This window comes from Peptoniphilus ovalis, assembly GCF_018919265.1.
In the GTDB taxonomy this organism is placed as follows: domain Bacteria; phylum Bacillota; class Clostridia; order Tissierellales; family Peptoniphilaceae; genus Peptoniphilus_A; species Peptoniphilus_A ovalis.
The window spans coordinates 461371-502431 of the sequence record NZ_JAHLQO010000001.1; the positions used below are offsets into that span (position 1 = coordinate 461371).

Annotated in this window: 39 protein-coding genes (1 of these 39 only partly in view); 26 read left to right on the top strand and 13 right to left on the bottom strand. The window is 31.4% G+C overall.

All coding sequences use genetic code 11. The features are described 5' to 3' along the window. Window positions 1-265, bottom strand: partial view of a GntR family transcriptional regulator gene (locus tag KQI68_RS02130; RefSeq protein ID WP_216548460.1) — the 5' end (the start) only. It extends 419 nt beyond the left edge of the window; only the first 265 of its 684 coding nucleotides appear in the window; it begins with the start codon at window positions 263-265; its stop codon lies beyond the left edge, outside the window. 221 nt (window positions 266-486) lie between these two features. Here KQI68_RS02130 and KQI68_RS02135 point away from each other — a divergent pair, with 221 nt between their 5' ends. Then, window positions 487-807 (top strand): DUF4298 domain-containing protein, encoded by a 321-nt coding sequence (locus tag KQI68_RS02135; RefSeq protein WP_216548461.1) that lies wholly within the window; start codon window positions 487-489, stop codon window positions 805-807. 349 nt (window positions 808-1156) lie between these two features. Here KQI68_RS02135 and KQI68_RS02140 read toward each other — a convergent pair whose 3' ends face one another. The 5 genes from KQI68_RS02140 to KQI68_RS02160 are packed head-to-tail and all read right to left on the bottom strand — an operon-like array spanning window position 1157 to window position 5233. Next, the gene (locus tag KQI68_RS02140) at window positions 1157-1570 is read right to left on the bottom strand and encodes a metal-dependent transcriptional regulator (RefSeq protein WP_216548462.1); all 414 of its coding nucleotides are present in this window, start codon (window positions 1568-1570) and stop codon (window positions 1157-1159) included. Continuing rightward, window positions 1567-2679: a metal ABC transporter permease gene (locus KQI68_RS02145; protein ID WP_216548463.1), complete on the bottom strand. Its 1113-nt coding sequence runs from the start codon at window positions 2677-2679 to the stop codon at window positions 1567-1569. The genes KQI68_RS02140 and KQI68_RS02145 overlap by 4 nt, the downstream gene beginning before the upstream one ends. After that, window positions 2676-3557, bottom strand: coding sequence for a metal ABC transporter permease (locus tag KQI68_RS02150; protein ID WP_216548464.1), 882 nt, complete (start codon window positions 3555-3557; stop codon window positions 2676-2678). The genes KQI68_RS02145 and KQI68_RS02150 overlap by 4 nt, the downstream gene beginning before the upstream one ends. Continuing rightward, the gene (locus KQI68_RS02155; RefSeq protein WP_216548466.1) at window positions 3550-4278 is read right to left on the bottom strand and encodes a metal ABC transporter ATP-binding protein; all 729 of its coding nucleotides are present in this window, start codon (window positions 4276-4278) and stop codon (window positions 3550-3552) included. The genes KQI68_RS02150 and KQI68_RS02155 overlap by 8 nt, the downstream gene beginning before the upstream one ends. Window positions 4279-4285: 7 nt before the next feature. Next, a complete protein-coding gene (locus KQI68_RS02160; RefSeq protein ID WP_216548468.1) occupies window positions 4286-5233 on the bottom strand; it encodes a metal ABC transporter solute-binding protein, Zn/Mn family in 948 nt (315 codons plus the stop codon). A gap of 493 nt (window positions 5234-5726) precedes the next feature. On the opposite strand from KQI68_RS02160, the gene KQI68_RS02165 reads away from it, so the two are divergent. Beyond that, on the top strand, window positions 5727-7130 hold the full coding sequence (locus KQI68_RS02165; RefSeq protein ID WP_216548470.1) for a YfcC family protein: 1404 nt from the start codon (window positions 5727-5729) through the stop codon (window positions 7128-7130). A 13-nt stretch (window positions 7131-7143) separates the two neighbouring features. After that, the gene (gene pepD, locus KQI68_RS02170; protein ID WP_216548471.1) at window positions 7144-8598 is read left to right on the top strand and encodes a beta-Ala-His dipeptidase; all 1455 of its coding nucleotides are present in this window, start codon (window positions 7144-7146) and stop codon (window positions 8596-8598) included. Window positions 8599-8655: 57 nt separating this feature from the next. Here the strand turns inward: pepD and KQI68_RS02175 are convergent, their stop codons facing one another. Further along, a complete protein-coding gene (locus tag KQI68_RS02175) occupies window positions 8656-9003 on the bottom strand; it encodes a phage holin family protein (RefSeq protein ID WP_216548472.1) in 348 nt (115 codons plus the stop codon). A gap of 46 nt (window positions 9004-9049) precedes the next feature. Next, window positions 9050-9982, bottom strand: a complete 933-nt coding sequence (locus KQI68_RS02180) for a LysR family transcriptional regulator (protein ID WP_216548473.1) — start codon at window positions 9980-9982, stop codon at window positions 9050-9052. Window positions 9983-10219: 237 nt separating this feature from the next. Here KQI68_RS02180 and KQI68_RS02185 point away from each other — a divergent pair, with 237 nt between their 5' ends. Genes KQI68_RS02185 through KQI68_RS02200 form a run of 4 tightly spaced genes read left to right on the top strand, consistent with a single transcriptional unit; the run spans window position 10220 to window position 13835 of the window. Continuing rightward, window positions 10220-11071: a DUF6282 family protein gene (locus tag KQI68_RS02185; RefSeq protein WP_216548474.1), complete on the top strand. Its 852-nt coding sequence runs from the start codon at window positions 10220-10222 to the stop codon at window positions 11069-11071. Window position 11072: 1 nt separating this feature from the next. Next, window positions 11073-12068 carry a TRAP transporter substrate-binding protein gene (locus KQI68_RS02190; protein WP_216548475.1) on the top strand — a complete coding sequence of 332 codons (996 nt, stop codon included), beginning with the start codon at window positions 11073-11075 and terminating at the stop codon, window positions 12066-12068. Between the two features lie 13 nt (window positions 12069-12081). Next, window positions 12082-12546: a TRAP transporter small permease gene (locus KQI68_RS02195; RefSeq protein ID WP_216548476.1), complete on the top strand. Its 465-nt coding sequence runs from the start codon at window positions 12082-12084 to the stop codon at window positions 12544-12546. Window positions 12547-12551: 5 nt separating this feature from the next. Next, a complete protein-coding gene (locus KQI68_RS02200; RefSeq protein ID WP_216548477.1) occupies window positions 12552-13835 on the top strand; it encodes a TRAP transporter large permease in 1284 nt (427 codons plus the stop codon). Between the two features lie 855 nt (window positions 13836-14690). Here KQI68_RS02200 and KQI68_RS02205 read toward each other — a convergent pair. From KQI68_RS02205 to serC, 3 genes are read right to left on the bottom strand one after another with little or no spacing between them, the layout of a single operon-like run. Then, on the bottom strand, window positions 14691-15914 hold the full coding sequence (locus tag KQI68_RS02205) for a DUF1015 domain-containing protein (RefSeq protein WP_216548479.1): 1224 nt from the start codon (window positions 15912-15914) through the stop codon (window positions 14691-14693). A gap of 7 nt (window positions 15915-15921) precedes the next feature. Continuing rightward, complete coding sequence (locus tag KQI68_RS02210) at window positions 15922-17094, bottom strand: phosphoglycerate dehydrogenase (RefSeq protein WP_216548480.1); 1173 nt, start codon at window positions 17092-17094, stop codon at window positions 15922-15924. Window positions 17095-17100: 6 nt separating this feature from the next. Beyond that, window positions 17101-18186, bottom strand: coding sequence for a 3-phosphoserine/phosphohydroxythreonine transaminase (gene serC, locus KQI68_RS02215; protein ID WP_216548481.1), 1086 nt, complete (start codon window positions 18184-18186; stop codon window positions 17101-17103). Between the two features lie 315 nt (window positions 18187-18501). On the opposite strand from serC, the gene KQI68_RS02220 reads away from it, so the two are divergent. The 16 genes from KQI68_RS02220 (at window position 18502) to KQI68_RS02295 (ending at window position 31452) form a co-directional block, all read left to right on the top strand. After that, the gene (locus KQI68_RS02220; RefSeq protein ID WP_216548482.1) at window positions 18502-19272 is read left to right on the top strand and encodes a hypothetical protein; all 771 of its coding nucleotides are present in this window, start codon (window positions 18502-18504) and stop codon (window positions 19270-19272) included. A 92-nt stretch (window positions 19273-19364) separates the two neighbouring features. After that, the gene (locus KQI68_RS02225) at window positions 19365-20132 is read left to right on the top strand and encodes a hypothetical protein (RefSeq protein WP_216548483.1); all 768 of its coding nucleotides are present in this window, start codon (window positions 19365-19367) and stop codon (window positions 20130-20132) included. A 141-nt stretch (window positions 20133-20273) separates the two neighbouring features. After that, entirely contained in the window at window positions 20274-20495 is a 222-nt protein-coding gene (locus tag KQI68_RS02230) for an acyl carrier protein (protein ID WP_216548484.1), read from the top strand. Between the two features lies 1 nt (window position 20496). After that, window positions 20497-20943: an acetyl-CoA carboxylase biotin carboxyl carrier protein gene (locus KQI68_RS02235; RefSeq protein ID WP_216548485.1), complete on the top strand. Its 447-nt coding sequence runs from the start codon at window positions 20497-20499 to the stop codon at window positions 20941-20943. After that, window positions 20937-22313 (top strand): acetyl-CoA carboxylase biotin carboxylase subunit, encoded by a 1377-nt coding sequence (locus tag KQI68_RS02240; RefSeq protein WP_216548486.1) that lies wholly within the window; start codon window positions 20937-20939, stop codon window positions 22311-22313. Before KQI68_RS02235 ends, KQI68_RS02240 begins: the two co-directional genes overlap by 7 nt. Continuing rightward, the gene (locus KQI68_RS02245) at window positions 22306-23142 is read left to right on the top strand and encodes an acetyl-CoA carboxylase carboxyltransferase subunit beta (protein WP_216548487.1); all 837 of its coding nucleotides are present in this window, start codon (window positions 22306-22308) and stop codon (window positions 23140-23142) included. The genes KQI68_RS02240 and KQI68_RS02245 overlap by 8 nt, the downstream gene beginning before the upstream one ends. Continuing rightward, window positions 23129-23908, top strand: coding sequence for a carboxyl transferase domain-containing protein (locus KQI68_RS02250; protein ID WP_216548488.1), 780 nt, complete (start codon window positions 23129-23131; stop codon window positions 23906-23908). The genes KQI68_RS02245 and KQI68_RS02250 overlap by 14 nt, the downstream gene beginning before the upstream one ends. Continuing rightward, window positions 23908-24801 (top strand): ketoacyl-ACP synthase III, encoded by an 894-nt coding sequence (locus KQI68_RS02255; RefSeq protein ID WP_216548489.1) that lies wholly within the window; start codon window positions 23908-23910, stop codon window positions 24799-24801. Before KQI68_RS02250 ends, KQI68_RS02255 begins: the two co-directional genes overlap by 1 nt. Before the next feature lies 1 nt (window position 24802). Then, window positions 24803-25729: a nitronate monooxygenase gene (locus tag KQI68_RS02260; RefSeq protein ID WP_216548490.1), complete on the top strand. Its 927-nt coding sequence runs from the start codon at window positions 24803-24805 to the stop codon at window positions 25727-25729. Then, window positions 25707-26726, top strand: coding sequence for an NAD(P)H-dependent flavin oxidoreductase (locus KQI68_RS02265; protein ID WP_216548491.1), 1020 nt, complete (start codon window positions 25707-25709; stop codon window positions 26724-26726). The genes KQI68_RS02260 and KQI68_RS02265 overlap by 23 nt, the downstream gene beginning before the upstream one ends. Further along, on the top strand, window positions 26719-27624 hold the full coding sequence (locus tag KQI68_RS02270) for an ACP S-malonyltransferase (protein ID WP_216548492.1): 906 nt from the start codon (window positions 26719-26721) through the stop codon (window positions 27622-27624). The genes KQI68_RS02265 and KQI68_RS02270 overlap by 8 nt, the downstream gene beginning before the upstream one ends. Next, window positions 27614-28339, top strand: a complete 726-nt coding sequence (gene fabG, locus KQI68_RS02275; protein WP_216548493.1) for a 3-oxoacyl-[acyl-carrier-protein] reductase — start codon at window positions 27614-27616, stop codon at window positions 28337-28339. The genes KQI68_RS02270 and fabG overlap by 11 nt, the downstream gene beginning before the upstream one ends. Further along, window positions 28336-29553 carry a beta-ketoacyl-ACP synthase II gene (fabF, locus tag KQI68_RS02280; RefSeq protein WP_216548494.1) on the top strand — a complete coding sequence of 406 codons (1218 nt, stop codon included), beginning with the start codon at window positions 28336-28338 and terminating at the stop codon, window positions 29551-29553. The genes fabG and fabF overlap by 4 nt, the downstream gene beginning before the upstream one ends. A 1-nt stretch (window position 29554) precedes the next feature. Continuing rightward, complete coding sequence (fabZ, locus tag KQI68_RS02285; protein WP_216548495.1) at window positions 29555-29989, top strand: 3-hydroxyacyl-ACP dehydratase FabZ; 435 nt, start codon at window positions 29555-29557, stop codon at window positions 29987-29989. Between the two features lie 9 nt (window positions 29990-29998). Next, entirely contained in the window at window positions 29999-30469 is a 471-nt protein-coding gene (locus tag KQI68_RS02290; RefSeq protein WP_216548496.1) for a MarR family transcriptional regulator, read from the top strand. 101 nt (window positions 30470-30570) lie between these two features. After that, on the top strand, window positions 30571-31452 hold the full coding sequence (locus tag KQI68_RS02295) for a DUF368 domain-containing protein (protein ID WP_216548497.1): 882 nt from the start codon (window positions 30571-30573) through the stop codon (window positions 31450-31452). Between the two features lie 999 nt (window positions 31453-32451). Here the strand turns inward: KQI68_RS02295 and ypfJ are convergent. Further along, the gene (ypfJ, locus tag KQI68_RS02300; RefSeq protein WP_216548498.1) at window positions 32452-33303 is read right to left on the bottom strand and encodes a KPN_02809 family neutral zinc metallopeptidase; all 852 of its coding nucleotides are present in this window, start codon (window positions 33301-33303) and stop codon (window positions 32452-32454) included. 94 nt (window positions 33304-33397) lie between these two features. Between ypfJ and KQI68_RS02305 the strand changes: the two genes are divergently transcribed. Then, a complete protein-coding gene (locus KQI68_RS02305; protein WP_216548499.1) occupies window positions 33398-34273 on the top strand; it encodes a diacylglycerol/lipid kinase family protein in 876 nt (291 codons plus the stop codon). Between the two features lies 1 nt (window position 34274). Next, window positions 34275-34922: an aspartate/glutamate racemase family protein gene (locus KQI68_RS02310; protein WP_216548500.1), complete on the top strand. Its 648-nt coding sequence runs from the start codon at window positions 34275-34277 to the stop codon at window positions 34920-34922. 441 nt (window positions 34923-35363) lie between these two features. Here KQI68_RS02310 and KQI68_RS02315 read toward each other — a convergent pair whose 3' ends face one another. Further along, on the bottom strand, window positions 35364-37253 hold the full coding sequence (locus tag KQI68_RS02315) for an ABC-F family ATP-binding cassette domain-containing protein (protein ID WP_216548501.1): 1890 nt from the start codon (window positions 37251-37253) through the stop codon (window positions 35364-35366). A 381-nt stretch (window positions 37254-37634) separates the two neighbouring features. Here KQI68_RS02315 and KQI68_RS02320 point away from each other — a divergent pair. Further along, window positions 37635-41061, top strand: a 3427-nt coding sequence (locus KQI68_RS02320; protein WP_216548502.1) for an InlB B-repeat-containing protein, incomplete at its 3' end; no start/stop codon positions are given.

The window sequence follows — 41061 nt, forward strand, 5'->3', positions numbered from 1 at the left end:
GAGCGGTTTCATCTGTAACAGGAACAACCTCAACACCCTTTCCTCTTGCAAAAGAAACATAACCTTCCTTTTGCAACTCTAGCAAGGCTTCACGCACAGGAGTTCTGCTAATTCCTAGTTCGTCACATATTTCTTGTTGTGAGTAGGTAGCTCCAATTCTGAATTTATTATATAAAATTGCATTTTTAATTAAATTATATGCTTGATCTTTATAAGTCCTTTTTACAATTTGATCTGAATTTGAAAAAATATCTTGATTGCTCATTATAACCACCCAAAAATTATTATAAATATATTATATCATAAATAACTTTTTAATTTAAATTTATAAATATCATGCTTCAAATAGTGTAAAAACTTCTAAATAAGTTTTAGATTAAAGGCTTCGAGTTTTCGGAGCCTTTTTCTTTTATAAATATATTTTGAGATATTTGTGGTAAAATTAAAGCAAATAGATAATGCTATAAATATTATTTGGAGGATATTATGGGAAAAAATATCGATGATAGAATTAAAGTAATAACTGAAATGGAAAAGATTTTAAATGAACACGGTGAAATAATAAATGAACTTGAAAAAGCCGTGGAAAAATTTAGAAATCATCAAGAAGAGTACAACAGATTAAGTGAGTATTACTCTTCAGAAGAATATTTTAAAGATCTTGAGCTTGATGAAAATGGAGAACTTCCAGATGATTTGGCAAGAGGGGTTTTATCTGAAGATGCAGTTTTTAATCTTTTCGGAGAAAATTATAATATGGCAGTTGAAATGCTAGAAATTGCCACAGAAATTTTAAAAAATCACTAAAATAAAAGCCACAGTCATTGCTGCGGCTTTTTTATAATTTATAATTTTATATATTGTAAGAATGGATAGAGCTGTTTCAAGCACAATGGCATTATTGGCTGGGAAGTTTTTCCCATCTATTTCCTATGCCTTTGCAAGCAAATCTTGTGACACGTAGGTTATTATCAAAAGTATAGCTAATGAAACTAAGTGATTACTTGCTTTGAAGTCATATAGAGTTTCAGCTTTTATTATTAAAAATATAGTTATTATTGTATAAATCAGCACAAACCATTTGTTAGATGGATAAAGATAGTTGTAAAATCCAAAGATAATAAAGATTATAAAAAAAATTAAAAGAAATAAATCTTTACTTTTTATAATTTTCTAAATTTATATATATTTTTTGACCATGAGGACAGCTTTCAGGATAACCCATATGTTTATTTAAGCTATCTGTTAATTTTTCACCAGTTACATGCTCAAGTAAATCTGCCTGATCATGCACCTCATCTTCGTCAAAATCTAAAACTGTTTCTAAAAAATATTCCCATAATCTGTGAATTGAAATTAATTTCTTTGCGACTTTTTCGCCTTCATCTGTCAAATATATTTTAGTTCCTTCTAAATATACAAGGCCTTCTTCAGTTAACTTTTTTATCATTTCTGTAACAGAAGGTTTTGAAATTTTAAGATAATGGCTTAAATTTTTATTTTGAGAATATCCTCTCTCTTCCATATCTTTAAAGATATTTTTTATATAATCTTCTTTGCTTGGACTCATGCTAAATTAAACTCCTCTAATAGTGATTTATATTTATTATAACCTAAATCAGTTAATTCATAAATCATTTTGGAGTTGTTGACTTTTACAAGATTTTTCTTCTTTAGATAATTTATATTTTTAAGAGTTGTATTTTTATCCCAGTTTAAGTGAGTATTTATCGTGCTAACCCCAAGTTCTTCGATTTCCTCAGTCTTGCCCAAGTGAGTACCAATGTGAATCAAGACAGAATATGCAGTTATTAGCTTTTTGTTTTTGTGCTTCATATAAATTTGTCCAATCATTCCATCTTTATTAAATGATAAAACGATTAAAAAAACTACCCCGGCAACTGTGGCTGTTGTGCCTGACATTGAAAGATTTAAGAAATTTGCAATTAGAAAACCTAAAAGGCAATTTATAGCTGCAAACACGCCTGATAAAATAAGCATCTTCTTTAAATCCTTGCTTATTAAATATGCTGTGGCAGCAGGTGTTATAAAAAATGAAATTACAAGTATTGCTCCAACGCTGTCAAAGGATATAACAGCTGATAGAGATGCAAGAGTCATAAGTGCATAAAATAAAATCTTTGAAGAAAATCCGCTTATACTTGCAAAGTCGGGATCAAAGCTTGAAACTTTAAGCTCCTTAAAAAATATTATGATAAATAGCGAGTTTATCACAAACATTATGCTTGAAAAGACAAGTGCCTTTGGAAGGTCAAATCCAAATACATTCATTGTATTAAGTGGAGCAAGGATAACTTCTCCCATTAACACAACATCAGTATCTATATGCACATTTCTTGCAAATTTTGTAATTAAAATTACCGCTAGTGCGAAAAATAGAGGAAATACAATTCCCACAGCATCATCATTTTTTACAAGCCCTGTGTTAGAAAGCGACTCAATTGCAAAAACTGTAATAAGTCCAAAAAGTGCAGCTCCAATTATTAAAAGAGGCGATTCAATGTCTTTGGCTACAAAGTATGCAAGCACAATCCCAAGAAGGACTGAGTGGCTGATTGCATCTGTTAGCATGGATAGATTTCTAAGCATTAAAAATGACCCAATGCCTGAAAGGCTTAGTGCAGTCATTAAAAGAATTATGAAAATCATTATATTCATTTGTAAGCCCTCCTTTTATTGTATTTTGCAATAAATCCCTTAGGCCCGAAAATTAGTGACAAAAATGCAAGACTTGTCATTATTACAATAATTGTTGCACCTGTGCTCATACCTTGGTAGACTGTGGAGATATAAGTTCCAAGAACTGCAGAAACTCCTCCAATTACACTTGCTATTAGCATTACCTTAAAGAAATCATTGGACCACTGAAGAGCTGCAATTGATGGAACTATTAAAAGTGATGAAATTAAAATTGCTCCAACAATTTTAAGACCTGCTCCAATTAAGCTCATAGCAGAAATCATAATAATTGCATAAATTAATTTTTCGTTTATCCCTATTGTCTTCGCATAAACCTCATCAAATACAAAGACTTTTATTTCTTTGTAAAATAGAAATAGCAAGATTAGAACTGCAATTGATATCACTAGAATTATTTTAACATCGCCTTCCATCATGTAAGCGGCTTGACCAAAAATATAATTAGAAAGTCCCGATTGAGATGCACCTTTAAAATTTGGATTTCCTTGAATGTAGGATTTTAAAGCCATACCAAGTCCAAAGAAAGATGAAAGCACAACTGCTAAGATTGTATCAAGACCAACTTTTGAATTTTTATTAATTACTTGAATTAATATAAATGCCACAGATCCTGAAACTATTGCACCAAATAAAAGTATTACGGGACTTCTTGATGAAAAAGCCATAAATGCAAGGACAAGTCCTGGAAATGCAGAGTGACCTATGGCATCTCCTATTAGTGACTGCCCTTTTAATACAGTTATAGTCCCAAGTGCAGCAGATGAAATGGCAAGAAAAAGCGTGCCAATTGCAACAACGAGAAAACTATATGAAGTTAAGACAGAAGTATCAAACATTTATCTCGCCTCCAAAAGCCCTCTCTATGTTTTCTTTATTAAAAGCATCTTCTACAGTACCCGATGCAATAATTCTCTTGTTTAAAATTACAATATGATCAAAATATTTTTCAACAGTATTTAAATCGTGATGAACTACAATGGAAGTCTTGCCATTTTGTTGAGATTCTTTAAGAAAATCCATAATAATCGCTTCAGTTTTTTTGTCGACTCCAGCTAGAGGTTCATCCATAAAATAAATTCTTGCATCAGAAGCAATGGCACGAGCTATAAAAACTCTTTGCTTTTGACCGCCTGAAAGTTGTGAGATTTGTCTGCTTTCAAAATCAGAAAGACCAATTTTTTTAATGGCCTCTCTTGCTATATCCTTATCTTTTTTCGTAGGTCTTTTAATCCATCCGCAGTGAATATATCTTCCCATTAACACAACATCTAGTACAGTTGTAGGGAAATCCCAATTTACAGAAGAAGATTGGGGAATATAGGCAATTTCTTTTTGAACATCTTTTAAATCTCTGCCCATTATTTCAATTCTGCCAGATAAAATAGTTTTAAGACCAAGTATTCCCTTAAGAAGTGTAGACTTTCCTGCACCATTTGGTCCGATAATTGCAGTTATAGAATTATCTATAAAATCCACATCATTGTCCCAGATTACAGGCTTATCGTCATAGGCAATAGTTAAATCTTCAACTTCTATAATTGCTTTTTCCTTTTTCATATCACACCTATTTTAAATTATTTACAATTAAGTCAATGTTATGCTTGTACATATCGATGTAGTTGTCTCCAGATTGTCCTTCGGGAGCAAGTGAGTCAGAGAAGAGTTCATTTCCATCTCCACTTATAACCTCAACATCAAAGCCTTTAGCTTTACAAAGTTCTCTTAGTTTTTCCATTCTAGCAGGATCAGTAGTTGATTCTGCAAAGATAGCTGGAACTTTTTTCTCTACAATAAAGTTTGCAGTGTCTTCAATATCTTTATTTGCAACTTCAGAATCTGTTGAAACACCTTGAGGAGCTACAACTTCAATTCCATATGCCCTTGAAAAATAATTAAAGGCATCGTGAGGAGTTATTAAGAATCTCACATTTTCAGGAATTTCTGCAAGTCTTGTCTTGTTGTATTCATCTAACTCATCAAGTTCTTTTAAATAATTTTTAAGATTTTCTTCAATTTCAGTCTTGTGCTCAGGTACAAGTTCACTTAAAGCCTTTGCAGCATTTTCTGTTGCCATTTTGTATAGAGAAATATCAAACCAGAAGTGAGGGTCTACAATAATTTCACCATCTTGATCCATTTCGCCAAGCTTTTCCTTAGGGAAGTTTTCAGATAAATTTACTCCAGTCTTTTCTAAAATATCAACCATCTTACCTTCAAAGTGAAGACCGTGGAATAAAACTAAATCAGCATCAGAAATTTTCTTTGCATCATTTGTCTTAGGAATGTAAAGGTGTGGATCTTCGCCTGCAGGAATTATTAAATCAACATCGACATAATCCCCTGCAAGAACTTTTGTCATGTCGTATAAAAAAGAAGTAGTAGTAGTAACCTTTTTCTTATCGCTTTCTGCTTGCGCTACCTCTTTAGAATTATTCGTCTCCACTGGTTTATTGCTTTGACAACCAGTAAGTAAAACTAAAAATATACTCATTAATATAAAAAATTTTTTCATTTTATTCTCCTTAAAAATATTATTAGGATAACCTAACTTTATTTGATTATAAATAGGAAAAATAAAAAAGTCAACATATTTGATAACTTTTATCAATAAAAAAGACTTATCTCACAGACAAGTCTTAGATAATTCATGATTAATAATACTAATATTATTAAAACTAAGATTAATAAAAATAATATTGAAAACTATTGCACGAATATTCATGAAATAAAAATTTATTTTATGTATAAAAATGAGATAAAATATTAGTATATAAAATTAATATTATAAAGAATATCGAAGTTTAGAATCCTTGTTTTTAATGGAATTAGAGAGTGCACATTAAATAGGAAATGATAAATTTAGTATTTAATTATTTATCTTGATATAATTAAAAATAAGTATTAAACTATAAGTTAAGAGTAAAACTATTTACCAGGAATTCGATTTCTTGATTTAGTTTTATTTTTAGCTATTATAAATTTAAAAAGGAATGGAGGGAAAATTAATGGCTAAAGAAAAAAAGTTAAAATTTAAAGCTCCAGATGCGTTAGTTTTAATATGTATCTTAATGATTGTATGTGCAGTTCTTACATACATACTACCAGCTGGAGCATACGACAGATTTGTTGATCCAGCAACTCAAAAAGAGATGGTAGATCCTGCTTCATACCACAGAGTGGCAAATACACCTGTAGGTCCATGGCAAGTTCTTAAATCAATTCATCAAGGAATGAATGAATCAGCTCCAATTATTAATTTCTTATTTATTATTGGAGGAGCATTTGGTGTCTTAACTGACACTGGTGCATTAGATGCACTTATTCATAAAACATCTGTGAAATTAAAAGGTAGAGAAAAATTAGTAATTATATTTTTCTTAACATTTTGGGCACTTGGAGGAGCATTTTTAGGAAATTTCGAAGAATGCTTGGCTTTCATTCCTATGCAGATTGCTTTGTGTTATGCACTCGGTTTTGACTCAATAACCGGGGTTGCATTAGGATTGTGGGGAGTAGCAATAGGTTATATGGGTGGTATAATGAACCCATTTACGTTAGGACTTGCTCAAGATATTGCTGGTCTTCCTATATATTCTGGGATGGCATTTAGAGTTATTGTTTGGGCGTTCGCTCTAGCTGGAGGAATTTTCTTCCTTTATAGATATGCACAAAAAATTCAAAAAGATCCTACAGCTTCTTATACCTATGAATTAGATCTCAAGAATAGAAATGCTCAAGAAGAAATTGAAGAAGTTGAATTAACTTCTAGACATAAAATTATATTATTAATATTTGTATTATCTGTAGTTTGGATTATATATGGTGTAATTAATCATGGATTTTATTTAACTGAAATGGCAGCTGTATTTATTGTTATGGTTTTATTAATGGGAATTGCTGCAAAAATGTCTCCTGATGCAATAGTGGCATCCTTTGTTAAAGGGGCTGGAAACTTATTATACGCATGTATTTGTGTAGGATTTGCAAGGGGATTAACAATAATAATGACTGAAGGTAATATACTTGATGTAATAGTTCATGGAGCTACAAGTATATTAAATGGTTTACCAGCAATGATAAGCGCACCGATGACATTTATAGTTGTTTCAATCATTAATTTATTTATTCCGTCAGGCTCAGGTAAAGCTGTTATAATGATGCCTATTATGGTACCTATGGCTGATGTACTTGGTATTACAAGACAAACAGTTTGTTTAGCTTATCACATGGGAGATGCAATAACTAATATAGTTACTCCAGCTGGAGCACCTCTAATGGCGGCATTAGCAATGGCCAATATTCCTTGGACTACATGGATGAAGTTCTTCATGAAGTTCTTTATCTATTTAATGGTTCTAGGATGTATAGCATGTGTAGTTGCGATAAATATAGGATATGGACCTTTCTAAAAAGGAGGTAAAAATGAAAGAATTTACAATTGAATCTTTAAGAGAAAACCCACTATTTGATAATTTTTATAAAATATCTCAAATTCCACATGGAAGCTTCAATGAAAAAGAACTTAGTGATTGGATATACAACTGGGCTAAAGAAAAGGATTTAGAAGTAAAACAAGACGATTACAGTAATTTAGTAATAAAAAAAGATGGACAAAATGGTGGAGAAAATAAAGAGCCATTAATATTACAAGCTCATATTGATATGGTGTGTCAAAAAGTTGATGGATCAGATCATGATTTTAAAAAAGACCCTATTAAATGGGTAATTGAAGATGAATGGTTAACTACTGGGGGAGAAACAACGCTTGGAGCTGACAATGGGTTAGGTGTAGGTTTGATAATGGCTGTTCTTGAATCTAAAGATATGAATCATCCCCCTATTACAGCACTTTTTACTACAGTAGAAGAAGATGATTTTAGCGGAGCATCAAATTTACCAAGTGAGTGGGTAGATGCTGATAGAGCTATAAATCTTGATAACTGCGAAGATTATGTAATTATTGCAGGATCAAATGGTGGAACTGGAGCTAAAATTATTTTAGAAACTAATAGAGAAAAAATAGAAGATTCAAAAAAAGTTTTAAAAGTTGAGTTCTCAGGATTAGTTGGGGGACATTCTGGAGCAGATATAAATAAAGGTCTAGGAAATTCTATATTAATTATGGGAAGACTTTTAGAAAAATATAGAGAAAACTTTGAAGTTTCTCTATCAAAAATATCTGGTGGTACTTTTAGACTAGCCATTCCTAGAAGCTCAGAAGCAATTGTTGTTATTAATTCAAAAGACGAAGATAAGCTTAGAAAAGTAACTGATGAATTTTTAAAATTAATTTATCATGAATATTCAAAATTTAAAGATAGTATAAAAATAGAAATATCAGAAACTGAAGCTAAAGATAAATTTAAAGATGAAGATTTTGTAAAAATACTAGATATAATTAAACTTTCTCCTAATGGAGTAATAGATGTAAATGCAAAGAGCTTCATTATAGAGTCTTCTTGCAATCTGGGAGAAGTTCACACAGAAGAAAATGAAGTAATCTTTGTTTCTGAAATAAGAGCTATGAGAGATTCACAAATTGATTACACTTATTCAAGAGTTGAATCACTTGCTAGACTTGTGGATGCAAAAGATGAACAATTTGCTAGATATTTCGGATGGGAATTTAATGAAAATTCTGACTTAAGAAAACAATACAAAGATATTATAAAGGATATCCAAGACATTGATTGTGAGGTAAGAGTTTCACCAGGAGGTCTCGAAGGGGGATATCTAATTAATAAAAGACCTGGATTAGATATAATTTGCGTAGGAGCGCTTCATACAGGTCTACACTCTCCAGATGAAAGGGCAAATATTAATTCAGTATTAACTTTTTATGATAACTTTAAAGTATTTCTTGAAAGACTTAATTAAATAATAAAAATAAGGACTTATTGTAGTTAAATCCACAATAAGTCCTTTTAGATTTAATTAATCATCAGTTCCAATTATTTTTTTAATCAAGCTATTCACAAAACTCAAGACTATACTTGCCAAGAAGGCTGTTCCAAAGCTTGCGATAAATGCATTTGGTGACAAGCTAAAGGCAATTTTTAAAACTGCTGCGTTTACAACAAGTGAAAATAGTCCAAGTGTAATTATATTAATTGGCAGTGACAAAAGTTTTAATATCGGTTTTAATGTCATATTAACTAGGGCAAATACTATACCCATTATAAAAACGGACTCTATATTTAAAAATCTAATATTTTCAAAAAGAGCATCTAATATATAAAAAGAAAGAAAATTAACAAATAACAAACTGATTAATTTTTTCATATTAACACCTCGCATATTAAATACCCAAAAATAAGTAGCTTTAAAATTACAAGAATAGCTCTGAGGAAAATTCTATGACTTCATCTTTTAAAATTTTTATAAAAGCCTCAATGTATAATGGTTTCTCAAGGTATTGGTTAGTAACTAGGTCTACTCTTAGTGGATAATTAAAGTCTTTAATTGGAAAAAAATAGATATCAGTATTTTCCAAGAAATTAATAGCAAGCATCCTAGGAACTATAGAAAAAGTAACATTATTCAAGCATAAATCAATTTGAACATCGCATTCGCTAGTATAGCATGGAATATTGTGTAATTCGATTCCGTGAGTAATTAAATGCTGTTGTAAAAGCTTATATAATGCTCCTGTTTTGTTATAGGATGTCATAGGTATATTTTTAAATTTATTTAAATCTACTCCTTTTTTAAAATTTTTCAAATCATTTTTTGAGAAATATTCTTTGAACATATTCTTATTTATAACTAAATATAAAAAGTCTTCGCAGACAGTCTCAACATTTAATCCAAGATTGAGCCTAGTATTAATCCCTAAGAAAATATCTAGTTTATTATTAAGTAGTTCTTTTTCAAGTATCTTTGTATCACCACTGAAAAAAGAAATTTGAACATCTGGAAATAGCTTATGATATTTTTCCATTAATTTAGGAATTAATAATTTGGATCTAGTCGTACTCATTCCTACTTTCAAATATCCTTTTCTCTCACTAGAAAAGTCTGAGAGATTTTTTTTGAGATTTTCTTCTATTAAAGAAATGTTCTTATAAGAATTATATACAATTTCCCCAGCGGGAGTTAAATGCATATATGGTTTTCTATGGAATAATTTTGTTCCATATTCGTTTTCAAGTCTTTTTATATGATCGCTAACACATTGTTGTGTTACAAATGATTTTTCTGCAGCTTTACTAATATTTAAAGTCTCTGCAACAAGTAAGAAAATTTTTTCGTTTTGGGTCATATAATCACTCCACAAGATTAATATTAAAAAAAATAGCTAAATACAATAAAAAAGTTGTATGAATTATATTTTAAAATATATTTTATTAAAATATAATTTAAAATACTTTACTTTAATACTATTATACTATGAAAAATATTATTTAAACAAGATATTTATTGTTAAAATCAAAAATATACTTGTTTTTTATTTATGAAAAGGATTGCTAAAATATAATTGATTAATAAAGGAGAACATATGAGAGAAATAATAAATGAATTATTAGACGGTTCTTATGATTTACATGTGCATTCTTCACCATCTCATGTTAAAAGAACTACAGATGATATAGATTTAATCAAAACAGCTAGTGAATACAATATGAGTGGTGTAATGATTAAAAATCATTATGAACCTACAAGTGGAAGAGCGGCATTAATAAATTCGCATTTCAATTTTAGTACAAAAGCATATGGGGGAGTAGTATTAAATACACCTGTTGGAGGTATTAATCCTTACGCATGTGAAAGTGCTTTAAATTTAGGTGCAAAAATAGTATGGTTGCCTACTCGTGATGCAAAACAGTCACTTAAATATGGAAACATGAAGGGAGATTTTTTTAACAGAAAAGGTATTTCTGTATTAGATCAAAAAGGAAGATTAATAGACAAGTTTAAGGAAGTTGTTGAAGTTGTGAAAAAATATGATGCTGTTTTAGCTACAGGTCATATAAGTGATGAGGAAAGTTATAAAGTTTGCAATTATGCGCTTGAACATGGAATAAAAATAATTTTAACTCATCCAGACTGGGTAAGAACTAAAATTCCAGTCGAAGAACAGATAAAATTAGCAAGTAAGGGCGTATTCATCGAAAAAGTATGGGCTAATTTAGATGATGGAGATTGTAGTAAATATGAATTTATAGAAGTAATGAAAAAAACAAATTTTGAAAATATTTTTATTACTACTGATCGTGGATATTATACAAAAAAATCGCCTATTGAATCTTTGATAGATTGCATAGAATTTTTATTAAATGAAGGAGTTGATAAAAAAGATATAGCAAAGATGATTAAGACTACACCAAAATTTATTATGAAAGGAGAATAATATGAGAAAGTTTCTTAATTTAATTTTAATGCTAATACTTTCTTTTACATTATTGGGATGTTCTGAAAAAGATAATAATAAAAAAGTATTTCAAATTGGTTTTACTACAGCGCCTGTTGAAGATGATCCGTATTATATTTTTGCAAAAACATTTTCTGATATTGTAAAAGAAAAAACTAATGGAGAAATAATAATTGATGTAAAAGGATCAGGGCAACTAGGTCAAGAAGGTGAAATGTTCACAGGTATGCAAATAGGAACTACAGATATGGCAATTATGACTAATGCATATATAAGTGGATATATACCACAAGCTGGTCTTTTCGATCTTCCGTTTATTTTTAAAAATGGAGAAGAAGCAGCTAGAGTACTCGATGGAAAAGTGGGAAAAGAAATATTAAAAGGATATGAAGATTATGGTATTGAAGGATTGGCTTATGGTGAAGGTGGATTTAGACATTTAGTTACTGTTAAAAATGAAGTAAAGAAACCAGAGGATTTTCATGGGCTTAAAATAAGATGTATGGAAACTGATACATATATAGCGACTTATCAAGAACTTGGAACAAATGCTGTACCTATGGCTTGGTCTGAGACAATTACAGGATTACAACAAGGAACTATTGATGGATTGGATATACCTGTAAGTGTTATCTATACAAATGGTTTTGCAGATATAGCTAAATACGTTAATATGACAGGGCATTTTTATTCACCGCTGATTTTATGTGTTTCTAAAACGATTTATGAGGAATTAGATTCTAATGAACAAGAAATCTTACGAGAAGCAGCTATTGAAGCAGGAAAAACTACTAGAATTTCAAATGCTAAGTCTGAACCAGTTATGTTAGAAGAAATGGAAGCACAAGGAATGAATATTGTTCAAGATGTGGATAAAGAGGCCTTCCAAAAAGCTTTTGAAGATTTTTATGATAAAAGGGCAGAAGGAATAGGAAAAAAATATCTTGAAGAATTAAGAAAAGAACTTGGATTATAAAGGAGCGATTGTTATGGAGAAAGCTTATAATATTATTACAAAAATTTTGAAATTTGCAATCGTAGTTATATTTAGTATTCTAGTTGCATCTTGTGTTCTTCAAGTATTTACAAGATTTGTACTAAACTCTTCTTTATCATGGACTGAAGAATTAGCAAGATATACTTTTATTTGGGCCAATATGCTAGGTGCAATTTTGTGTACTAAAAACAAAAGTAATGCAACTGTTAGTGTGATTACTGATAATTTGAGCGAACAAAACCAACAAAAATTAAATTTCTTGGTAAATATTCTATCAATAGTTATCGGATTTATATTACTATATTATGGATCTAGGGTTGCTTGGGCAGTTAGAACTCAATTAAGTCCAGCACTTAGAATAAGTATGACATTGGTTTATGGAGCTGCTCCTGTTTTCGGAGCTCTACTAATATTTTACTGTATATATGATATATATTCCTCGAAGAATAAGGAGTGATTAGAATGATTGGTATAATGTTTATATTTATGTTCGCTTTAATTTTTATAGGACTTCCTGTTTATTTATCAATTTTAGGATCAGGAATAATGTTTTTAACAGCTACTGGTTTAAAGCCATTATTGTTAGTAAGCCAGAGAATGACTACAGGATTAGATTCATTTCCTCTACTTGCTATACCCCTTTTTGTATTAGTTGGTGAGCTAATGGATAGGGGTGGAATATCTAAAAGAATGATAAATTGGGCTGATTCGTTGATGGGATGGGTTCCTGGAGGACTTGGCGTTGTAACTATTGTATCTTGTGCGATATTTGCAGCTTTAACGGGTTCTGGGCCAGCAACTGTAGCAGCAATAGGATCTATATTAATTCCATCTTTAACAAAGACAGGATATGATAAAAAAACAGCTGCAGGTATGGTTGCAGCTGGCGGAGCGTTAGGCCCTATAATTCCACCGAGTATTGCAATGATAATATATGGGGTTACTATGGGATTGTCTATACCTAAAATGTTTATTGCTGGAGTACTTCCCGGCTTAGTTATGATGGCATTATTAATACTTGTTAATTTCTTTGTTATTAGAAATAAACCAGAGATATTTAATAAGAGAGAAAAATTTGATTTTATCAAACTGTTAAAAAATACATGGTCTGCAATTGGAGCATTATTATTACCAATAATTATTTTAGGTGGAATATATGCAGGAATATTTACTCCAACAGAAGCGGCTGCGGTAGGTGTCGTTTATGCTTTATTACTCGGTTTAATTATTTATAGAGAAATAAATATAAAAGATTTGCCTAATGCATTATTAAAATCTATGGAAACTGCGGCAATGGTAGGAATAATAATGGGAGCGGCGAACTTATTATCATGGATAATGTCAGTAAATAATTTTGGAGATATGGTTACTAATGCTCTTGGGTCATTTATTACAACAAGAGTATCATATTTAATAGTATTAATGATATTACTATTCTTTGTTGGAGCTTTAATGGACACTGTTGCTGCAATAATAATATTAGCGCCTGTATTAGTTCCATTTGGAATTGAGCTAGGCATAGATCCTCTTCATTTAGGTATGATATTTGTTATAAATCTTGTTATAGGTTATGTAACTCCACCTTTTGGATATAATCTATTCACAGCTCAATCTATTACTGGTTTGAAATTTAATGATATAGTAAAAGGCGTAATTCCATTTTTGATAATAGAATTACTCGCAGTAATGTTATTTGCATTTGTACCTGGAATTATAACATTTGTACCAAATTTATTAGGGCTATAAAAATATTTACATGAAAAATATTGCATTATAATACAAATCCTCTAGGATTATTTGAACCTGGAGGATTTGTATTTATTAATTATAAAATAAGAAACATTTACTATGATAGTTTAAAATTAAAGATAAATTATGTATTTTATTTATATTGACTCTAATTTTATCTTCTATCTATGAGCATCTATTTTTTGTTATATAAAACACAAGATTTCTACAAATTTTTTTGTAATCTTTAACGGCTTTATGATATGTAAACTAAATTTTATCATGTTTTTTTGCTGCAATTTTCCATCAAAGATAATTACACAAACATAAACTTTTTATTTTAACTATTAATTTTTTAAGAATGCTTGGATATGTTAGAAAATTTATTATTAAATTTGTGTTTTTTCTTCTTATTTTGTCTACATCTGCTAGAAAATGAATTTCTTTAGGCAACTCTAATATAACTTTAACTTTAGTTGTTTTTTGGATATATTCGATAGTCTTTTTCTACGGATGATTATTTCAAGTTTTTCTACATCAAGATTAATTTCTTCTTCAAAAGCTTTCTATTCAAGTGTATCTTATATAAGAGCTTTATTTAATATGTTGTGATATTTAGCTTTTAAGCTACTGTTATAATTAAATCTGCTTTAAGGATAATTACAGATTATGGAAAATCTTAATCTATCGTATTAATTGAACTTTGTCCAATTTTTTAATATCTTCATTTCTTTAATTTGTATCTACATTATAAAATCACACTTTGAAGTGGAAATATTTCTTATCTGAACTCTATGTGAAGTCTTTATAAATTAAATGAAAAGAGTTTTTGCAATAAAAAAATCCCCGATTTCTCGGGGAAGGATTTATTTATTATTTTAATTCGTGAATGAAAAGTCCTGAAAGTGGTTTTGGTTCAAACCAAGTTGATTTAGGTGGCATTACTTCGCCTGCATCTGCAACTTCAAAGAGTTCATCAAGTGAAGTAGGGTAAAGTGCAAAGGCTATTTTCATATCTTCTCTTGTTCTCTTTTCAAGCTCTTTTAGTCCTCTTATGCCTCCCACAAAATCAATTCTCGCATCTGTTCTTGGATCTTTGATTCCCAAAATCTTATCAAGTACTAGGTTCTGTAGGATTGATACATCAAGTCTTTCTATTATATCGTCTTTTACAAATTCTTCTTTGACCTTTAGTTTATACCATTTGCCATCTAAATAGAGTCCAAAGTTTTCCTTAGCTTCAGGTTTATATGGTGAAGTTTTTGAAAGTTCAACTTCAAAGTTTTCTTTTAATTTTTCTAAGAATTCTTCTTCAGTTAATCCATTTAAATCTTTTACAACTCTGTTGTAATCCATTATTTCAACTTCATTTGATGGGAATAAAATAGAGAGAAAATAATTGAACTCTTCTTCGCCAGTGTAGTCTTTATGCTCTTCTCGCCTTTTTACACCAACTTTTGCGGCTGAAGCACATCTGTGATGACCATCTGCAATATAGAAGTTTTCAACATTTTTAAACTCTTCTATTAATTTTGAAACTTTTGTAATATCATTAATAGTCCAAACTTTATGATTTACTCCATCTTCTGTTGTAAAGTCTAGCTCTGGTGCATTTGAAGTTTCTTCTTCTATAATTTTATTTATCTCATCTACAGCTCTATATGTTAAAAATATAGGTCCTGTATTGGCGTCAAGTTTATCTACGTGATTTATTCTGTCTGCTTCTTTTTCTTTTCTAGTGAATTCATGCTTTTTAATTTTGCCATTTAAATATTCATCAACTGAAGAACAAGCCGCAAGGCCTACTTGAGATTTTCCCTTCATTGTAAGCTGGTAGATATATAATTTGTTTTTATCTTCTTTGTAGAAATATCCCTCATCTTTTAAAGAGTTGAAATTTGAAAGAGCAACTTCATTTAGGTTTTCTCTATCTTCATCAAGTGTTGCTGCTGGAAGATCAACTTGCAAGAAGGACTTTGGATTTTTATTTATTATTTCTCTTGCTTCATCAACTGAATAGACGTCATAGGGAAGTGCAGCAACTTCTTCTGCGAATTCTCTTTTAGGTCTAACTGCTTTAAATCCTCTAATTATCATAGGGCACCTACTTAATCAACCTAACTCTAACTACACCTTCAATGCCGTAGAGTTTAGTTCTTAGATTTTCATCAACTTCTGAGTCAATGTCAATCATAGTTGCAGCCCATTTATCCTTGTGGCGATTAAGTAAATCAGAAATATTTACCTTTTCATCTGCAAGTATTGTTGTTATCTGTGCAATCATGCTTGGGATATTTTGGTGCAGTACAAGAATTCTGTGAGCACTATTGCATTTTCCCATGTCCATATTTGGAAAGTTTACAGAATTTTTTATATTTCCATTTTCTAAAAAGTCTACTAATTCTTCTACAACCATTTTTGCAGAATTTTCTTCTGATTCTGGAGTAGATGCACCAATATGAGGAAGGTTAATTGTATTTTTTAGATTTATTGTCTCCTCATCTGGGAAGTCGCAGACATATTTTTTAACCTTGCCATTTTCAAGGTATTTTTCAAGTGCTTCAATATCAACAAGTCCTCCACGTGCAATATTAAGTAGCACAAGTCCGTCTTTTGCAATCTCAAAAAGCTCGCCATTTACTATATTTTTTGTAGCTTCGCTGTATGGGATGTGAAGAGAAATATAGTCGGCATTTTTAAAGATTTCTTTGATATCTTCTGTGTATCCAACTTTATTATCAAGATGTAGTGCATTTTTTATAGAAAGAAAAGGGTCATAACCGATAACTTTCATTCCCATATCCACTCCAGCTGAAGCAACGAGCTGACCAGTTGCACCAAGGCCTATTACTCCAAGAGTTTTGCCCTTTAATTCAGGACCAGCGAATGCTTTTTTGCCAGCTTCAACATCTTTTTTAATATTGTCGTGGCATTCTAAATTATTTGCCCAATTAGCTGCTCCAATTATATCTCTTGAAGCTAGAAGCATTCCTGTAAGAGCAAGTTCCTTAACTGCATTTGCATTTGCTCCAGGTGCATTACAAACTACAATTCCCATTTCTGCACATCTATTTACGGGAATATTATTTGTTCCAGCACCAGCACGACCAATGTATCTCACATTTTCTGGAAAGTCCATGTCGTGTAAATCAGCACTTCTAACTAAAATTGCATCTGGATTTTCTTCTTCTGCATTGTAATTAAAATTTTCAGGAAGAAGATTCAGACCTTTTTTAGAAATATTATTTATAGTTTTAATTTTATAATTTCTTTTCAATTCTTATCACCTATTTTCCCTTTCGAAATCTTTCATATAATCGATTAAGGCCTTAACTCCTTCTATTGGCATAGCATTGTAAATACTTGCTCTCATTCCGCCAACTGTACGGTGACCTTTTAAATTTTCAAGACCCTTTTCTTTAGCACCCTTTACAAACTTAGCATCAAGTTCATCATTGCCAGTTACAAAGACAACATTCATTAGGGAACGGTCTTCAACCTTGATGTTATTTTTAAAGATTTTGCTATTGTCGATGAAGTCATAAAGAAGTTTTGCCTTTTCTTTGTTTATAGCTTCAATTCCTTCAACTCCGCCCATTTTCTTAATCCACTTAGCCACAAGACCAGTTATATAAATTGAATAACATGGTGGAGTGTTGTAAAGTGAATCCTTATCTGCATGAGTTTTGTAAGAAAGCATAGTAGGAATATCTTCTCTCGCTTCTTTAATTAAACCTTTTTTAAGAGCAACAATTGTAACTCCTGCTGGTCCAAGATTTTTTTGTGCACCTGCAAATACTAAATCAAATTTATTGTAGTCATATTTTTCAGACAAAATATTCGATGAAATATCTGCAACAAGGGGTTTAGTTAATTTGTCGATTTTTTCTGGAGCAATTCTAGTTCCATAAATTGTGTTGTTCACACAAAGATATAAAAATTTAGAATTTACATCCATTTCTTCTTCTTTGATTTCTGGGATATAGGTATAAGTATCTTCCTTAGAAGATGCTAAAATTTCAGGCTTTGCAAATTTCTTTGCTTCTTTATATGCCTTATCAGCCCAAGAACCAGTAATTAAATAAGAAGCAACGTCTTCTTTATCTAGTAAATTCATTGGAATCATTGCAAACTGAGTTGAGCCTCCACCTTGTAAAAATAAAAGCTCATAATCATCAGAAAGTCCCATTAATTCTATAAGGTCCTTCTTAGCTTCTTTATGGATGTCGTCATAAAAGGAGGAGCGATGACTCATCTCCATAACTGACATGCCTGAATTATTGTAATCTAACATTTCTTTTTGTGCTTTTTCTAGAACTTCTACCGGAAGAGTAGATGGTCCTGCAGAAAAATTATAAATTCTTTTCATTTCGTCCTCCTCTTTCTTTTTAATATTCTTTACTGTGATAAAAATGTAAAGTTGATTAATTATAATACAAGTTTAAAGGTGATTGCAAGTTAAAAAATTCGTGAAAACATTTGATAATTTTTAATTTTTGATTATTAAAATAAATTTAATTTTCTAATTAAGAGGCTTCGAAGAAATTGAGATTTAAAAATAATTTTCAAGTTTTAATAAATTGCATTTAATAAAAACCTTTACATATTATTGTTATAAATATATGATAAAGGCAATAATACATATTAATTTTTAATGATAAAAATAAAATTAAAGGAGGATATTATGGAAAGTAGAGAAGTTCGTGAGTATAGATACTCATCAATTTTTTTAACATTTCTTGCAGTTAGTATTTTTACAGGAATTATAGGAGCTTTTTTTAATAGGAATTCTTATATTTATAATATTTTTGCCGATTTCATAGGAATTTTTGGAAGTTATGCAGTTGCCGCAGGACTTTTAAATAATAGAATGGGTGGATTTACAAAATATTTATCAACTCTAAAAACTTTTACCTTAAAGGCTTTGGTCATCAATCTTGTAATTTCTTTAGGATTTAGTTTTCTTGAAGTTCTTGTGGGAATTCCAATGATATTCAATTCATCATCACCAAGACCGATGACAGATTCAATCGCAAAATTAAGTTCAAATGATTTAATTTTTATTGGATTATTTTTATTATTTAGTGCAGTGGTATATTTATTAACTGCATATATGAATTTTGTTCTAGCTGATAAAAGATTTAAAGAATGCGGAATTGTTGAAACTATTAGTATAATTTTTAAAACAGGAAAATCTCTTTTTAAAGAAACTTTAATACTATCACTAAAATATTATGGATTTATAATATTTTTAATGGGATTAGTTGTATTAGGAGCATTATTTTCAATTGAATTTCTAATAGAAATTTCTTTTATATTACTAGGAGTTTCAATTTTTGCACTTTGGTTATTATTACCAGGTTATTATGCTAGGTTATCTGATTTTTATATTGAATATATTAAAGGCTATTCTAATGGCGATGTAAAATTTAAAGAAGAAATTATTTTAAATTAATTAGCAGCTTTGGCTGCTTTTTTCTATAATATAATTAATCATTTTTTGAAAATTTTATTTTGTAATGGGTATAAATTTATCAGGAGGTCATTATGTTAAAAAATGATTTAAGAGAATACAGATATTCATCGATATTTTTTATACTTGTAGCAGTTGGAATAATTGCAGCTCTATCAGAAGTAATAATAGGAGAAGATTCTAATCTTGCCACTATTATTACAGGAATTGTAGGATCAATTGGAAATTTCATAATTTTTGCAGGACTATTAAACACTCGAATGGGAAGTGTGTCAGATTATCTTTCAAATATTAGATTAATAAATTTAAAGGTAATAGTTGTAAACTTAGCTGTGTACATACTCTTAACTGGAATAGGAATACTTCTTGGAACAGGAACTATTATTTCTGCTGCAATTTTAAATAGTGGAGATATGACAATTTATTTTGTGATTTTTGTGATTTTACTTTACGGAATTTTTTATCTTTTAACTGCACATATTAACTTTGTACTTTCAGATAGGAGATTTAGAAATCTTGGCTTTATTGAAACTTTAGGATTAGTTATAAAGACTGGATTTAAACTATCAGGCAAAACTTTAGTACTTGCTCTTAAATATTATTTGTTACCAATACTTTTAGTTCTTTTTATTGTATTGGGAGGAGCTAATGGAGATGTTAATTCCTTAGCATTTTTATTATTTGGAATTTTGGCAATTTATCTAATAATTTTAGTTTTCTTACTTCCAGGATTTGTTGCAAGACTTTCAGATATTTATTTAGATTATATTGAGGAAAACTATCCTTACGAACCAAGTGATTTTGAAAATGATAAAGAAGAAGATAAATTTTATTTAGATTAATTAGAAATTAGTTAGCAGCCTTAGGGCTGCTTTTTTTACGACTAAATATTAAATAAAAATATTTAAATAATTGACATTTACATCTCTATATAATAAAATCAGTACATAAAAATTTTTAAGTAAAAAAATATGGAGGATGAAATGAATTTAGAAAAATTACAATCAATTATTAGTTCAAACTTTGGAATTGATAAGGAAGAAATTAAATTAGAATCAAATTTACAAGATGATTTAGGTCTTGACTCTCTTGATGCAGTTGAGCTTTCCATGGCTATTGAAGAAGAAGCTGGGATTGAAATTGCTGATGATGATTTCCAAAATTTAAAGACAGTTGACGACTTACTAAAGTTTACAAATAAATAAGATGGAAAAATATTTTGAATTAACTTCCAAATTAATAAAGGCTTTAGAAAATTCAAAAATCAATCATTTAGATATTAGCTTTGAAGGTTTTGCTCTTACTCTTGATAAAAGTATTTCCAATGAAAATCCAAATCACACATCTTTCAAAAACATTGACATAAATACAGAAAACTCATTGGAAAATAATGAAGAAGATAATGAAAATGTAGAAATCTTTAAAGCTCCACTACTAGGCATTTTTTACAAGGCTAAGGATCCAGAGTCCGAGGCCTTTGCCGAAGTTGGAAAAACACTAAAAAAGGGAGACACAATGTGCATCATAGAAGCTATGAAGATGATGAACGAAGTCAAAGCCCCCTACGACTGCAAGATAGTTGAATGTCTTGTTCAAAATGAAGAATTTGTTGAATACAATAAAGCTATTTTTAAATTGGAGAAAATATGTTAAAAAAAGTTTTAATAGCAAATCGTGGCGAGTGTGCTCTTTCAATTTTTAGAACTGCTAGAGAACTTGGCATTAAGACAACTATTGTCTATTCAAAGGAAGATGAAGACCAGGCGGTTGTTTATCTTGCAGATGAGGCAATTTGCATTGGTGATAGATTTCCAAAAGACACTTACTTAAACATAAACGCACTTATTACTGCGGCACTATCAAGTGGCTGCGATAGCGTACATCCAGGATATGGATTTTTATCAGAATCCTATGAATTTGCCAAGGCCGTAGAAGATGCGGGCCTTGTTTTTATTGGGCCTAAATCAGACCTTATTAGAAAAATGTCTGATAAAATCGAAGCTAAAAAAATTATGAAAGAGGCAGAGGTGCCAATAGCTGATGGAATTGAAATAAATGATAAAAATTTAAAAGACATTAAAAAAATTGCAGAAGAAATTGGCTATCCAGTTCTACTTAAAGCTAGGAATGGCGGCGGTGGAAAGGGAATGAGAAGAGTTGATTCATCGAAAAACTTAATGGATTTAATAGAGCTTACAAAAAGTGAAGCCAAGTCTTCCTTTGGCAGTTCTGAAATTTTCATTGAAAAATTAATTGAGAGACCAAGACATATTGAGGTGCAAATTCTTTCTGATGGAAAAAATGCAATTCATCTCTTCGAAAGAGAATGCAGTATTCAGAGAAATAATCAAAAGATAATTGAAGAGGCACCTTGCAATTTTATCTCAGATGATTTAAAAAATAGACTTTATGATGCAAGTATTAAATGCGTTAAAGCGACAAACTACAAAGGTGCAGGCACTGTTGAGTACTTAGTTGATCAAAATGAAAATTTTTATTTTATGGAGATGAACACAAGACTTCAAGTTGAGCATGCTGTCACAGAGATGATTACTGGTGTAGACATAATAAAAGAGCAGTTTAGAATCGCATCAGGGCTTGGACTTTCTATTAATCAAGAAGATGTGAAAATAGATGGGCATGCAATGGAAGTTCGTGTAAATGCAGTTGATACTTACGAAAACTTCAGACCATCAGCAGGAGAGATTACATTTTTCTTAGAGCCTGGTGGAATGGACACGAGATTTGAATCAAGTATTTATAAGGGAATTAATGTGCCTATTTATTACGACTCAATGATTGGAAAAATTATTGTAAAGGACAGAACCCGACTTTCTGCAATAAAGAAAATGAGAAGGGCAATTGAAGAAACTGTAATCGAAGGAATCGAAACCAATCTTGGATTTTGCTATGCAATTTTATTTGATTTCGATTTTATCAGGGGAAATATTCACACAAACTTTATAAATAATAAGGAAACAGTCCTCATAGAGAGAATGAGGGAGGTAGTAGATTATGAATAAAAAGGATCTTACAAAGAGAAAAAGTCTTCTTAAATCCATAAGAAATCTTGCAAATATTACAAAAACAAAAGCAAAAGAAGAAAAACTTATTTGTAAATCTTGTAAGAGAGAAGTGAGTGGAAATAATTTACACATTTGTCCCTATTGTGACAGCTATATGCCAATGTCTGGAGAAGATAGATTTGAGCTGCTCTTAGACAGGGGATATAGCTCTATTAATTTTGGCAGCAAGCATCTAAATCCCATAAATTTTCCAAATTATAAAAATAAAAAGATTAAAGGACTTGATGAGGCCATCTCCATTGCAAGAGGAACTATTGAAGGTTCAAATGTAGTTATTGCAGTTTTGGAACATGACTACATGATGGGAAGTATGGGAACTTATGTGGGCGAAGAGCTTACTAAGATGATTGAATACGCAAACAGAAAGAGACTTCCAATAATTATAGTTTCTGTAAGTGGTGGAGCAAGAATGCAAGAGGGAATTTTTTCTCTAATGCAAATGGCAAAAGTTTCTCTTGCACTTTCAAACTTTTCTGAAAGCGGAGGACTTTATATAAGTCTTATGACAAATCCTACAATGGGTGGAGTCAGCGCAAGCTTTGCATCGGCTGGAGATATTAATTTAGCAGAGCCAGGTGCAAGGATAGGATTTGCTGGGCCAAGGGTTATAAAAGAAACTCTTCACGAAGAACTTCCTAAGGGTTTTCAAAGTGCAGAAAAGTTACTTGAGTTTGGATTTTTAGACATGATTGTTGAAAGGAAGAATCAGAAAGAAGTTTTGGGAAAGATTTTAAAACTTCACAGAGGTGACAATGGACGCATATAAAAAAGTTATAAACGCAAGGTCAAGTGAAAGAACTCGAGCAAAGGAAATAATCGAAAAAATCTTTGATGAATATATTTATCTAAAGGGCGACAGAGCTTATGGAGATTCTGAAGCAATAATTGGCGGCATTGGAAGTTTATCTAATGGAATTAAAAACCACAGAGTTACTTTTATTGGAATTCAAAAAGGTGCTGATGCTGAGGAAAGCCTGAGAACTAATTTTGGAATGCCTAATCCTCACGATTACAGAAAAGCAATTAGACTTATGAAACAAGCAGAAAAATTTAAAAGACCTGTCATAACTTTTGTAGACACACCTGGAGCATTTCCTGGAGTTGAAGCAGAACAGCGTGGTCAACATCAGCTTATTTCAGATTCATTAATTACAATGGCGGGACTAAAGGTTCCTACAATTGCTTTTATAATTGGCGAAGGTGGATCAGGTGGAGCATTGGCTCTTGCACTTGCGAATAAAGTTTACATGGCAAGTGGTGCAGTTTATTCCATTCTTTCTCCTGAAGGATTTGCCACAATTTTATACAAAGATGTAAATAAAAAGTATGATGCAGCTGAGCTTATGAGACTTACTGCAGATAATCTCTATGAAGATGGAATAATAGATGGAATTGTAAAAGAAAATGACAACAAAATTGACCTTAGCGATTTAAAGAGAATTATTTTTGAATCACTTGATGAATATAGAATTTATTCGCCAACAAAGATTATAAGTGACAGGTATAAAAGGTTTAGAAGGATTGGTGTTTAATGGGTTTAAAATTTATAGAATCAAAAAATTTAGACTTAGAAATTAAAAGAGATAATCTTTATTTCGAAGAAAGACTGGACACCAGTTCAGATTGGATAGAGAAAAGAACAGGAATTAAGACGAGATTTTTCACAGAACTTGACACTGAAGAAATGACAAAAAAACTTGTGAAAAATTTTAAAAGTGATATAGAAAATTTAGATTTAATAATCTGTGCAAGCTTTTCAACTAAGAGAAGAATGCCATCACTTTCATCAATTGCAAGAGAAACAATTGGTGCAAATGAAAATGTACTGTGCCTTGACATAAATCTTGCCTGTGCTGGATTTTCTGCGGCGCTAATTTTGGCAGAGAAATATCTAGAAAAGGGAAGAAAGGCACTTATATTTGCATGCGAAAAAATTTCAGATTACATGGACTTTTCTGACCGATCAACTGCAATTTTATTTGGAGATGGAGCAGCGGGAGTCATAGTTGAGAAAAATGAAAAATTATTTATTTCTGATACTAAATCATTAAATCACGAAAATACATTAAATCTCTACGAAGGTGAGACTATAACTATGGAAGGCAAAAAAGTATACCGCTTTGCAGTAGAAGAAGTCCCAAAATCCCTAAAAAAACTCATGTGCGAAAGTGATTTAAAACCAGATGAAATAGATAAAATAATTCTTCATCAGGCAAATTATAGAATTATAAATTCAGTACTTAAAAACTTAGAAATTGATGAAGATAAAAGCTTTTCAAATTTAGATGTATATGGAAATACATCGGCTGCAACTATACCAATAGTTATTGCAGAAAATTTCGAGAAGATTAAAGATGGAGAAATACTTTTAATGTCAGGATTTGGCGCAGGCCTTTCTGTTGTAAGTATTTTAATGGAGTGTTGAGATGAATTTAGAAAAATTATTAGGAATAAAATATCCCATAATTCAGGGCGGAATGGCTCATATTGCAACAAGTGAACTTGCAGCTGCAGTAAGTGAAGCTGGTGGACTTGGAGTAATTGGATCAGGCGGCATGAGTGCTGAAGATTTAAGAGATAACATAAGGGACTTAAGAGCAAAAACCAAAAAACCTTTTGCAGTAAATCTAATGATGTTAAGACCAGACACTGATGATTTAGTAAAAGTAATTTTAGAAGAAGATGTAAAAATTCTAACTATTGGTGCTGGAAGCTACGGAAAGTATGCTGATATTTTTAAGGAAAAGGAAATAAAAGTAATCCCAGTTATAGCATCGCCAGTGCAAATAAAAAGATACGAAGATTACAATCCAACAGCATATATTGCTGAAGGAATGGAAGCAGGTGGTCATATTGGACAAATGACTACAATAACTCTTATCCCTGAAGCTGTTAATGCAACTGATAGACCAATAATTGCAGCAGGAGGAATTGCATCAGGTAGAGAAATCTTTGCAGCAGAAATTTTAGGTGCAAGTGGAGTGCAAATTGGAACAGGATTTTTATTTACAGAGGAATGCCCAGCTCATGAAAATTATAAAAATATCCTTTTAAAATCAACTTCATCAAAGGTAACAGTTATTGGAAATAATAATGTGCCAATGAGACTTCTTAAAAATAAAATGACAAGAGATTATAAAAATCTTGAAAAATCAAATTCCTTAGAAGAATTAGAATATTTTACAATAGGAAGACTTCGTAAAGCTGTAAAAGAAGGCGATGTAGTTGAAGGCTCTGTAATGACAGGACTTGACGTGGGAAGATTTAATGAAATTGTGCCAGTAAAAGAATTTATCGAAAGAATCTTTAGGGAATACGATGAGGTTAAAAATGGCTATAAAAATCAGGGATAAATCTATAGACATCCCCATAATTCAAGGTGCCATGGCAATAGGGATTTCCAATGGAAACCTTGCAGGTGCAGTTGCAAATAGAGGCGGCATAGGAACTCTTACTATGGTTAACCCAGGATACAATGAAGAAGATTTTTACAAAAATTTTATCGAGGCAAATAAGAGGGCCTTTACAAAAGAAGTAAAAATTGCAAGAGAAAAATCTCACGGCAATGGTCTAATTCTTACGAATTTAATGAATGTAGTTGAACACAAGGAAGAATACTTAGAATTTTTAGACACTCAAGACATTGACGGAGTCATAATGGGAGCAGGACTTCCACTTGACCTTCCAAAATATATTTCAGAAGATAAATTAATTGCTCCAATTGTTTCATCGAAAAGAGCCCTTAGGCTAATTATGAAAAAATGGCAAGCTTATAAAAGAAAGCCCGATCTTATAGTTTTCGAAGGACCTGAAGCTGGAGGCCATCTTGGATTTAAAGTTGAGGAGCTTGATATGGATATATTCGCAGAACTTCGTGAGATTTTAGATTTTGCAAAAGATATCCCAGTATTTATCGGCGGAGGTTTTGGAACTCCCGAAAAAATAAAAAAGGCCCTAGAGCATGGAGCAACTGGAGTTCAAATTGGAACTGGATTTTTATTTACAGAAGAATCAGGACTTGAAAGGAATGCAAAGATTGAGTTTTTAAAAAATAAAGACAAGTATGAAAACACAATTTTAAAAAGTCCCGTTGGACTTCCAGCAAGAGGATTATTAAATAATTTTGTCAAGAAGGCAAGAGAAGTTAATATTCCTCCAAAGAGATGTATGGCTTGCATTAAGACATGTAAAAGACGTGATACAAATTATTGCATTAACGAAGCTCTAATTAATGCAGTTAGGGGAAATATTGAGGAAGGACTTTTCTTTTCAGGAACTGATATAAAAAATATTGATGAATTAAGAACTGTTGATGAATACATTGATTATTTAAGGAGTGCTTATGAGTAAAGTAGCTGTAATTTTTGGAGGACAAGGATCCCAATACGAAAATTTGGGAAAAGTTTTTATTGAAAAAAATGTTGCACCAGAAATTTATGGAGAAATCAAAGAATATGAAGAAATAATAAAAAATGGAAGTTTTGAAGAAATTTCCATGACTAAAAATCTTCAGCCAATAATGCTTGCTTATCAGCTTGCGTCATTAAAAATTGTAAGAGAAAAGCTTGATATAGATGCAACTTGTGGCTTAAGTCTTGGAGAATACGCATCACTTGTAGCAGCTAATGTAATTTCAGCAGAAGATGCACTAAAACTTATTAAAATTCGCGGCAAATTAATGCAGGAATGCGGAGAAAAAATCAATTCAAAAATGCTTGCCATTTTGAACAAAAACGAAGATGAAGTCAAAGAAATTATAAAAAATTCAGAAATTTCTAATATCTTTATCTCCAATATAAATTCGCCAAAACAAATCCTTATTGCAGGAGAAGAAAAAGATATTGACGCATTTAAAGTTTATGCTAAAGAAAATAAAATCAGAAATATCGAGATGAAAGTATCAGGTGCATTTCACACAAAATACATGGGTGAAGCTGCAATAGAATACAAAAATTATCTTGAAGAGATAAGTTTCAGTGAGCCTAAAATAGATTATTATCTAAACTTAACTGGAAAAAAATATAGCGGCGAAGATTTAAAATTAGTATTATCGAAGCATATTGAAAATCCCGTTAGGCTTTATGATTGTCTTGAAAACATAGTAAATTCAGGAGTGAACAAAATTATAGAAATTGGACCAAGTGATGTGCTTTCAAAAATTATTGCCAAGAATTTTAAAAATATAGAAATTATTTCTCTTAAAAATGAAGAAGAAGTAATAGAATTTGGAGAAAATTATGGAAAATAAAAACTACGCTTTTATTAGTGGTGCAAGTGGAGGGATTGGCGTCTTTATAGCAGAAGAGTTGAAAAAAGACTACAATTTAATTCTTCACACTAGAAGCAAAAAAGATGTACTTGAAAAATTAAAAGATGAATATAAAGATATTGATGTGAAAATAGTAGAAGGCGATTTGTCAAAATTTGAAGACTGCCAAAAAATCTTTGATGAAGTAAAAGATTTAGATGTAGAAGTTCTTGTAAACAATGCTGGAATAACAAAGGATAATTTAATTTTTAGAATGACTGATGAAGATTTTACAAAAGTTATAGAAACAAATTTAAATTCTGCATTTTATCTTTCAAAACTTTTTGCAAGACCAATGATGAAAAAAAGAAAGGGAAAAATTATAAATATCTCTTCAATAGTTGGCATTAAAGGAAATCCAGGCCAGGCAAATTATGCAGCATCAAAGGCGGGACTTATTGCTCTAACAAAGACTATGGCAAAAGAACTTGGCGGCAAAAATGTATTAGTTAATGCAGTTGCACCAGGTTTTATTGAGACAAAGATGACAGAAGAATTATCAGATAGTGTGAAAGAAGAAATGCTAAAAGGTATTCCGCTTAAAAGATATGGAAGTCCAGTTGAAGTTGCAAAGGTCATAAGATTTTTAGCAAGTGATGATGCAAGTTATATTAATGGTCAAGTGATTTCTGTAGATGGAGGTTTAAATACATGAGAGTAGTAGTTACAGGAGTAGGTTTTATAACTCCCATTGGAGAAACTAAAGAAGAATTAATAAATTCTATGAAAAATAAAAAATGTGGGATTAAAGAAATCACTCATTATGATATAATAAACCGTGAGGTTAAACTAGCTGGCGAGTTAGAAAATTATGATGCCAGCAAATATTTCAATCGAAAAGAAATTAATAGATTAGATAAGGTGAACCAATACAGCTTAATAGCAGCAAGAAAAGCAAGTGTAGATGCAGGACTAGATGGATTGGATTACGACAAAAGACGCACAGCAGTCTACATAACTTCTGGAATTGGAGGACTAGAAAGTATCGAGGTTGACCACACTAGAGGGCAAAAAAGAGGATTCGATAAACTTAGCCCATACTTTATCACAAAGGCAATTATTAACTCAGTAGCTGCCAATGTGGCAATTGAATTAGGAGCAAAGGGAGCATGTCTATCTCACGTAACTGCATGTGCTTCGGCTACTAATGCAATTGGAGAAGCTTATAGGGCAATTAAGGACGGATACCAAGACATAATATATTGTGGGGGAAGTGAAGCTTCAATAACTGAGCTTGGTGTAGGAGGATTTACATCAATGAAGGCACTTTCTACATCAACAGATATTAATAGAGCATCCATTCCCTTTGACAAAGACAGAGACGGATTTGTCATGGGAGAAGGAGCTGGAGTAATAGTTCTTGAATCACTTGAAAGTGCAGAAAAAAGAGGCGCAAAAATCTTAGCAGAAATAACTGGCTATGGGGTTAATTGTGATGCATATCACATAACATCTCCAAGTCCATCAGCTGAGATGGCAACTCTTGCAATAGAAGATGCACTAAAAGATGCTAAGCTAAGTCCAGAAGAAATAGATTATATAAATGCTCATGGAACATCTACAAATCTTAACGACAAATACGAGACTATTGCCATTAAAAAAGTTTTTGGCGATAGAGATGTCCTCGTATCATCATCTAAATCGCAAATTGGACATTTATTAGGTGCGTCAGGAGCAGTTGAGTGCATTATGACTATACTTGCAATGAACAATGGATTTTTACCACCTCTAATTAATTACAAAAATAGAGATCCTGAATGTGATCTAAACTTTGTAACAGACACAGAAGAAAGAAAGATAAATTATTTCTTAAAGAATTCACTGGGATTTGGTGGACACAATGCCAGTCTAGTTTTTAGGAGTTTTTAATATGGAACTTACTTTTGATGAAATAAAAGAAATATTGCCTCATAAATATCCATTTATAATGGTTGATAGAATAATAGAATTACAAAAAGATAAATATGCAGTGGGAATAAAATGCGTCTCTAATGGGGATTTTTATTTTCAAGGTCATTTCCCTCAGAAGGCTCTAATGCCAGGAGTACTACAAATAGAGACAGTAGCACAAGTAGGAGCAACTTGTCTATTGTTAGAAAATAGGGATAAAATTGCAGTGCTTGCAGGAGTTAAAAGGGCGAGATTTTATAAAGAAGTTAGCCCAGGAGATGTCTTAAAAGTAAAATGTGAGATGATTAAAACAGTTAAAAATCTTGGATTCGCCGAAGGAATCATTACTCGTAAAAATTCTGATGGCGAAGATGAAAGGGTTATGACTTGTGAGATTTCCTTTGCATTAGCTTAGGAGGATAATATGTTAGATGAGAGATTCAACGAAGTTTATGATAAATTTAAGTTGAATTTATACAAAAATATGTTTGCTAACCTACAAGACAGAGAAGCTACATTAACAGCGACTGAAACATTTACAATAGAAGTTATTCACTGTCTGAATAGACCTAAAGTAAGTGAGGTTACAGAATTCTTGGAAATTTCTCATCCAAATATAGCTTATAAAATTTCACAACTTGTGAAAAAAGGCTATTTAAGAAAAGTTCAGTCACAAGAAGATAGAAGAGAATTTTATCTAGAATGTACTGATAAGTTCTACAAATATAATGACATGAAGACAGCCTATGTACACACAGTTTTAGAAAGATTAAAAGATAGAGTAGATAAATCAGAAATAGAAGTTTTAGAAAAAGTTCTGGGAATAATGAGCGATGAGCTCATGCCTGAGGTTACAGACTTTATAAAAAATAAAATAGAAGATGAAGAAAAATAATTAGCAAGATCCATTTGGATTTTGCTTTTTTATTTAATTTTTAGAAAAATACCAATTTTTTATATTTTAATGTTATCATATTAAAAAGTGGGTGGAATAAGATGATTTTAAATTTCTTTCACGGATTCGCAATGTCTATTGCAGACTCTGTGCCTGGAGTAAGTGGCGGAACTATTGCCTTTATTCTGGGGTTTTATGACAAATTCATAGATGCACTTCATTATTTTTTTGAAAAGGGAAGTGGAAGGAGAAGAAGAGCCTTTAAATATCTAGCAAACCTTGGAGTAGGTTGGGGATTTGGATTACTTCTCAGCATATTTTTTCTTTCAAACTTATTTCAAGAGAAGATTTTCTTGATGTCGTCAATATTTTTAGGACTGACACTAGCTTCAATTCCCTTTGTAATAAAAGATGAATTAGAAATAATTAGAGAAAACAAAAAAGATTTCTATTACATATTAATTGGAATCTTTGTAGTAATAATGCTAGTGTTATTTCGTGAAAATAAACTAATAAGAGACTTTGACTTAAATAATCCAAATATTTGGGAGCTAATTTATTTATTTTTCTCAGGAGCAGTGGCAATATCTGCAATGGTGCTTCCGGGAATATCAGGCTCATCAGTACTTTTAATAGCAGGAGTTTATATACCAGTAGTAGAAGCATTAGGAGAGATAATAAGATTTAACTTTGACAAAATATTTTCCATAATGATTTTGGCACTTGGAGTAATATTTGGGATATTTATTTCAATTAATATGATAAGAGATAAAATGAGACATCACAGATCAAAGATGCTTTATCTAATAATTGGAATGATAATAGGGTCTTTATATGCAATAATAATGGGTCCAACGACTTTAAACTCATTTACAGAGCCACTTAATATGAGTAACTTTAGCTTTGTGGGATTTTTAGGTGGTATAGTGATACTTTTTGGACTTGAGATAATTAAGAATTTTACTATGAAAAGGAAGGGATGAGTTTTAAATTCTCATCTCTTTTCTTTTGTTCTAAAGTTTTGATTTTCAACGAGGGCTGTCCCTTGTAATTTAAAATTAAAAGTTATAAATGAACAAAGCTAACAAAAATCAATTGTAAAAATTTAGAAAGGGGCTGTCCTCTTTTAGGATATAGAGAAAGGCAATCAAAAAAGCTCGAGACTAGTCCTTAACCTGTAAAGCTTTAGCGTTAAAAAGAAATTTAAGAGATAAAATTAAAAAACTTAATAATAGAAGTGAGACTTTTCCATTTAAAAACTGAGAGGAAGTCCTCATTTTTTCCAGATGCAGACAGCCCTCGCTGTGCCGTTGGTTCTTCATCGCCTCTAATTTCGCTACGCTCATTAATTAGGCGTGAAGAATGCAAATTAAAATTTGCCAACATTTCCGACTCGCTCTAAAATGCTCCTTATTCAGTCGCATTTTATTCGCTCCCTGGATAAGGTTTTTCATCAATTCAAGCACCTTTCAGTCGCTTTCATTGTGAAAACCGCTCATCTCGTGTCTTCGACACTCGTCTCACTACCATTAAAGGGCAGCCTGCTGCACTGTTTACAACTGGGATTGCCCTAGTCGATTTTTTGCCTACATTCTGAAAATCTGGTTATTTATTTGCAAACTTTGTTAATATTGATATACTTCAAGAAGTAGTGGCGTTTTTATTAGTTTTATTTTGAATTTAGCGTTAGCAATTGTGCCTAATAAGCAAAAATTCAGTCCTTGCGTAAAAAATTTTCAAATTGTTTGAACGAGCGAAGCGAGTGAGTTTTGAAAATTTAGCAAGGGCTTAATTTTTGGACAACCAGCGCGTCAAGGTGTTTTGGGGTGGCTTGGAGGGGCAAAGGACGCTCGCAACGTCCTAATGCCCCTCCAAATTAAAATAAAATCTTAATTTTAGAATAAGAATTAAATAGTTATATAAAAATAAAATTTTAAAATTTCAATTAAAAAAAGTGAGAGTTAAAAAACCCTCACTTTCTCCTACAAATTATTTGTATTAAATGTATCCCAACCAGATAAATCTCCAGCTTCATAACCCTTTTTAAACCATCGAGTTCTTTGCTCACTTGACCCATGTGTAAAGGATTCTGGTCTTACATATCCTTGAGATTTCTTTTGTATCGTGTCATCTCCAATAGACCAAGCTGTTGATATCGCCTCTTCCATATCTCCAGGTTCAAGATATCCCTTGTCAGCTTGATATCTTGCGACTACTCCTGCCAAGTAGTCCGCTTGAAGCTCAAGTCTAACTGTAAGAGCATTTCTTTCTTCTTCAGACATCTTTTGCATCAGTTCTTGATATTGTCCCATGATTCCAGTTAAATTTTGCACATGATGACCAACTTCGTGACTTATAACATAAGACAAGATAAAATCGCCTTCCTTTGCACCAAAGTCATTGATCAAACTGTCGTAGAAGGAAAGATCCATGTAAATGGACTCATCTCTTGAGCAATAAAAAGGTCCCATTCCTGATTGAGCAGTTCCACAACCACTTTGCACAACATCTTTAAAAATATTTAGCTTTGGCTCTCTATACTTAATATCATGAGTTTTCAAAATTTCTGTCCAAGCATCTTCTGTATCAGCAAGGACAACTGCAGAATAATCGTAGAGTTCCTGCTCTTTTTCAGTTAAATTATATTCCTGAGTAGTTGGAGTTTGTCTACTTCCACTTCCAAGACCTGATAAAATTGCTCGAGATGGGCTTCCTGTAAGTAAAAATACAATAAGAGCAACAATTAATCCGCCGCCACCAAGAGCAAGGCCTCCACCACGACCTCTACCACTATTTCCAATATTAGAACTTTGTCTTCTACCTCTCCATTTCATATCAGTACCTCCATTTACCTATTTTTACCCAAAAAAGAAATTGTTAAATATTGTTTAAGAAATTTCTATTTATTATAATGATATTGGTGAAGTAATGAAAAAATTATTTATCATAAGTTCAAAATCAGGAAAAAGCGACTACAAAATAGCTTACGAAAAACTTTTGAAAAATTTTAGTACAGATGAAATAAAAATATCAAAAAATAAAGACGATGTTAAAAAATTTGCAAGACAGTACAGGGACAAAGTCGATGTAATAATAATTCTTGGAGTAGATGGAGCACTTTCTGAATCGGCTGGAGAACTTGCAGGAAGTAAAACTGCTCTTTCGCTAATTCCAATGGGTACTGCCAATGACTTTTCTAAGAATTTTGATTATACTGATTTTGATATAGAAAATTTTAAAATAGAAAAAATTAAAAAGATTGACCTCATGAAAATAAATGACGAAATTTCAATAAATATAGCAAGCCTAGGCTTTGACACAAATGTCCTAGTCTATGCTTATGACTACATGAAGAGAAAAAATGCAGGGGCAAATCTATCTTATATATACGGAGTTTTTAAGAGCATAGTAAATCTAGAAAACACAAAGCTCAATATAATTGCAAAGACAGAAGATGGAGAGATTAATATAGAAGGAGATTATTTAATCTCAGCACTTTGCAACGGCTCATACTATGGAAATGGATTTAATCCTTCGCCAAATGGAAAAATTGACGATGGAATTTTAAATTTAATTCTTGGCGAAAAGATGAGTCTTATTAAACTTGCAACATTAATAATGGCATATAAAAAGGGAAAGCACCTTGGACGAAAGGGAATAAGAGAAATAAAGACCACTAGCGGCATTATAAAATCAGACAGAGAATTTCTATATAATATTGATGGCGAGATAAGAAAAGCTAGTGAAATAAAGTACGAAGTATTAAAGGGTGCGCTTAACTGGGCATACTTAAAAGGAGAATAAAATGAAAGTAGCAGTATTTGCTGGAACAGAAGTAGATACAAAAATGGGAAGAGACTTACTCTTGGAAAATAATATAGAGTCAATAATGTATCCAATATCAAAAAATCCAAAGGAGCAATCAAAACTACAATACTATTCAGTAGAAGAACTCACAAAAATAGTAGAAGAAAAAATAGAAGAGTCCAAAACATTGGGTGCTGAAAAAGTATTTATCTACTGCAATTCACTTTCAGGATCTGTGGATTTAGAATATTTAAGAGAAAAAACAAAGATGGAAATAATAACTCCAATTGATGTGTACAAAAATCTCAATAAAAAATATAAAAATGTAGCAATACTAGCAGCAAATTCAAAATCAGCTCACGAAATAGATAAAATAATCTGTAAAGAAGAATTTAGAAATACAATAACAATGGGAAATCTAGGAATAGTAGAAGAAATTGAAAAGAAAATAAGTCCTGAAGAGATTGTGAATAAACTTGCACTAGGTAAGCTTTTTTATTATTTTAATGAAATTCAAGAAAATAAATTAGACTTAATAATTCTAGGCTGTACACATTTTCCATATATAAAAGAAGAACTTGAAAAACTTACACATATAGAAATTTTGGATCCAGCAGATGAAATGATAGAGATGTTAATGATATAATTAGTAGATATATTTGAAATGGGATTATTGGTGAAAAATAGTGGACAAAATCAAATAGAAGATAAATACTGGGGACTGTCCCATTCTATAGTCAAATTATCAATTAAATCCTAGAAAAATATAATAATTGTAAATTTTGTTATTTTATAAAAACAAAAGAGCTTAGATTTTTGTAAATCAAGCTCTTTTTTTGCATTTTCATCCACAAAAGTGGATAAATTCATGAAATTGTGGATAAAATTGTATATTTTTTGTAAAATATCAATAAAAAATGTGAAAACTATGCGAAAACCTGTGCATAATTTTATTTTTTTTAAAATGTTGATGAAATGTTGACTGTTTTTTGAAATAAATGTTTATTATTCTGTGGATAATGTGTATAACTTTGGGGATAAAGTGTATATCACATTTGGGCTTGTGGAATATTTTGTTTAAAACTTTTTAACTTTCTTCTAATTCCATCCAATTTTCGTAAAGCTCTTCCAAAGTGTTTGCAAGGGTTTCACGGGATTTTGATAATTCATTTGCCAGCTCGTAATCTTCATAAGTGTTGTTATCTGCAAGTTTTTCATCAATTGTGGATAACTCTTCTTCTAATTTTTCTATTTCTTTTTCGATTGCTTCTCTTTCTTTGCGAAGTTTTTTATTTTTTTCTCTTTCTTCTCTGTCTTCTTTCTTTTTCTTGGCAATTTCAGTCTTTGATACATACTCATCATCAAAGTCTTCAGTCACAGTTGTCTTTTCAACATAGTAATCGTAATCGCCCAAGAAGACATTTATTCCAGTGCTTGTCATTTCAAAGATTTTATTTGAAGTCTTGTTTAAGAAATATCTGTCGTGAGATATTGAAAGCACAGTGCCGTCGTATTTATCCAGAGCATCTTCAAGTATTTCTTTAGAGTCAATATCCAAATGGTTTGTAGGCTCGTCAAGTACTAGGAAATTTGCACCCTTTAACATTATTTTAAGAAGTGAAAGTCTTCCTCTCTCTCCGCCAGAAAGTTCAGAGATGCTTTTAAATATATCATCTCCAACGAATAAAAACTCTGCCAAATATTTACGAATGTCAAAATGTTCAAGCTTTGGAAATTCATCCCATATCTCATCCATTACTGTGTTTTCTAAATTTAAATTGTCCATCTCTTGGTAAAAGTATGCGATATCCACATTGGATCCAATTATTACTTCTCCAGTGTCTGGTTGAAGTCCGCCTTCAATTATTTTAAATAGAGTTGATTTGCCAACTCCATTAGGACCAATTAGTCCAATTTTATCTCCCTTATAGACTTCAGCATTTAGATTTTCAAAAACCAAATGATCGCCAAAGGATTTGGAAAGATTTTCGATTCTAAGTACGTCTTTACCTGAAACTTTATTAGTACTAAATCTAAGATTGGTCTTTTTATTGTCCTTTGGCATTTCGATTTTTTGCATTCTGTCTAGCATTTTCTTTCTGCTCTTGCCCTGTTTAATAAATCTGTCGCGACCAAGGTTTAAATATCTCTTAATTATTTCTTCTTGTCTTTTAATTTCCTTTTGTTGATCTTCGTATTGTCTTTTTAAAACTTCGAAATCTTTTTTACGCTGCTTGATATAATTGTCGTAATTTCCGTTGTAGGTTTTTGTCAAGCCATTTTCAAGTAAGACAATTTTTCCTACTATATTATTGAGAAAATATCTGTCGTGACTTATTAATATCACAGCTTTGTTTATTTCTTTTAAATATTTTTCAAGCCATGAGATTGCTCCAATGTCTAAGTGGTTTGTGGGCTCGTCAAGTAGCAAGATGTCTGCCTCTTCAAGTAGAAGCATTGCAAGTGCTACACGAGATTTTTGTCCACCTGAAAGGGTAGAGATTTCTTTTTCAAAGTCATCTTCACTAAAGCCAAGTCCAATTAATGTACCGCGAATTTTTGAATGATAAGAATATCCATCTCTTTCGTGAAACTCATCTTGTAGTTTTTGATATTTATTTAATTCTTCTTCCAAGTTTGAAGGATTTTCTGCAATAATTTCTTCTTGAGCTCTGAGTCTTTTCTCAAGTTCAATTAAATCTCTAAATATGTAGAGACAATTTTCATAAATATTTCCATTAACATTTAAATTTAGTTGTTGTTCGAGATAACCTATTTTTAAATCTTTCTTTCTGAAGATTTCGCCATGGTCATAGGAAATATTTTCTGTGATTATATTAAAAAGAGTGGACTTACCACTTCCGTTAACTCCAATAAGGCCAATTTTATCCCTTTCTTCAACTATTAAACTTGCTGATTTAATAGTTTCTTCATCAATATATGATTTTTTTATATCTGTTAAACTAAGTATTGGCATAATGACCTCCCACACTATTTTAACAAATCTTTACAACCTTTGAAAGCTTTGGAAAAATGGCAGCCATATGGTAAAGAGCATAACAATATTTAACAACAACTAAAGTAATCGAAAGTTGAATATGAAAAATAGAATTCAACGCTAATTTATTGTAGTTAAAAAAGTATAAAATAAAAAAATCTTTAAAGTAAGTAATAATCTAAAATAATTAACAAAAACTAAATAAAAATATTTAAGTGTTGATTTATCGCGATCAAAATCAAATACAAAACAAAATAGATATAGAATGTAATAATAATCAAGAAATTAGTAGAGAATATAATAACTTATTGAATAGTTAATCTATAAAATTAGACTACTAACTTTATTAGGAGGAACATTTTGAAGAAAAATAAGAAAAATGAGGTCAGAATTAGAAAAACGTTGACGCTATCTTTAGCGGCAACGATGATAGCTGCACCTATAGTTGGTGCTGCAACACCAGTTTTTGCTGCAAATAACACACCTTACGCAGTAATATCTGATCAAAGTTTAGAATTAGGTAAGGAATTGGTAAGTAATGCAGTAGCAGCTGCACAATATCCAAAAAATCTAGTGAGTGAAAACAACTGGGACAAGGATGAGATGTCAGAAGATGATGTTAACTATTGGGGAATCAGTCAAGCTAATCCAAAGCAAAAGCTTGTTAGAGTAACTACATCTGATCCTATTGAAATTGTAGATTTCACATATGAAGGTACATTTGTTGACGAAGAGGGCAGAACAAATTTAAGATTATCTTATATGGAAAAATCTTCAGCAGTTTCTGCTGTTTGGAAGCAAGCTCTATTTAGATTTGACGATGACTTATATAATGCTATTGACTGGGAAAAGTCAAAAGGAATTACTGAAAAAGGAGTAGAGTATAAATTTACAACAGCACCTGGAAAGAACGAGAAATTGTTATCTGTTGCTAAAATGATTGCAGAAAGGACGCAAAATAAGAATAATTTACCAATAAACCTTGTTTTAAAAGATGGAGTAAATTTAAATAACCTTGGCAAAAAGAATTATTTAATTCAAATGAGACTGGTTGATGCAAAGAATCAAAGAATTTATGCTTTTGCTCCAGGTAAATCAGCTCTTGACTATTCAACTTATACAAGAACAACATCGGTTTCGTTAGAAGATAAGATTGATACTCTATTTAAAAAAGGACCTATGCAAAAAACAGGTGATTATCTTGCTGTACAACGATCATTCCTTTCTGAGTTTATAGCAAATCCTGACGGATATGCAGATTCTTCAAATCTTGGTCTTGTAAGAACTCAGTATCAAGGAGAGAGAGGAACAGCACCAGGTAACACTACAGATGGCAAACCAACTGGTTTTGCTCAAGTATTTGACGCAAGGTTTGTAGAATATTTCAAAGAAGATCCTCAAGGTAACATTGCTTATACAAACTTATTAAAGTCTGATAGAACAGAATATGATAAACAAGTTAGAGTTCCTATAAAAAAGGAAAATATTAATTATTCAGAAGATAGAAAACTTGCATATATAGTAATTGGAGAATCTAACTTTACTAAAGAGGGTGTAAGCGTAGTATCTGTTGATAAGATGAATAGAAAAATCAGTTTAGATGGTTTTTACTTTACAGCTATCGACTATGTAGTAGATAAGGAAAAATTCCAAGAAACTTTCCAAACAACAGGCACTACAAAAGTTAACTTCTCTATAATGACTGGATGGATAGAAACAAATCCAAAAGGTTGGACAATTTTTGAAAAAGACTATGATGATGATTATGTTTCTTATGCAGGGGAATCATACATTGTTGATACAACACAACAACCTGAAAGCAATCAAATTATTATCCAAGTAGGTAATCCAGAAGAAGCCCTTCTTAGACGTTTCCAAGGATACTATGCAGGATACAAAGGTTCCGATAATGGATTTGAAAAAATTAAACAACTAGCTGATGGTGTATTTGAATTTAGTCTACGTGAAGGAGCTAAGATTTCTAATGGTGAAAAATTAAGAATTTATATACCAGATTCTGGAAATCATGAAGGTCCAGTAAACTTTATGGAAATGAAAAATGGCTCTAAATTAAATGAAGGGGCTGCGACATTAAAGCTTGAAAAAGATAGAAATATTAATATGCACCTTTATAAGAAAGGAAATAAAGGAAGCTTCAAACTTAAATATACTCTTGCTGATGGAACTGAATCAGAACTAGATTTTACGCCAAAAGCACTTTGGAATTATAATGACAAAGATAAAGTTCTAACAGGGGTTCCAAATAAATCTATTACATCTACTGGTGGTAACTTTTGGATTAATACAAAAAAATTAAAACCAGGAAGTGATATTATCGTTGAAGCTTATGATGAAAATGGTGTAAAACAAGAAAATTTAACTTCATCATTTAAGTATAAATCACTTAACAAGCTTGATGAAAAATATACTAGAATGGCATGGGTAGACCATACAGAAGATTTATCTCAAATTGGTATTGAAAAATCAACTTATGTGCCTTACCAAGAAATTTATACTAATGATTATGCCGATGGATATGATGATTGGTATAAAGATTCAAGAGTTGAAACTGATGCAACTAAATTTATGACAAAAACATCACACATCCTTGGTTTTGCAAAATATGAAGGTGCAAAAGTAAGAATGCGTTATATCAATCCAGAAAATATAACTTATGTTGGAAAAGCAGACTCTGAAAGTAATGAGTACGATAATAATGGTGATATAAAAGGTAAAGATGTAACAAAAGTTGTAAATGTTAAAGGAACAGATCATGATGCATATCTATACGATCTAGACTTAACGCAAATAAGTGAATTCAAAGATAGTACACCGGCAGGTGCTGGACTAGAACTTAAAAAAGATATGAAGCTTATCTTTAATTCTTCAAATGGTTCAGCATTACCATCAGACTGGATTGAATCAAGAGTAAAGACAAGAGTATTATTTGATTCGACAGATGGATCTTTTGCAGATACAAAGACAAAAGCAATTAAAGTTGTACCAGATAATGAAAAATTCTTTGAAGAAGATGGTTATGTAGCCAACGGATTTGAAGGAGCAGGAGCAAATACTGCAACAGGAGATAAATTCCCAGAAGCACCAAAAGCAGATGACAAAACATTCCTAGGTTGGGCAACAGAAGCTGGAAAGACTAAATTAGGTAAAACTGTTGTCAAAGCAGCTGATTATGAAGCACTTACAGAAGCAGAAAAATTCACAGCTACAACTCAAGTTCCAACACACCAAGTAGTATATGCTATATGGTCAGAAGAAAAACTTATCACTTTTGATGCAAATGGCGGAGCATTTGATGATGGAAGCAAGACAAAAACTGATGATGTTACTGACGGAGTAACTGCACCAACAGATCCAACATTAGAAGGAAAAGAGTTTAAAGGTTGGGCAAGTACACCAGATGCAACTGAAGCAGAAGACGGAATACTTGAAAATGTAACAGATGCAAAAACTGTATATGCTGTATGGGGAGAACCTACACAACAAGCCACACAAGCACCAACAGTAACTGAACCAAAAGCAGGAGACAAAACAATAAAAGGAACTGCTCCAGCAGGATCAGATGTAACAGTAACCCTACCAGATGGAACAGAGTTAACAACAAAAGCAGATGGAGAAGGAAACTGGAGTGTAGATGTCCCAGCAGACAAAGAATTAACAGAAGGTGCAGAAGTAAAAGCAAAAGCTCAAGAAGATGGAAAGAAAGCATCAGACGAAGCAAAAGCAACAGTAGCAAAAGCAGACGAAACAACACAAGCACCAACAGTAG

Excerpts from the sequence above, each read along its gene's own strand:
- KQI68_RS02250 (WP_216548488.1), top strand. The coding sequence starts at position 23,129 with ATGGACGCATATAAAAAAGTTATAAACGCAAGGTCAAGTGAAAGAACT.
- KQI68_RS02225 (WP_216548483.1), top strand. The coding sequence starts at position 19,365 with ATGTTAAAAAATGATTTAAGAGAATACAGATATTCATCGATATTTTTT.
- KQI68_RS02290 (WP_216548496.1), top strand. The coding sequence starts at position 29,999 with ATGTTAGATGAGAGATTCAACGAAGTTTATGATAAATTTAAGTTGAAT.
- KQI68_RS02295 (WP_216548497.1), top strand. The coding sequence starts at position 30,571 with ATGATTTTAAATTTCTTTCACGGATTCGCAATGTCTATTGCAGACTCT.
- KQI68_RS02310 (WP_216548500.1), top strand. The coding sequence starts at position 34,275 with ATGAAAGTAGCAGTATTTGCTGGAACAGAAGTAGATACAAAAATGGGA.
- KQI68_RS02155 (WP_216548466.1), bottom strand. The coding sequence starts at position 4,278 with ATGAAAAAGGAAAAAGCAATTATAGAAGTTGAAGATTTAACTATTGCC.
- KQI68_RS02190 (WP_216548475.1), top strand. The coding sequence starts at position 11,073 with ATGAGAAAGTTTCTTAATTTAATTTTAATGCTAATACTTTCTTTTACA.
- KQI68_RS02220 (WP_216548482.1), top strand. The coding sequence starts at position 18,502 with ATGGAAAGTAGAGAAGTTCGTGAGTATAGATACTCATCAATTTTTTTA.
- KQI68_RS02135 (WP_216548461.1), top strand. The coding sequence starts at position 487 with ATGGGAAAAAATATCGATGATAGAATTAAAGTAATAACTGAAATGGAA.
- KQI68_RS02205 (WP_216548479.1), bottom strand. The coding sequence starts at position 15,914 with ATGATAATTAGAGGATTTAAAGCAGTTAGACCTAAAAGAGAATTCGCA.
- KQI68_RS02230 (WP_216548484.1), top strand. The coding sequence starts at position 20,274 with ATGAATTTAGAAAAATTACAATCAATTATTAGTTCAAACTTTGGAATT.
- KQI68_RS02240 (WP_216548486.1), top strand. The coding sequence starts at position 20,937 with ATGTTAAAAAAAGTTTTAATAGCAAATCGTGGCGAGTGTGCTCTTTCA.
- KQI68_RS02315 (WP_216548501.1), bottom strand. The coding sequence starts at position 37,253 with ATGCCAATACTTAGTTTAACAGATATAAAAAAATCATATATTGATGAA.
- KQI68_RS02235 (WP_216548485.1), top strand. The coding sequence starts at position 20,497 with ATGGAAAAATATTTTGAATTAACTTCCAAATTAATAAAGGCTTTAGAA.
- KQI68_RS02145 (WP_216548463.1), bottom strand. The coding sequence starts at position 2,679 with ATGAATATAATGATTTTCATAATTCTTTTAATGACTGCACTAAGCCTT.
- KQI68_RS02265 (WP_216548491.1), top strand. The coding sequence starts at position 25,707 with ATGGCTATAAAAATCAGGGATAAATCTATAGACATCCCCATAATTCAA.
- KQI68_RS02185 (WP_216548474.1), top strand. The coding sequence starts at position 10,220 with ATGAGAGAAATAATAAATGAATTATTAGACGGTTCTTATGATTTACAT.
- KQI68_RS02245 (WP_216548487.1), top strand. The coding sequence starts at position 22,306 with ATGAATAAAAAGGATCTTACAAAGAGAAAAAGTCTTCTTAAATCCATA.
- KQI68_RS02175 (WP_216548472.1), bottom strand. The coding sequence starts at position 9,003 with ATGAAAAAATTAATCAGTTTGTTATTTGTTAATTTTCTTTCTTTTTAT.
- KQI68_RS02180 (WP_216548473.1), bottom strand. The coding sequence starts at position 9,982 with ATGACCCAAAACGAAAAAATTTTCTTACTTGTTGCAGAGACTTTAAAT.
- fabG (WP_216548493.1), top strand. The coding sequence starts at position 27,614 with ATGGAAAATAAAAACTACGCTTTTATTAGTGGTGCAAGTGGAGGGATT.
- KQI68_RS02270 (WP_216548492.1), top strand. The coding sequence starts at position 26,719 with ATGAGTAAAGTAGCTGTAATTTTTGGAGGACAAGGATCCCAATACGAA.
- pepD (WP_216548471.1), top strand. The coding sequence starts at position 7,144 with ATGAAAGAATTTACAATTGAATCTTTAAGAGAAAACCCACTATTTGAT.
- KQI68_RS02200 (WP_216548477.1), top strand. The coding sequence starts at position 12,552 with ATGATTGGTATAATGTTTATATTTATGTTCGCTTTAATTTTTATAGGA.
- KQI68_RS02140 (WP_216548462.1), bottom strand. The coding sequence starts at position 1,570 with ATGAGTCCAAGCAAAGAAGATTATATAAAAAATATCTTTAAAGATATG.
- KQI68_RS02160 (WP_216548468.1), bottom strand. The coding sequence starts at position 5,233 with ATGAAAAAATTTTTTATATTAATGAGTATATTTTTAGTTTTACTTACT.
- fabF (WP_216548494.1), top strand. The coding sequence starts at position 28,336 with ATGAGAGTAGTAGTTACAGGAGTAGGTTTTATAACTCCCATTGGAGAA.
- KQI68_RS02255 (WP_216548489.1), top strand. The coding sequence starts at position 23,908 with ATGGGTTTAAAATTTATAGAATCAAAAAATTTAGACTTAGAAATTAAA.
- KQI68_RS02260 (WP_216548490.1), top strand. The coding sequence starts at position 24,803 with ATGAATTTAGAAAAATTATTAGGAATAAAATATCCCATAATTCAGGGC.
- serC (WP_216548481.1), bottom strand. The coding sequence starts at position 18,186 with ATGAAAAGAATTTATAATTTTTCTGCAGGACCATCTACTCTTCCGGTA.
- ypfJ (WP_216548498.1), bottom strand. The coding sequence starts at position 33,303 with ATGAAATGGAGAGGTAGAAGACAAAGTTCTAATATTGGAAATAGTGGT.
- KQI68_RS02150 (WP_216548464.1), bottom strand. The coding sequence starts at position 3,557 with ATGTTTGATACTTCTGTCTTAACTTCATATAGTTTTCTCGTTGTTGCA.
- fabZ (WP_216548495.1), top strand. The coding sequence starts at position 29,555 with ATGGAACTTACTTTTGATGAAATAAAAGAAATATTGCCTCATAAATAT.
- KQI68_RS02195 (WP_216548476.1), top strand. The coding sequence starts at position 12,082 with ATGGAGAAAGCTTATAATATTATTACAAAAATTTTGAAATTTGCAATC.
- KQI68_RS02305 (WP_216548499.1), top strand. The coding sequence starts at position 33,398 with ATGAAAAAATTATTTATCATAAGTTCAAAATCAGGAAAAAGCGACTAC.
- KQI68_RS02165 (WP_216548470.1), top strand. The coding sequence starts at position 5,727 with ATGGCTAAAGAAAAAAAGTTAAAATTTAAAGCTCCAGATGCGTTAGTT.